The following is a 55,439-nucleotide window of genomic DNA, read 5'->3' as shown; positions in this document are numbered from 1 at the left end:
GGCGTCGGCCGCGGCCATCACCTCGATCGCCGAGTCGAGCGGGTCGTCAGGCCCGATCTCGTGCCCCACGCCCGCGCCCCAGCCCGCCTGCGCGGCCCGGCCGGTCTCGGTGGCCAGCGCCACGCGCAGCTCGGCGTAACCGGAGAAGCCGAAGGCCCGGCAGAACCTGGTCACGGTCGCGGGCGAGCTGCCCGCGCGCTCGGCCAGCGCGATGATGGTCGACCGGGCCGCCTCGGCCGGATCACCGAGGATCACCTCGCCGACTCTGCGCAACGCCTCCGGCAAACCGGGTAGTTCTGTTTCCACACGCCCGAGGGCCCCTGAAGTCACGAATATTCCTTCCGGATACCCGGTCTTCCGCCGAAAATTATTCTTGCTTCTCCGCGGAGTCAAGTCCCACAATCGGACCGTGACCAATTCGCTCACCATCGGACTCGCCATCGGCGTGGATGCCGGCGCCACCTCCACCCGTATCGCCGTGCACTCGCTCGACGGCACCCGTGTCGGGTACGCCAGGGCGGGCGCGGGCAATCCGAGCGCCCACGGCCTGGCGAACGCGGTGGCGGCGATCGAGACCGCGCTCAGCGGGGCTCTGGCCGGGCTGGACGCCTCGTCGGTCGTCGCCTCGCTGGCCGGGATCTCGGGGTTCGTCGACGAGATGGAGCCGGCGCTGGCCAAGGTGTGGGCGGGGCACGGCATCGCCTCGGGGCCGCGGCTCATGGGCGACACGGTGATCGCGTACGTCGCGGGGTCGCCCGAGCCGGACGGCTCGCTGCTGCTCTCGGGGACGGGGGCGGTGGCGGCCCGGATCACCGGCTACGAGCTGGACGTGATCGCCGACGGGCTGGGCTGGCTGCTGGGCGACGCGGGGTCGGGCTTCTGGATCGGGCGCGCGGGCGCCAAGGCCGTCGTCGCCGAGCTGGATCGCGGCTCCTCGGCGGGCCCGCTGGTCGAGCTGGTCGTCGAGCACTTCCTCGGGGCCGAGCGCGGCCCCACGCCGCGCAAGGTGGCCGATCGGATCGTCCGGCTGGCGCAGGCCGACCACATGCGCCTGGCCGCCCTGTCGGCGCTGGTCAGCCAGGCCGCCGAAGCGGGCGACCCGCTCGCGCTCGGCATCGCCCGCCAGGCCGCCGCGCACCTGGCCGCCACGGTGCGGCGGGTGCACCGGTCGGGGCCGGTGGTCCTGGCCGGGAGCGTGCTGACGAGCGACGGTCCGGTACGGCAGGCCGTACGCGAGCTGCTGGCCGGTGAGACCGTGACCACGGCGCGGGACGCGGCGGGGGCGGCGGCCTGGCTGGCGGCGCGCGACCTGCTGCCGGAGGCCGACCGGCGGGCCTCGCACGCGGCGTTCACGGCCGGTTCTTGACCTGCTACCCCACCAGCAGCGCCGCGCTTCCGTAACTGCCGCCGAAGCCCGTCGCCAGCGCCACCTCACGACCGCCACGCACTTCCCGGACCGCCTGGGCCACGTTGTTCAGGCCGTGCACATAGCCCTCCGACAGCAGGCCGCCGTGCGGGTTGATCCAGGCGTGGCGTCGCTCCAGCAGGTACGGGCCCAGGTCCTCGCGACGGACCAGGCCGAAGTCCGCCAGTTGCCGCGGAACCAGCCAGGAGTAGGCGTCGTACGGGAGTGCCGCGTCCACGTCCGACGGCCGCATGCCCGACGCCTCCCACAGCATGGGGGCCACGTACTCGGAGAAGACGGCGCTCACGTCCGGCGCGCGGTCCATCGATGAGCAGCCGGGGCCGCCGCCGCGCACGACGGCCTGGATGCGCGGGCCGCCGAGCACGCCGCTGACCAGCAGCGCGCACGCGCCGTCGGTCTCCTGGCAGCAGTCGACGGTACGGAGTGGCGTGCAGACGTACGGTCTGGCCAGGTACTCCTCGAACGACAGCGGCTCCCGGCGCAGGGCACGGGGGTTGGTCTTGGCGTTGTCCCTGGACTGGGCGACGACGGCGTGCAGGTGCTCGGGGCCGAGGCCGGTGTCGTGCAGGTAGCGGGTCGCGGCCAGGGCGAAGAGCGGGATCGGGCCGGCCATGCCGTAGGTGAACCGCTCCTGGGGACCGGTGGAGACGGTGTTCATGCGCTTACCGGAGCGCCCGTTAAGCGCCCGATAGATCAGGATATTTCGCGCTAAACCGGCGTGTATGAGCATGGCCGCGTCGCCCAGGATCGAGGCGGCCTGGGTGCCGCCTCCGGCTATGTCGTTGTGCCAGCCCAGCCGGTCGATGCGCAGGGCGCGGGCGACCTGGGTGACGGGGGCCGAGTCGTTCATGTGATAGCTCAGGACCGCGTCCACCTCCGTGGGCGCGATGCCCGCGTCGGCGCACGCCGTACGGCAGGCCTCGACCGCCAGGTCCAGCTCGGTGCGGCCGGACTCGCGCGTCAGCGCGGTCATGCCGACACCGGCCACGGCCGCCCGGCCGGCGAAGGGCTGCATGCCCACCTCCTGCCCCGCTGAAGGCTGCCTCGCTGAAGGCTGCCCGGCTGACGGGCGTCGGGTCACTCGCCGGGGCGGGGCGCGATCCACCCCGGCGGGTGACGCATGTGGTGCTCGCCCGTCACGCTAACGCGGCTGCGGTTTCCGCACAAGCGCTTGCTCGGCATGTCTCTCCCCCGAGTCGGCCGCGAGAGGCACTCACCGGCCGGCGGCGGAAACAGTCACCCCACGGCAACCTTCACAGCGGGTAGTCCGTTCTGTAATACGGAGGTGCGACGATAGCCCATCCCCATCACCTCGAGGTGAGCGATGGATCTACGCCACGTACGCTACGCGATCACCATCGCCCGTGCGGGCAGCCTGCGCCGTGCCTCCACCGTGCTCCACATCGCCCAGCCCACCCTTTCCGAGCAGCTCAGGGCGCTGGAGAAAGAGATCGGCGTCGAGCTGTTCACGCGCTCGTCCAGCGGGGTGCGGCTCACCGAGGCGGGTGAGGTGTTCCTGGCCCAGGCCACGGTGGCGGTCGACGCCTTCGAACGGGCCGTGGCGGCCGCTCGGGGCAAGGGGCAGACGGTCCGCCTGGGGGTCGCCGACGGGCTGGGGGATGTGGTGGCCCGGCTCCTGTCGCAGGTTCAGGAGTCGCGGTTGCGGGTCGCGCCCATGTGCACGGCCGAGCAGATCATCTCCCTCATGGACGGAACCCTTCAGGCCGGGCTCGGCTACGCCCCCGGCTCGCTGCCCCGAGGCGTGGCCCGGATGCTCGTCCAGCGGGCTCAGGTGCTCGCCCTGCTCCCCCGCGATCACCGGCTGGCCTCGGTCGAGCGGCTGCGGCTGGCCGATCTGGCGACGGAGCCGCTCGTCATGCCGGAGTCCGACGCGGTGGCGGGTGCGCGCCGGTTCCTCGAAGGGTTCGTCCGGCTCGGCCTGCATCCCCGGCTCGGCCCCGGGGCGCCCACCCATGACGCCGCCGTCGCCATGGTCGAGTCCGGCGCCGGCTACACGCTCTGCGTACGCGGCGGCCTGCCGGTGCCGGAACGCCTCACCTTCATCCCCGTCGCCGAGGAGATTCCGCCGCTCGAGGTGGTGTTCCTCTGGAACCGGCAAGCCGACGTGGACGATCTCGTGCACGCGGCCCGGCATCTCGCGCGCTCTGGATAGCGCTATTATCTAGCGATGCGCGTTTCGGAGCTGAGTGTCGAGTCCGGTGTGGCGATCGCGACGATCAAGTACTACCTCCGCGAGGGCCTGCTGCACCAGGGCCGGCAACTCGCGGCCACCAGAGCCGACTATGACGACTCCCACCTGCGCAGACTCCGCCTGATCAGGGCGCTGCTCGAAGTGGGCCGGCTGCCCGTCGCCGCCATCAAACAGGTCATCGAGGCGGTGGACGACGAGTCGCTCTCGGTGCACCACATGCTCGGCACCGCCCAGTACGCCCTGGGCCCCACCATCGAGCCGGAGCCCGGCGAGGAGTGGGACGCGGCGCGCGGCCAGGTCGACCTGCTCATCAGGGAGCTGGGCTGGGACGTCGCCCCCACCGCCCCGACGCGGGACGAACTCACCCAGACCGTCGTCAGGCTGGGCCAGCTGGGCCTGTCGACCGACCTGACGGTTTATGCCCAGACGGCTCAGCGACTCGTGGCCGAGGTCGAGATGGACACGGTGCCGTTCGACGGGCCGCGCGAGGCCGCCGTCGAGGCGCTGGTGCTGGGCACGGTCCTGTACGGGAGGGCCTTCGACGCCCTGCGCCGCCTGGCCCACGAGTCGGAGTCGGCGCGCCGGGTCGGCGGCATTCAGGAAAGCCCGAGCGGGCGCGACGATCTTCCGGAAGACCTGAGCGTTCCGGAAGACCTGAGCGTTCCGGAAGACCTGAGCGGGCGCGTGGATGGAAGCGGTCAGCCGGGGTAGGCGCGGGCGAATGTTCGACGACTTCGTGACCGACCGGATCGACGTGGGCCAGGCCGAGCTGTTCGTCCGGCACGGCGGCTCCGGCCCGCCCGTCCTGCTGCTGCACGGCCATCCACGTACCCACGCCACCTGGCACCGGGTGGCCCCGCTGCTCGCCCCCGACCACACCGTGGTCTGCCCCGATCTCAGGGGGTACGGGCGCTCGTCCAAGCCGCCGACGACCGCCGATCACGAGCCGTACTCCAAGCGCGCGATGGCCGGGGACATGGTCGCGCTGATGCGCTCGCTCGGCCACGAGCGGTTCGCCGTCGCCGGTCACGACCGCGGGGCGTACGTGGCCCAGCGGCTGGCGTTCGACCATGCCGACGCGGTCACGCATCTCGTCGTGCTCGACAGCGTGCCCATCGGTGCGGCCCTCGCCCGTTGCGACGCCGGCTTCGCCGCCAGGTGGTGGCACTGGTTCTTCCTCGGCCAGACCGCCAAACCGGCGGAACGCGTGATCAACGCCGACCCGGACGCCTGGTACGGCACGGGGCCCGAGCAGATGGGCGCCGAGGCGTACGAGGACTTCCGCCGGGCGATCCACGACCCCGAGACCGTACACGCGATGTGCGAGGACTACCGGGCGGGCCTGGGCGTCGACCGGGCGGCCGACGACGCGGACCAGGCCGCCGGGCGGCGCGTCGCGTGCCCGACGCTCTTCCTCTGGGCGACAAGGGATGACATGGAGGATCTGTACGGCGACCCGCTGGCGGTCTGGCGCGAGTGGGCGTCCGACGTGCGCGGGCACGCCCTGGACAGCGGCCACCACCTGGCCGAGGACGTCCCGGACGAACTGGCCAAGGCCATCCGCTGCTTCGTGGCCGGCGCGTAAGCGCTCCTCAGTCGGTCACGGCCACCGGGCGTTTCAGCAGCCACAGGGCGGCCCGTTGCAGCAGCGTGCGGTGGATCTCGTTCTCGTAGGACCTGACGTCGTGCCCCAGCGCGTCGTACACGACCCGTCCCCGCCGCACCGGCCGCGCCCACACCAGGGGCTGCCCGCCGGCCGACGACGCGAGCGGCTCTACGTCCGGCAGCACGTCGAGGTCGCTGTAGACCTCGTCCACCAGGTCGAAGTCGCGCAGCCCCTCGACGATCGGGTGGCCGCCGTGCACGCGTACCCCGGTCCAGCCCAGCGGCGGGTGGTGGGACTTGGGCCAGGTCCAGCAGCCGCCCAGCACGCGCGGCCACCCCTGCCAGTCGTCGAAGCAGATGGACGCCGAGTGCATGCACAGCAGGCCGCCACCCCGGTCGAGGTGGTCGAGCAGGGTGGTGCGGGCCTCGGCGGGCAGTTCGAAGCGCCACTCGTCACGCAGGTCGGCGAAGCGGTCGAGGCCCATCTGCCAGCGCAGCGCGTTGACGGTGATGAGCTGGACCTCCGACGGCTCGCTCAGCGCGCCCGCGATGTCCTCGGTGATGTCGGATTCGATTCCCACCCCGGCGAGTACTTCGGCGAGTGCCACCGACGTGGCCTCGAAGTCATGGAACAGGCCTCCCGAAAGAATCAGATTTCTCGCCACGTCCCAACCTCATCATGCTTGCCCCGGCATTTCTACCCGCGGCCCGGCTGGCAGGCCACGGAGCACGCCGAGATCAGGAAGCCCCGCGCGATCCTGCCTGTGCGGTCTGCTCAACCCGGACAAGCTCTCACGGATACGGAGTGCCTGACGACCTATAGTCACCTTCATGGATCTGGGCATCAAGGGCAAGGTCGCGTTGGTCACCGGAGGCAGCGCGGGCATCGGTCTCGCCGCGGCCAAGAGCCTGGCGCGAGAGGGCTGTGCCGTCTGCGTCAGCGCGCGCAATCCGGAACGGCTGGCCGACGCGGTGGTCGAGCTGCAGGAGTTCGGCGGCGTGGTGCACGCCGTGCTCGCGGACGTGGAGGACCACGACGCCGCAGTGCGGGTGGTCGCCGAGACGCGTGACGTGCTCGGCCCCGTGGACATCCTGGTGGCCAACGCGGGCGGACCGCCCCCGGGCCGGTTCGTCGACGCCGGCCTGGGCGACTGGGACGTCGCGGTGCAGCGCAACCTGCTCGGCACGGTACGCCTGATGTACGCCGTGCTGCCGGAGATGCGCGCCCGCGGCTGGGGCCGCATCATCACGATCACCAGCGGGTCGGTGCGCCAGGCGATCGACGGCCTGGCCCTGTCGAACGCGACCCGCTCCGCCGTGGCCGGGATCGTGCGCACGCTGGCCCGCGAGGTCGGCGGCGACGGGGTCCTGGTCAACAACGTGCTGCCCGGCCCGATCGACACCGAGCGGCTGCGGGAGCTGGCGGGCGGCGACGAGGGCCTGGCCGCGCGGGGCGGCGGGGTGCCGGTGGGGCGCGTCGGGCGCCCCGAGGAGGTGGGGGACGTGGTGGCGTTCCTGGCCAGCGAGCGGGCCTCGTTCGTGAACGGGATCTCGATGCTGGTCGACGGCGGGGAGAGCCGCGTCATCGCCTGACGAGCGTCGCGACGATCGCGGCGGCCCACGCGTCGGCCGGCTGCCGCGGGTCGGCGAAGAAGGCCAGGTGGGCGCGGTGGAAGCAGGCGCCCATCAGCAGCGAGGCGGCGGCCCCGGCGTCGATCGCGCCGTCCAGCCTGCCGAGCTCCTGCTCGGCCCGCAGAATCTCGGCGAGCACCTCGATCGGCATGTGCGGGCCGGTGCCCGTCGTGGCGAGCATGCGCCTGAACCCATCCAGCAGCGACGGATCGGACATCATCCCTGAGCCGATGGCCGCCGCCCGGCCGTAGAAGTCGAGGGCCGCCAGCGCGAACTCGGTGAGGTGGGCCGCCAGGTCGCCCTGCCCGACGCGCTCGCGCAGCGTGGCCAGCGCGGGGGCGAGCGCGGGCAGCCGTTCGAGCAGCACCGCCAGGATCAGCGCCTCCTTGCCCGGAAAGTGCTTGTAGAGCAGCGCCTCGGAGCAGCCCGCCTGCGACGCGATGCGTTTCGTGGTCGCCCCGGCCATGCCGAATTCGTGAATGGCCTGCTCGGCGGCATCGATGATGCGATCGCGCGTGTTCATGGGCGCATCTTAGTAGTGAGCGCTCACTGACTTGGCAGAACATGACATCCTTCCTTAAGGGACATACGTGGGGAAGGTAGGGCCATGGACAAGCCGGTCATCGTGACGGTGGACGACGACCCGGGCGTATCACGGGCGGTCGCGCGCGACCTGAGGCGCCGCTACGGCCAGCAGTACAGAATCGTCCGGGCGGAGGCCGCCGACCAGGGCATGGAGGCGGTGAAGGAGATGCGGCTGCGCGGCGACGACGTGGCCGCGATCTTGGCGGACTACCGGATGCCGCAGATGAACGGGGTGCAGTTCCTTGAGGCGGCGATGGACATGTATCCGTACGCGCGCCGGGTGCTGCTGACCGCCTACGCCGACACCGACGCCGCGATCCAGGCGATCAACGTGGTCGACCTCGACCACTATCTGCTCAAGCCGTGGGATCCGCCGGAGGAGAAGTTCTATCCGGTGATCGACGGCCAGCTGGACGCCTGGCACCGTACCGAGCGCATTGAGGTGGCCGAGCTGCGCGTGGTGGGCGACCGGTGGTCGGCGCCGTCGTACAAGGTGCGGGAGTTCCTGGCCCGCAGCCACGTGCCGTACCAGTGGCTGCTGGCCGAGGACCCGGAGGGCGCGGAGCTCGTCGCGGCGGTCGGCGCGGACTGCCGGCTGCCGCTGGTGGTCACCGCCGACGGCGTGTCGATGCAGTCGCCCGACCAGGCGTCGCTCGCCTCGGCGGTGGGCCTGTCGACCACGCCGGCAACCGACTTCTACGACCTGATCGTGATCGGCGGCGGCCCGGCCGGGCTGGGCGCGGCGGTCTACGGCGCCTCCGAGGGGCTCAACACCGTGCTCATCGAGGCGCACGCCTCCGGCGGGCAGGCGGGTCAGAGCTCCAGGATCGAGAACTACCTGGGCTTCCCCGACGGTGTCTCCGGCCAGCAGCTGACCGACCGGGCGCGCAGGCAGGCGCTGAAGTTCGGGGCCGAGCTGCTGAGCGCGCAGAAGGTCAGCCATCTGGAGCCGCGCGGCCAGGCCAGGGTGGTCGGGTTCAAGGGGGGCGGTGAGATCGCCGCGCACGCGGTGATCCTGGCGACCGGCGTCACCTATCGCCGTCTGGAGGCGCCCGGCCTGGACGACTTCGTCGGCCGGGGCGTCTTCTACGGCGCGGCACTGACCGAGGCGCCCTCCTGCAAGGACAGCGAGGTCTACATCGTCGGCGCGGCCAACTCGGCCGGTCAGGCGGCGGTCTACCTGGCGGGATTTGCGAGCAAGGTTCATTTGTTGGTGAGAGGTGACGGTTTGGAGAAGTCCATGTCGCACTACCTCATCGAGCAGATCAACGCGCTCCCGAACATCGAGGTGCACTTCCAGACGCAGATCACCAGCGCCGCCGGTGACGGGCACCTGGAGCGCCTCACGCTCTCGACGAAGGGCGAGGAGTGGGTGGCCGAGACGCAGTGGCTGTTCGCGTTCATCGGCGCCGAGCCCTTCACCTCCTGGCTCGGCGAGACGATCGAACGCGACGACAAGGGGTTCGTGCTGACCGGGCCGGACCTGGTGCAGGGCGGCAAGCGGCCACGCAACTGGACGCTCAGACGCGAGCCGTACTTCCTGGAGACGAACGTGCCGGGAGTGCTCGCGGCGGGTGACGTGCGGGCCGAGTCGATCAAGCGGGTGGCCTCCGCCGTCGGTGAAGGCGCGATGGCAGTCGCGCTCGTGCATCGTTACCTGGAGAAGCAATGACGATCGACATCGACGAACTCCGCAAGCTCTTCCTGTTCGAGCGCCTGACGGACCACCAGCTCACCAAGCTGGCTCTCAGCGGCCAGATGCGCAACTACGCCCAGGACGAGATCATCATCCAGCAGGGCGACCCGGCGGAGTGCTTCGCCGTGCTGGTCGAGGGCGAGATCCAGATGATCCAGGAGACCGTCACGGCCGGGACGGTCGCCATGCCGCGCAGCTCCCAGCCGGGTGTCTACGGCGGGGCCACCAGCGCCTACCTCGGCGCCCGGGCCCCGGAGCGCTACCAGCACAGCCTGCGGGCCACGGCGCCCTCCCGGATGTTCCTGCTGCCGGCCAGGAAGTTCGCGCACATCGTGGCCGAGTGGTTCCCGATGGCGATGCACCTGCTCGACGGCATGATGTCGGGCGGTCGCATGCAGCGGGAGGTCATCGACCGGCGCCAGCGGCTGACCGCGCTCGGCACGATCACCGCCGGGCTCACCCACGAGCTGAACAACCCGGCGGCGGCGGCCGTACGGGCGGTGAGCGAGCTGCGCACGCTCATCAGGACCTCCCGCGTGCAGCTGGCCCAGCTCGCCGAGGACGGCATCCCGCCGGAGCGGCTGCGGGCCCTGATCGACATGCAGGAGCAGTGCACCGCCGCCGTCGGCAACCTGCCGCCGCGCTCGCCGATGGAGATCTCCGACGCGGAGGACGACCTGGGCGAGGCGCTGGAGGAGCTCGGCGTGGAGGACGCGTGGGAGCTGGCCCCGGCGCTGGTCAACGCCGGATTCAGCCGCGCGCACCTGGAGAAGGTGCACAAGAAGGTGGGCCAGGAGCACGCGGGCGCCGCGGTGCACTGGCTGGCCGAGGCGGTCGAGATCTCGCAGATGCTCGGTGAGGTGACCGAGGCGACCGAGCGGATCACCTCGCTGATCGCCTCGGCCAAGCAGTACTCCCAGATGGACCGCGCGCCGTTCCAGGTCTGCGACGTGCACGACCTGCTCGACAGTACGATCGCCATCTTCCGCGGCAAGATCCCGCCCGGCATCACCGTGGTCACCGATTACGATCGGACGCTGCCGCCCATACCCGCCTACGCCGGCGAGCTCAACCAGGTGTGGACGAACCTCATTCACAACGCGCTCGACGCGATGGACGGGGAGGGCACGCTGACCATCCGTACCGCGCACGACGAGGACGAGGCGATCATCGAGATCGGCGACACCGGCCCCGGTGTACCGGACGCGATCAAGGACCGGATCTTCGAGCCGTTCTTCACCACGAAGACCGTCGGCCAGGGCACCGGTCTCGGGCTGGACATCTCGTACCGGATCGTGGCCGGCCGGCACGGCGGCGAGCTCAAGGCGCGGTCGACGCCCGGCGACACGTGGTTCGAGGTACGGCTGCCGCTGCGCGAGGCCTCGGCCGCCGCGTCTCCGGCCGCGTAAGGAAACCGCACAAGGTGCCACAGGCTTGGCACCAAAGGCGTGGGAACTGTCACATTCGCGTCTCGTGTCAGGGTCATGTCTCCTGGAAAAGGGATTCATGTGCCCATCACACGCTGGACCAGCCAAGTCCTGCCCGCGATGCTCGACGACCTCAGGACGGTCGTCGAGCTGGAGACCCACAGCTACGACAAGGCCATGCTCACCCGAGGGCTGAGCGCCGTCCGCGCCCTGGTGGAGGAGCGGCTCGGCGTGCCGGACCAGGCGGTCGTCCACGACGGCGGCCAGTACGGCGACGTCCTGGAGCTGACCTATCGGGGCACCACCCCCGGCACCGTGCTCATGCTCGCCCACTACGACACCGTCTGGCCCACGGGGACGCTCGCGGATTGGCCGTTCACCATGGCGGACGGAAGGATCACCGGGCCGGGCGTGTTCGACATGAAGACCGGGCTCGTGCAGTCGGTCTGGGCGCTCAGGGGCCTGCGCGAGCTCGGTCTTCCGCATCCGAGCCTGACTTACCTGTTCAACGGCGACGAGGAGATCGGCAGCCTGTTCTCCCGGCGGCACATCGAGGCCGCCAGTGCGGACGCGCTGGCCAGCCTGGTCTTCGAGGCGTCGCTGGACGGCCTGCTCAAGACGGCCCGCAAGGGCGTCGGGAAGTTCGAGGTGGCGGTCAAGGGCGTCGAGGCGCATGCCGGGCTCGACCCCGACTCGGGCGCGAGCGCCATCCACGCGCTGGCCGAGCTCGTCACCCGCCTCGCCGGATCCGGCGCGCGGGAGCTCGGGACCACCCTGAACGTCGGGCTGATCAGCGGCGGCACCGGGTGCAACGTCGCGGCGGGCCGCGCCACCTGCGGCATCGACGTCCGGGTCGCGCGGGCGTCGGAGATGGAGCGCATGAACGAGGTGTTCGCCGGCCTGCGCGCCTCCGACCCGCGCGTGACGGTCACGGTCACCGGTGACTGGAACCGGCCGCCCATGACGCCCAACCCGCCGTCGCGACGGCTGTTCAAGGAGGCGCGGGCGGTCGCGGCCGGGTTCGGCTGGGAGCTGGAGGAGGCGGCGGTCGGCGGGGCCAGTGACGGCAACTTCGTCTCCGCGCTGGGCCGCCCGGTGCTCGACGGCATGGGCGCGGTCGGCGCCGGCGCGCACGCGCGGCACGAGCACGTGCTGATCGAGCACATTCCCGAGCGCACCGCCCTGACGATGGGGCTGCTCACCGCCCTCGCCTAGGAAACGGGGCCCGTGGTACTCTCCCAAGCGAGCGCTTGGTTTACCACTGAGGGGCCGCCGCATGAAGTTCTCGACCTTCCACCTCTTCCACCGGTTCGACGGGCAGAGCTTCAAGGATGTCTACGACTACCACCTGGAGCTCATCGAGCTGGCCGAGGAACTGGGGTTCGACGGGGTACGGCTGGCCGAGCACCACTTCCGCGACTACGGGGTCGCGCCGAATCTGTTCACCATGCTCGCCCACGCGGCCGCCCGCACCTCGCGCATCCGCCTGGGCACGGGCATCGTGGTGCTGCCCCTGCACAACCCGATCCACGTGGCCGAGGAGGCCGCGCTGGTGGACGTGCTGTCGGGCGGCCGGCTGGATCTCGGGATCGGGCGCGGCTACCAGAGCTTCGAGTTCGAGGGCTTCGGGATCGACCTCGCCGAGGCCCGTGACCGGTTCAACGAGGCGCTGGAGGTGATCCTGGGACTGTGGACCCAGGAGACGTTCCAGCACGAGGGCAAGTTCTACAAGACCGGCGCCGAGGTGTCCCTGACGCCGCGTCCCCTCCAGGCGCCGCACCCGCCGATCCACGTGGCCGCCGTCTCCCCCGAGACCGTCACCATGTACGGCGAGCGCGGGCTGCCCATCCTGGCCGACCCGGCGGCGACGTTCCGCAAGGTCGTCAAGGCGGCCGAGACCTGGCAGGAGACGGCCGCCCAGGCGGGGCACGCGAACGGGAGCGAGCTTGTGGTGGCGCGCAGCGTCTACGTGGCGCCGACGGTCGAACAGGCCCGCGAGGACCAGGCCAGGTTCGAGGCGTCGTTCGACCGGTCGCGGATCTTCAACGAGCGCAGCGCGCCGATCGACCCGAAGACGGGCAAGGCCGCGCAGGGCTTCGAGTACTACCAGGACCGCTACCTCAAGGGCGGCTCCGTGTCGGCCGACTTCCGCTGGGAGCAGCTGGAGGTGATCGGCGATCCGGCGCGGGTCATCGACCAGATCTCGCTGCTGCGCGACGCCGGGTTCGCCAACCTCTTGTGCGACTTCGGCAGCACCCGGCCGATGCCGCTGGAGGAGATGAAGAAGGTCATGCGGTTCTTCGCCGCCGAGGTCATGCCCGCGTTCCACTGACGTTCCCAGGAGCTGCGATGATCCACAGCCTGTCGCTGTCCGACGTACTCGCCGAGCACGCGCGCAGCCGCCCCCAGGTGACGGCGGTGGTGGACGGGGAGGTGCGGCTCACCTACCCCGAGCTGGACGACCGGGTCGGACGCCTCGCGGACGCCCTCGCCGGCGCGGGCGTGACGGCCGGCGAACGCGTGCTCTGGCTCGGCCAGAACTCGCACGCGGTGCTGGAACTGCTGCTGGCGTGCTCACGGCTGGGGGCGATCTTCTGCCCGGCCAACTGGCGGCAGTCGGCGGACGAGCTGCGCTTCGTGGTCGAGGACCTGACGCCGCGGGTGGTCGTACGGGAGCCGTCCGACGCCACCATGGCCCTGAGTGAGGGCACGGCGCTCTGGGTGGAGGCCGGGGCCGGCTACGAGCGGCTGGTCGAGAGCGGCACCGCCAGGGACTTCCCGCCCGTCGAGGACAGCGAGCCGGTGCTGGCGCTCTATACCGCCGCCTTCGACGGCCGTCCCAACGCGGCGCTCCTCAGCAGCGCGGCCCTGCTGGCCCACGGCGCGTCCCTGCTCGTGGTGCGCCAGATGGAGCCCGGCTTCACCTTCCTCAACAACGGGCCGCTCTTCCACGTCGGCACGATGATGTTCTGCCTGGCCACCCTCCAGATCGGCGGCACGAACGTCTTCACCCCCGCCTTCGACGCCGAGGAGGTGTGCCGCCTGATCGACGCCGAACGGGTCACGCAGGCGTTCCTGTTCGGCCCGATGATCGACGCCGTGACGAAGGCGAACACCGGCGGCAAGTACGACCTGTCGTCCCTGAGGTTCGTCTCGCACTCCGCGGAGTGGGACGCGATGATCACCGTGGACGACTCCCCCTGGTGCCGGTCCAAGATGGGCGGGTACGGGCAGACGGAGGTCGGCGGCATGCTCACCTTCCTGGGCCTGGCGCCGGGCGCCGCCGGGTTCGCCGGTCGGCCGTCGCCGCTGGTCCAGGTCCGTATCTTGGCCCCCGACGGTGCCGAACTGCCGGCGGGCGAGGTGGGCGAGATCTGCGCCCGCGGCAAGACCCTCTTTTCCGGATATTTCGCCCGTCCAGACTTAAATGCAGCAAAGTCGGCGTACGGCTGGCATCACACCGGCGACCTCGGCCGTCGCGAGCCCGACGGCACGATCACCTTCATCGGCCCCCGGCTGCGCATGATCAAGTCCGGCGCCGAGAACGTCTACCCGGCCGAGGTCGAACGCGCGCTCAAAGCCCACCCGGCCGTCGCCGACGCCGCCGTGATCGGCGTGCCCGATGCCACCTGGCACCAGGCGGTCAAGGCGGTGGTGGCGCTCAAGGAGGGTGCGGCGGCCACGGCCGACGACCTCATCGAGCACGTCAAGAACGCTCTCGCCTCCTACAAGAAGCCGCGCGAGGTGGCGTTCGTCGACGCGATCCCCAAGCGCGGCTTCACCCCGGACTACGACGCCCTGGACGCCGCTCACGGCGGCGGCAACTATCCGGGCGCCTGACGGTTCACCGGTCTAGGAAGGCTCGCACCAGACGGTTCACAGGCGCAGGCCCTCCTCCAGATGGGCGAGGGCCTTGTCGATCTCGGCGGGCCCGTCCACCTCGGGGTCCTTCACCCAGTCGAACCAGACCGCGAACATCACACCCGTGATGGCCCCCGTGATGTTGCGGATCTCCGGATCGGACACGTCCCGCCCCGCCCGCCTGGCCAGGATCTCCTGCATGGACCTGAGCGTCCCGGAGACGTTGGTCAGACTCGCCGCCCACAGCTCGGGCACCGAGAACATGAGCTTCTCCCGCTCCACCCCTTCGGCGAGCTCCTCGGGCGTCTGGGCCGCCGTCACCTCCCGCAGGGCGACGCGGACCGCGCGTATCGGGTGCAGATCGGCCGGAGCGGCGTTCAGGGCCTCGGCGAAGGCCGGGAAGTGGTCGACGAATACCAGCTCCTCCTTCGAGGCGAAATAGCGGAACACCGTGCTGGGCGCGACCTCCGCCGCCTCGGCGATCTGCTCGACCGTGGTCTCGGTGTAACCCTGCTCGCGGAACAGCCGCAGCGCCTCCTTCTGGATCAGCGCCCGCGTCTTGGCCTTCTTCCGCTCGCGCAGTCCCTGGGCCGGTCGATCGCTCATGTCTCCGATTGTCGGGGTTGCGGCACAGGCCCGTCCACTCACAAGATCCCAAAATCTGCTATACAACTCTCAAATCGGAGTCTACTCTCAAAATATGCGAATCCCCATGGAGAGAACGCCCGGCTGCCCCTTCGACCCACCTCCCGCGCTGGAAAAGCTGCCGCCGATGTCGCGTCTGGACTATCCGGATGGGCACGCGGGCTGGCTCGCGACGGGCTACGAGGCCGGGCGGACCGTGCTGAGCGACCCTCGATTCAGCGCCCGCCAGGAGCTCAAGCACAGCCCCGTACGCGCGACGCCACAGTTCGGCCAGGGCCGCCCCGCCGCGCCCGGCATGTTCGCGGCGACCGACCCGCCTGAGCACACCCACTACCGCCGCCTGCTCACCGGCCAGTTCACGGTCCGCAGGATGCGGCTGCTCGAACCGCGGATCGAGCAGGTCGCCGCCGAGCACCTCGACGCGATGGCCGCCGCGGGGCCGCCCGTGGACCTGGTGCGGGCGTACGCGCTGCCGATCCCGTCGCTGGTCATCTGCGAGCTGCTCGGCGTGCCGTACGAGGATCACGACTTCTTCCAGGAGCACACCGCGCGGTTCGTCGCCCTTGACGAGGAGGGCGCGGTGGATCTGGCGGAGCTCGCCGGCTATCTGGGCGAGCTGGTACGACGCAAGCGCGCCGAGCCCGGCGACGACCTGATCAGCGGCCTGATCGGCGACCTCGGCGACGAGGAGCTGGCGAACCTCGCGCTCCTCCTGCTCGTCGCCGGCCACGAGACCACCGCGAACATGCTGGCCTTGGGCGTCTTCGCGCTGCTGGAGCACCCGGAGCAGCGGGCCCTGTTTAGCGGCGAGAGCACGGACACGGTCGGAGGCGGGGGCGCGGTCGAGGGTGCGGTCGAGGAGCTGATGCGCTGGCTGTCGATCCTGCACGTGGGCGCGCCGAGCCGGGTCGCGCTGGAGGACGTGGAGGTGGCGGGCGAGCTGGTCAGGAAGGGCGAGACGGTCGCGCTGTCGCTGCCGGCGATAAACCGGGACCCGAGCCTGTTCACCGATCCGGCCGAGCTGCGGCTCGACCGGGCCGAGGCGCGGCGGCACCTGGCCTTCGGGCACGGCGTGCACCAGTGCCTGGGGCAGCAGCTGGCCAGGATCGAGATGCGGATCGGCTACCGCAGGCTCTTCGAACGCTTCCCCGGCCTGCGGCTGGCCGTGCCCGCCTCCGAGGTGCCGCTGAAGGAGCGCGCGGCGGTCTACGGCGTGGAGTCCCTGCCTGTCACGTGGTGACCGGGCTCAGAGGATGGCTTGCGGACTGAGCGGGCTCAGAGGATCGCCAGTGGGTTGAGCGGGCTCCCGGTCCCGCCCTCGATTCTGAGCGGGGCCGCGACGAACACGAACTCCGTACGGCCGGCCGCGCTCAGCTCCTCCAGCCAGAGCAGCTCGATCAGGTGGATGCCGTGGCGGTGGAGCAGGATGAGGTGGAGATCGTCGTCGAGCGGCTCGTCGGCGAGCTGGTGGGCGTTCAGGCCGCCGATCGCGGCGTTGTCGGCGGCCACCACCGAGACGTCCCGCTCGGCCAGCCAGCGCCCCGCCTCGGCCGACAGTCCCGGCTGTCCCGACCAGTACTCCTCGCGCGAGCGCTCCCATACGGCGGGCCAGCCGGTACGGATCACCGCGACGTCACCCGCGCGCGGCACGGCGATCTCCGCCAGCAGTTCCGGCGGGATACGGAAGTCGGCGGGCAGGTGGTCGAGCCCGAGGTGGCGGGGTACGTCGAACAGGACTCCCCTCGCGACGACCCCGCCCACCTGCTCGATGCCGCACCGGGTGGCGCCGTAGGAGCGTACGCGCGCGGCGGGGTGGCCGTTGTAGAGCTCGTCGCCCGACCACATGTGGCAGAGCGCGTCCATGTGCGTGGTCGTGCCGTGGTGGGTGACGATCAGCGCGTCATCGGCCATCCGCAGCCCCGCGCCCACCGGCCGGGCGCCGGCCGCGTAGTCACCGCCGTCGACCGACATGAAGTGCTGCGGCAGCGGGCGCCCCTTCAGATGGGGCACGGTACCGGGCGCGGGCGAGGAGGTGGCGCCCCTGATCGGCATGGACAGGCTGAGAACTTGGCCGGTCCGCGCGGTGGCCAATCCGGCCAGTACCAAGTTGCCAGTGAGCAGATTGAGCGTGCCCCGTTGATCCTCTGGGCCGAAACGTCCCCAATTGTTAGGCTCGGCAGCCAAGTACGTGCTCCCTTCCTGTCGGAGGTCTTGATGCACTGCGATCCCCGGTTCTCCAGCGTGCGCGAGGTCTTCGAACGCCATTTCGCCGACGGCCTCGAACTGGGGGCCGCGTTCGCCGTCTACCTCGACGGCGAACTGGTCGTGGACCTGTGGGACGGCGTGGCCGACCGCCGCACGGAACGGCCGTGGGAGGCGGACACCCCCGTCTTCGCCTACTCGTGCACCAAGGCGATCGCCGCGACCGTGCTGCTCCAGCTGGCCGAGCGGGGGCTGGTGGACGTGACCGCGCCGGTGGCGGAGGTCTGGCCGGAGTTCGGGGTGCGGGCCAAGCAGCGCGTCACCGTCGAGCACCTGCTCAGTCACCAGGCGGGGCTGCCCGCGCTGGACGAGCGGGTGCCGGTGGCGGAGTTCGAGGACCAGCCCGCCATCGCGGCGCGCCTGGCCGGGCAGCGGCCGATCTGGCGGCCCGGGTCGGCGCACGGGTATCACGCTCTGACGTACGGGTTCCTCGTGGGCGAGGTCGTACGCCGGGTGACGGGCAAGTCGGTGGGCGAGCTGGTGGCGGCGGAGATCTCCGGACCGCTCGGCCTCGACCTGTGGGTCGGCGCGCCCGACGACGTGATCGCCAGGGCCGCCCGTCTGACGGCTGAGCCTCCGCCCGGCAGCGAGAGCGGCCGGAGCCTGCCCACGGCCGGGGGTGAGAGCGGGAGCGGGAGCATGCCCTCGGCCGGGGCCGGAAGCGGGCCGGCCCGCCGCGCCCCCGGTGTCCTGCCCCGCACGCCCATCGGGCCGCCGAAGGATCCGATCGCCGCGATCGCCCTGGCCGCCGGGGACCCGAACAGCCTGATGAACCGCACCATGGGCAACCCGCGCATCCAGGACCTTCAGGGCGGGGCCAACAACCCGGTGATGCTGCGTGCCGGGTGGCCCGCCGTGGGCCTCGTCACGACGGCCAGGTCCCTGGCGGCGTTCTACCGCTCGCTGCTCGGCGGCGACCTGCTGCGGCCGGAGACACTGACGGACGCCATCCGCCCCCGGGCGTCGGGGCCCGACCAGGTCCTGCTGCTGGAGAGCGCGTTCGGGCTCGGCTTCATGCGGCCCGCCATGTCGTTCTTCGTGCCGTCCGTGACCGCGTTCGGGCATACCGGCGTGGGCGGGTCCATCGGCATGGCCGACCCCAAGTACGGAGTGGCCGCCGGATATGTCATGAACAAGATGGCCGACGTCTTCGCCGGCAACCAGCGGGCGATCCGCCTCATGGAGGCCGTCTACCGATCCCTGTGATCGCGTCGGCCTCATCGGGGTCGTGCTTCGCGTCATGCGTCGCGTCGTCACTGCATCGTCACGCCGCCGCTGACCGACAGCGTCTGGCCGGTGATGTAGGCGGCGCGTTCCGTACACAGGTAGGCGACCAAACCCGCCACGTCGGCGGGCGTGCCGAGGCGGCGCAGCGGGACGGTCCTGACGATCTTGTCGACCAGTCCGGGCTCTGCCGCCGAGACGCGCCGGAGCATCGGGGTGTCGGTGGGTCCCGGGCAGACCACGTTGGCGGTGACGTGCGCCCTGGCCGCCTCGCGGGCGAGCGTCTTGGCCAGGCCGAACAGCCCCGCCTTGGTGGCCGCGTAGGCGCCCTCGCCGCCGGAGCCCGCCCTCGCGCCGTCCGACGAGATGAACACCAGCCGCCCCCACCCCCGCTCGATCATGCCGGGCAGCATCAGCTTGGTCAGCAGCATCGGGCCGCGCAGGTTGACCTGCCACATGAGATCCCAGTTCGCCGGGTCACTGGCGGTGAACGACTCGACGATCGACACCCCGGCGTTGTGCACGAGGATGTCGACCGGCCCGGCCGCGTCGCAGAACCGCTCGATGGAGGAGGGCGAGGCGAGGTCGACGGCCAGGGCGACGGCCCCCGGCAGCCCCGCGGCCACCTCCTCGGCGCCCCGCAGTCCCGCGGCCACCTTCTCGGCGCCCGGCAGGTCTACGTCCGCGACCACCACCCGGGCGCCCAGCGCGGCGAGGTCCGTGGCGATCGCCGCGCCGATCGCGCCCGCTCCCCCGGTCACGACGGCCGCGCGCCCGTCGAGCCGCATTCCCTCCATCACCGCTCGCCGCCCGCCTTCCACTCGTCGACCAGCTCGGCCGCGGTGGTGCGGGCGGCCAGGAGGGGGATCGTGTGTTTCAGTACGGCCAGCGCGTACCCGTCCGGTACGCCCGCGACGGCGTCGGTCACCACGGTGACCCGGTAGCCGAGGTTCACCGCCTCCAGGGCCAGGCCGGGGATGCCCAGGTTGAGCGAGAGCCCGACGGCCACCACGTGCGCGACGTCCAGCGAGCGCAGCGTCATGTCGAGCGAGGTCCCGGTGAACGGGGAGAACCCGTGGTGGCGCCGGCTCTCCAGGTCCGTGTCGGCCAGCAGTTCGGGCAGCACCTCCACGGCGGGCGTGCCCTCCAGCATGTGGCCGGGGTCCTTGAGCAGGGCGGTGATGAACGGGCTGTTGTGGGTGTGGGAGCCGGCCCGGTCGGCGCGGAAGGCCGCGGTGCAGTGGATCACCGGGAGGCCGGCCGCCCTGGCCGCCTGGAGCACGGAGACGGCGTTGCGTACGACGCCACGCTGCTGGCACGCGACCACCAGGTCCGGAAATTTCGTTAGATCGCCGACGACGCCCCGCTGCATCTCCATGACCAGCACGGCCGTACGATCCATGCGAAGCCTCCACTTAGCCGAGCGCTTGCTTGGCTTCGAACATATCACCCGGGCCTCGGGGCCATAATCCCCTGACATCTGGCGAAATATCTGGAGTCGTGACAACCGGAACCCCGGATGAGACCGTCGAACGAGAGACGGCTGCGCTATGGGGGTTCGCCTTGGTCCCTGGTTACCGAGAAGTACGCCAGCTCGGCGCGGGGCACACGGGCCGCGTGTTCCTCGCCACCTACCAGGCCACCGGAGCCTACGTCGCGATCAAATACCTGAACGCGACCCTGCGCCGGGACACCGAGTTCATGGACCGCTTCCGGGTGGACACCCCCTCACTCGTCGAGCTCGACGACCCGAACGTGGTCCAGCTCTACGAGTTCGTGGAGACCCCGACCAGGGCCGCGGTGGTCATGGAGCTGGTCGACGGGGTGTCGCTGCGGACGATCCTGGCCGAGCACGGCAGGACCAGCCCGGAGGCGGCGCTGGCGGTGCTGAAGAGCACGCTCCTGGCCCTGGCCGCCGCCCACGACAAGGGCGTGGCCCACCGGGACGTCAAACCGGAGAACGTACTGGTCCAGGCCGACGGCACGAGCAAGCTGAGCGACTTCGGGGTGGTGGTGCACGCCGAGGAGCCAGGCGTGCCGGCGGGCAGCCCCCCGTACATGTCGCCCGAGCTGTGGACGCAGGGGGACGCGGGGCCGCCCGCTGACCTCTACGCGGCGGCGTGCCTGCTGTTCGAGGCCGTCAGGGGACGCCCGCCGTACAAGGCTGAGGACGTCGCGTCGCTGCGGGACAAGCACCTGGTCGAGCCGGTGCCGCTGGAGGTCGCCCCCGACTCGCTGCGCGACCTGCTCCGGCGCGGGCTGGCCAAGGACCCGGCGGTCAGGTACGCCTCGGCCCGGCAGTTCGCGGCGGAGCTGGAGGAGGACGCGGTCGCCGGCTACGGCCCCGACTGGGAGAAACGCGGGCGCCGCCACCTCGGCGAGCTGGCCACGCTGCTCGCGCTCCGCTTCCCCCTGGCCAAGACCGACACGCCGACCGCCACCCTGGGGGCGGTCCGCGGGCGGCGGATCACCGTGCCCAAGCTGCCGCCGCACCTGTGGATCGCGGGCGCGACGGCCGTCGCCGTGCTGATCGCGGTGGTGCTCTCGGACGGGCGGCTGGCCCCCGGCCCGGCGGGGACCGTACTCATGCCGCAGCCGAAGACGTCCGAGCAGCTGGATCCCACCCCCGTCGACGACAAGACCCCGGTCCGCCGGACCTCGGAGACCAGCCGTCCCACGGCCAGGACGTCGACGGCCGTTCCCGTACCGTCGGCCACCGCCCCCACGCCGCCGCCTCCCACCGTGTCCCGCCGGCCTTCCCGGGCGCTGCCCGGTCCGGCCGTGCGGTCGGCCGACATCGTCCAGTGGACCGGCTCGGCGGGCGCGGTGCGCGTGGCCGCCGACGGGCGGGGACCGGTGCGGCTGCGCATCACGTACACGCGGCGCGACGGCGACGGCCAGGCCCGCACGGTACATCAGGAGACCCGCACGCTCACCGGCCGGACCACCTACACCGACCCCGTGGCCCGTGACCTGGGCGCCGTCGGGTGCGGCAAGCAGGCGCACTTCGGCCTCCTGTTATCGACCGAGCCGGCGGCGGCCAACGGCCCGCAGGTCAGTGAGGTGACCGTGGACGGGCCGCCCTGCCCGGCGCCCAGCCCCTCGCCCTCGACGTCGGCCACTCCGACCCAGGAGCACGCCACTCCGACGCCGTCCCAGCCGCCCTTCGCGCTGCCCTCCGACCCGCCGCACAGCTCCGGCCGGCCACGCACCTCTGACGTACCGGCCTTCGCCGGGCCGAGCGCTGATTCGGTGGCCCCCGACTCGGCTTCGCTGACCTCGGAGGAGCCCATGGCCTCGCTCGCCGAGGAACCCGCCGACTAGGGTTGTCGAGCAACCAAGCGTGCGCTAGCTTGGCTAGCGATGACCTGTGACACCTCCGCCTACTGGGCCGCCTGCAGGCGCGGCGAGCTGGTCGTTCAGCGCTGTACGGCCTGCGATCGGCGGGTCCACCTCCCCGAGGCCGACTGTCCCCGGTGCGGTGGCGACCTCGTCTTCGAGCCGGTCTCCGGCGCGGGCGTGGTGCACACGTACACCGTGGTGCACCGCTCGTTCGCGCCCGGCTACCGGGGCCGCGAGCCGTACGTGCTGGCCTGGGTCGACCTGCCCGAAGGCGCGCGCGTGTTCGGTCAGGTCGTGGAGTGCGCACCGGAGGAGGTCCGCATCGGGATGCCGGTGCGGGTGACGTTCGTGGACGACCTACCGCATTGGAGGCCGGCGTGATCGTTGGCAACGTGCTCATACCCGTGGCCGACCTGGACGAGGCGATCGCCTTCTACGGGCTGCCGGTGAAGTTCCGTGACGGTGACAGGTTCGCCGCGCTGAACGGCGGTGGCGTCACCGTGGCGCTGGCCGGACCCGCCGAGCATGTCACCGCCTCGGCCGCGCCGTCGTTCAAGGTGGACAGCGTACGGCAGGCCGTACCCGATCTGGTGGCGCGCGGCGCCGAAGTGGTGCGTGAGCCCGAGGACGGGCCGCACGAGACGCGGGCCGTGCTGCGCGATCCCTCAGGAAACGTCTTCGTCCTCTACTCACCCCTCTGAAACCTCTCTGACGACGGAGGCACCCCCGATGGCGCGATCACCGTACGGCAACTATGGCCACGCGATCCTGACCGCCGCGGCGATGAGCACCCCCGACCGGGTGGCGCTCACCTACTGCGGCGAGCGGAGCTTCACCTATGACGAGCTGAACAGGACCGTCAACCGGCGCGCGCACGCGCTGCTCGCGGCGGGCATCAGCCCGGGACGGCGGGTGGCCGCGCTGCTGAACGAGACGCTGCACGTGGCTGAGGTGTACCTGGCGCAGGCCAAGATCGGCGCGGTGACGGCGGCGTTGAATCCGTACTGGCCGGTCGACACGCTGCGCGCGGTGGTGGAGCAGTCGGGGTGCACGGCGTTCGTGTACGACTCGACCGTGGAGGGGGTGGTCGCGGAGATCAGGTCGTCGCTGCCCGCCATCACCACCTGGATCAACGCGTCCGATCTCTCGGACGGCTCGGAGGAGGAGCCGCCGCTCGGCGGCTTCCACGACGATCCGCTCGCGCTCTACTACACCTCGGGGACGACCGGGCTGCCCAAGCCCGTCGTCCACACGCACGCCTCGTCGCTGGCGACCGCGCAGATCTGGCTCGACGTGCCGCGCGGGCCCGACGCGGTGTTCGGCACGGGCGCGATCATCTGGGGCATCGGCTTCCCGGCCATCGTCGGGCCCGCCCTGTACGCCGGGATGCGGCTGGTGCTGGAGCAGGACTGGGGCCCGGCGAACTTCCTGCGCGTCGTGCCGCGCGAGCGGGTCACGCACGTGTCGCAGATCCCGTCGTTCTACGCGGCGCTGCTGGGCTCGTCGGAGCACGAGGCGGTGGACCTGTCGTCCATCCGGGTGATCATGCTGGGCGGCGAGCCGCTGACGGCCACCATGCTCGGCCGGATCAAGGACCGGCTGCCCGACGCGGGCGTCTACTCCTACTACGGCCAGACCGAGGCCCCCTACACCTGCATGGGCCGGGTGGACGACGGCTCCACGCCGCTCGGCTCGTCCGGCCGGGCGCGCACCGGCAACGCCGTCCGGGTGACCGATCCGTCGGGGCGCCGCGTGGTGGACGAGGTCGGCGAGATCAACCTGTCCGGGCCGCACCGGATGTCCGGCTACGACGGTCTGCCGGACAAGACGGCGGAGGTGCTGCGCGGCGAGTGGTACGTCGGCGGCGACCTCGGCTCCGTCTCCCCCGACGGGGTGCTGCGCGTGCTCGGGCGGCGCGAGGACGCGATTCTCAAGGGCGGCGTCTGGACCCAGCCGGTCGCGGTCGAGGAGGCCGCCGCCGCGCTCGACGGCGTGGCGGAGGCCGGGGCGGTCGGGGTGCCCGCGCACGTCGACGGGCAGGACGCGGCCGAGCAGCGGATCCTGCTGGCCGTGGTGGCGCGTTCCGGGCACTCGCTCGACGCGGCCAAGCTCGCGCGGGCCCTGGACGACATCCTGGCGCCGCACCAGCGGCCGGACCACATCCTGGTGGCCGACGCGCTGCCGCACTTCGAGGACGCCTCCGGCGGGCCCGGCAAGCTCTTACGCAGAGAGATCAGAGAGCGGCACGGCCACCTGCTGGAGACCTGAGCCGTGGTCGCGGAACACGAGGCCAAGGAACTGCTGCGCGCGGCCGGGGTACCGGTGCCGCGAGGCGTGGTGGTGCGCGACATGGACTTCGCCCCGGTCGCGGAGTTGCGCGAGCCGCTGGTGCTGAAGGCGTACGGGCCCGAGATCGTGCACAAGTCCGACGCCGGGGCCGTGGTGCTCGGGCTGAGCCGGGCCGACGTCCCGATCGAAGCCGCCAGGATGCTGGCCTCGGGTGTGGCGGCCGAGGGGTTTCTGGTCGAAGAGCAGGCGGCCGGCGGGGTTGAGCTGATCGTCGGGCTGGTCCACGATCCGGGCTTCGGGCCCGTCCTGCTCGCCGGGCTGGGCGGGGTGTGGACCGAGACGCTGCGGGACACGGCGCTGGGCCTCTGCCCGATCTCGGAGGGGGACGCGCGGCGGATGCTGGGCTCGCTGCGCGGGTCTCCGGTGCTGTACGGGTTGCGCGGGCGTCCAGGGGTGGACGTGGACGCGGTGGTGAAGCTGCTCATGACGGTCGGCGGGTCTGGCGGGCTGTGGGAGCGGCTGGAACTGGGCGAGTTCGAGATCAATCCGGTGATCGCTACCGAATCGGGCGTCGTGGCGGTGGACGCGCGGTATCTCCCGGCGGGTCACGCCTCGAACGGCGATCAGGACGACGTGCTCGGCGAGCCCGCGGGCCTTGGGGCGCACTCCGAACCCACGGACGTCGGACCGCGCTCCGAGCCCGCGGACTTCGGGCCGCTCTTCGAGCCCAGGGCGGTGGCCGTGGTCGGGGCCTCCACCACGCGGCCGAACTTCGGGAACATGTTCCTCGAGTTCTACAAGGCCGCCGGCATCCCCCTGGTCGCGGTGCACCCCGAGGCGCGGGAGGTGGGCGGCGTGCCCGCCGTGCCGTCCCTGGCCGCGGCGGACGTGGACTACGCGCTGGTGGCGGTGCCCGCGGAGCGGTGTGCCCAGGTCGTACGTGAGGCGTCCGGCGTGCCGTACGTGCAGGTCATGAGCGGCGGCTTCGGCGAGGCGGGACGGCCGGAACTGGAGCGGGAGCTCGTCGCCGCGGCGCGGGCGGCGGGCACGCGGCTGCTCGGCCCCAACTGCATGGGCGTGTACTGCCCGCGCGGGCGGCAGACGTTCGTCGGCGGGGGGATGGGCCCGGCGGGGACGGTCGCGCTGATCTCGCAGAGCGGCGGGCTGGCCGGAGAGGTGATCAAGGTCGGCGAGCGTCGTGGGCTGGCCTTCAGCCGGGTGGTCACCGTGGGGAACGCGGCCGACGTCACCCCGGCCGAGCTGCTCCGCTGGCTGTCGGCCGACGCCGAGACGCGGGCCGTCGGGCTCTATCTGGAGGACCCGCGTGACGGGCGGGCGCTGTACGAGGCGCTGGCGGCCGCTCCGGTGCCCGTGGTGCTGCTGGTCGGTGGGCGCAGCGTGCAAGGGCAACGGGCCGCGGCCTCGCACACCGGCGGGCTGGTGAGCGATGGGCGGATCTGGCAGGCGCTCGCCGACCAGACCGGGGCGACGCTGGTGACCTCCCAGGACGACCTGATCGGCGTCCTCGCCTTCTTCCAGGCACACGGCGCCCGGATGGCAGATCCGGACTCTCGGAGCGGGGAGTCGCGTGGTGGAGCGCTGGTGATCGGGCCGAGTGGTGGGGCGAGTGTGCTGGCCGCCGACGCCTTCGACCGGGCCGGGGTGCCGCTCGGGCCGCTGCCGGACTCGGCGCTCGGGGAGTTGCGCGGGCTGGGGCTGGGGGCCGGGTCCTCGCTGGCCAACCCGCTGGAGGTGCCCGTCGGCCCTCGGAGCGGGCCGGACCTGGTCCAGCGGGCCGTCGAGGCGATCGTGCGGCACCGGTCGTACCCGGATGTGGTGGCGCACGTGAACGTACAGAGCTTCTTCACCTATGGGACGCGGGCCGAGCCGCTGTTCGAGTACGCGCGGGCGCTGGCGGCCGCGCAGGACGCCCTCCCGGGGACCAGGGTCACCCTGGTCACCAGGAACGGCGAGTGCGCGCCTGCCGGTGTCGAGGACGAGGTCAGGGCGATCGTGGCGGCGGCCGGGATCCCCGTCTACCGAACTATGGAGGCGGCCGCGGTGGCCGTCGCGGCGGGAGGTCGCAATGGGACTGCTTGACGGCAAGGTGGCACTGATCACCGGCGGGGCGCGCGGCATGGGCGAGGCGCATGTGCGGCTGTTCCTGGCGGAGGGGGCGCGCGTGGTGTTCGGTGACGTACTGGATGAAGAGGGCAAGGCGCTGGCTGAGGAGACGGGCGCGACCTTCGTCCATCACGACGTCACCGCCCCAGAGGACTGGGACCGCGCGATCGCGACCGTGACGGATCTGCACGACAGGTTAGACATCCTGGTCAACAACGCCGGGATCCTGAAATTTCGGCGTATCAGCGATATGACGATCGAAGATTTCGATCGCGTGATCAACGTGAACCTCAGGGGCACCTGGCTCGGCGTCAAGTCCGCCATCACGCCGATGCGGGCCGCCGGGCGCGGCTCGATCGTGAACATCTCCTCGATCGAGGGCTTCGTCGGCGCCGAGGGGTTGTCGGCGTACGCGGCCTCGAAGTTCGCCATCCGGGGCGTCACCAAGTCGGCCGCCCGCGAGCTGGCCCGCTACAAGATCCGCGTCAACTCGGTACACCCCGGGGCGATCAACACCTCGATGGCCATGGATCCCGAGATCATGAGCGAGGTGGACGCGGACGCGTTCCTCCGCAGCATGGTCATCAAGCGCTTCGCCAAGCCGGTGGAGGTGTCGCACGTGGTGGCGTTCCTGGCCTCGGACCGGTCCAGCTACTGCACCGGCAGCGAGTTCACGGTGGACGGCGGCCTGCTGACCGGCGCGGGCTACTGACCAGCGCTGTCGGGGGCCGTCGGTATCGGGGGGCCGTTCAGCCAGGCGGTCGGGGTGATGAAGATGCCTGTCGCCTCGGCCAGCAGCGTGCCGTCCGGCAGCGCCACGCGGGCGTCCGCCCACGCCTTGCGCCCCTCCGTACGCGTGTGCTCCGCCGTCACGACCACCGGCCGGTCGTACGGCACGGGCGCCCGGTAGCGGATGGTCAGCGTGCCCGTCATGCCCGCCAGCCCGGCGACGGCCACCGCCTGCCCCAGCAGGTGGTCGAGGGCCATCGCGGTGATCCCGCCGTGCACGGCGCCGGGCGGCCCCTCGTGCAGCGGCCGGAACGACACCTCCGCCCGTACCCCGCCACTCGCCAGCCGCTCCACGACCAGCGGCACGGCGAACGGGTTCGCGGCGCCGATGGCGGCGTTGCCCAGGTGGCGTACGGTGCCGTCCGGCGCGATGTCGTAGGGCCGCGGAGACTCGCGGACGGTCGCTTCGAGCCGTTCGGTCAGGGCGGTGAGCTCGGCGGCCACGGCCACCAGCTCGTCCTCCTCAACGCCAGTGCCTATCACCGCGTCCATCAGTTCTCTGGTCTGCTGCGCCAGGGCGCACAGGGCGGCGGTGCGGGACTCGCCGGCGGCGACGTCGATCGTCATGGCCGCATCTTAGAACAGGTTCTACCAAAACATGTTCTAGACACCCAAAGGTAGATCTTTTACTATCAACCAGTCTTCTTTGGGACATTTCTGGCAAGCTTTTGACCTGCGGTTTAGGGTCGCATGACCTCTTGGAGCTCCGTTGACCCGTACCTGACCTGCCCTTACGTCACGGTAGCCTCCTTCAGCACGGAAGACGACAGGCCGCCGGTTTTGCCACATCTGTCCCTCTACCCAGGGCTGTGTGGGTAAACCCGGTCTTGCCCGGAAGGTTCCCTCGCACGTCAATGACGCCTGAGATGAAGAAGTACATCGACCTGCTCGAGAGCCAGCTCGGCTACTCCGAGAAGGCCGACGAGTACACCAAGTTCGGCCACTGGTACGGCAAGAACGTCGAGTTCGACGCCGACTACACCTCCGCCCCTTGGTGTGACATGTACCTGTCGTGGGCCGCTCACAAGCTCGGCTACCAGGACTGGATCGGCCAGTTCGCGTGGACCGTGCAGCACGCTGAGTGGTTCAAGGAGCAGGGTGCCTGGGGCCACCAGCCCAAGCCCGGCGCCTTGGTCTTCTACGACTGGAGCGGCTCGAACGACATCGACGCCATCGACCACGTCGGCCTGGTGACCAAGGTCGAGGGCGACAAGATCTTCACGATCGAGGGCAACATCGACGGCGGCGTCGCCAAGCGCAAGGAACGTGACACCAGCAAGGTCGTCGGCTACGGCTACCCGGAGAAGATCAAGACCCGCCTGGAGAACGAGGCCGCCAAGAACCAGGTCGAGGGCGAGTGGGACGCGCAGCACCGGGCGACCGAGCAGACGTCCACCTCCGCGACCGACGTGGGCAAGCTCCAGCTCCCCGACGGCACCCCGCTCGTCGACATGATCCCCCGCATCGGCCAGGGAGGTGCCCCGCTGGTCGCCCGCCCCAAGCAGGCCACGGGCGCGGACACTCCCCAGCAGGCCGCCTCCCCGGCGCCCACGGCCACCCGCAAGTCATCGCCCGCGGCCACCACGAAGGCCGCCGAGCAGGCGCCCAAGAAGGGCAAGCACGCCAAGCCGGCCACCGCCGACACCAACGCGGTCACCAGCAACCCCGCGCCCCTTCCCACCATCGTCGACGCGTCGTCCAGCGCACCGGTGCCCACTCTCTCGTCTCCCGCGCTGATCGGCTCCGCGCTGGTGGCCGCCCTCGCGGTCCTCGCCGTCGCCAAGACCCGGCAGCTGCGCGTACGCCCGGTCCGCGCGGCCGCTGTCGCCGCCCCGGCCGCACGCTCCACGGGCCCGGCCACCCGCCACCGCCACCGCCGCAAGCCCCGCACCGACGCGGCCCCTGTGCTGGTAGGCGCCGGTACGTCCACGGACGCGCTGGTGGGCGCCAGCACGTCCATTGACCTCACCACGCCGTCCACCGACGTCACCATCCCAGCGACGACCCGCCTGGAGCTGGTGGGATCGACCGTCCCGGCCGAGCTTTCGGTGCCGGCAGCGGTCCACCTGGAGCCGACCGAGCCGATCGCCGCGTTGTTGTCCCTCGCCTCGGTCCCCATCCCAGAGGCGACGACGGCATTCGACGCCTTCTCCCCTGTTCGGGAGACGACGCCGGCGTTCGACGCTTTCACCCCTTCCACCCGCCGTGCCGCCACCCCACACCATCTCGGGACCCGCTCCGGGGCTCGTTCCAGCGCCACCGCACGACGCGTCAGTGCCGCGTCGCAGCACCCCGGCGGGCGCACGCCGTACACTAGGGCGACCGAGCCCTGGCCCGCCCCGGGCGAGACGCACGGCTCTCAGACGGGCGGCTACTACGGCCGTCGCCGCCGCAGCGGGCACCCGATCGAGGAACCGGCTCCCTTCACGTCCGAGGGCCCGCTGCGCGGCCGACGCCACCGCTCCCCCGCCCCTCATCCCACCGAGGGGTTCACCCAGGACTCCTCACCCCACGGCCGTCGCCACCGCTCTCCGCTGGCCGCCCCATCTCATCTCGAGCTGTTCGGCACCGAGCCTTTCGACCCCACCCTCCATGGCCGCCGCCACCGAAGCCACGAGAGCTTGGCACCCACCTCCCTGGCTGTGGGAGGCGACGACGAGCGCGCGGCGAACGACCTCCTTTGGGCGGCCAGGCGTACCGGGGACGACCGGCTGCAGACGGCCGCACACACGCAAGGCGGCACCGTCGTCGAGGCGCCGGCACCCCGCAAGCCGGGCTCCCGCAGGGGCCGCCACCGCGCCTGACGGCCCCCGGAAATGCCCGTCAGGTCCACACTTCCGGGGGATGGGCCGTGAGAAGCTGAGCGACGAACTCGCGCCGGCTACGGACACCCGCCTTGGTGAAGATCGATTTGAGATGGTCCTGCACGGTCAGGGCCGTGGTGCACAGGGCCTGCGCGATGTCCTCGGTAGCTCGGCCCTGGACGACGCGCACGGCGACCTCGCGCTCGCGGGGGGTGAGTCCGTACGAGGCGAACACCACCGGCATGATGTCGGCGGCCGAGGCCGGGGCGATCACCACCGCCGAGGCACCATCCGCCTTGCCGCCCATCAGTGAGGCGTGCAGCACGAACCAGGTGCCGTCGCGGCCACGTACCCGAAGCGGAGGAGGAGTACGGCCGCCGGCCACCGCTCCCCTGGCCTGCTCGGCCACCATGACGAACGACGTCGGCACGGTGAAGATCGAGGCCGAGTCATCGGTGAACTCGCCCAGCAACCGCTCGGCCCGCTCATCGGCGCTGACCAGGTGATTGTCCGGCCCCAACAGCACCACGGCGGGCGGCATCGGCGCCGGCGGAGCAGGCGACCGCAGCAGTTGGCCGCGCTGCAGGGCGACACCCAGGTACCGGGCCGCGCGCTGGGCCAGCGCCAGCTCACCGGGCCGGTACGGACCCCGGTCAGGAGCGCGCATGAACGCCGCGCAGCCCCACATCCCGCCTCCGGCGTCGAACACGGCGCGGAGCTCGTCGCCGAAGCCCGCCGGCCCGATCTGCTCCCGGAAGCGCAGGCTGCGCCGCAGGACCCCGCCGGTGGCGCGGCTGAGGGTGTCGGCGCCACGGCCGCTGAGCCGGATCTCGGGAAACCGCGCGGTGTCATCGCCCCAGATCTCCAGCTGTACCGCCTGGTGGAAATCGTCCAGCCTCAGGTCCTCGGTGAGCACCGAGTTGACCAGGCCCGTCGCGGGATCGGTCGTATGCCAGCACACGGCGTCGAATCCGAGCGCGTCCCGCAGCACCGGATCGGCCTGCCGGAACACCTGCGCCGCGGTCAATTCCGCCCCGGCCAGGTCCCGTAGATCGGAGATCACCTGGCGCTCCACTGCCCTGCGCGAGATCACGGCGGCAGCCTAACCGGACGCCCGGAATATCCCAGACTTCTGGGATATTCACGAACTCCACCGCGCTGTGATCATGAGCTGGTCACCCCCCGCCCGGACCAGGAGGTCTCATGACCCCTCGCAGAGTTCCGCGCCGAAAACTCCTCGCGACCGTACTCGCCACCACCTCCCTCCTCCTCTCCACCCTCACCACGATCACGGTCGCCGCGGCCCCCGCCTTCGCCGATGGTCCCTGCTCCACCAGCACCGGTGGCGGCCCCGGCGGCAGCGGCCCCGGCGGTATACCGGACGATCCCGACCAGGATCCGAGCCAGGAGCCGCAGCTGACGCCCGAGCAGATGGAGGCGTACGTAGCGGAGAACGAGAGCCGAAACGGACTGTACGGAGACACGCATGTCTACATGGACAGCGCCGTCCCCCCGCACCCCACGGTGGGTGTGGGCTTCAACCTCGACCGCTCCGACGCGCAAGCCCTGCTGACGGCCGTCGGCGCCAACTACGCCGCGGTGCGTGCCGGAACCCAGGACCTGACCCCGCTGCAGATCATCACCCTGTTCAAGGGCGACTACCGGGCCGCCGTCGCGAACGTCGGCCGGGTGATCGACAACTTCAACGCACTGTCGTCGGCCAGGCAGGTCGTACTGATCGACATGATGTACAACCTCGGCCCCACACGCTTCGGGCAGTTCACGGGAGTGATCAATGCCGTGAAGTCCGGCAACTTCCTCGCCGCCTCGATACAAATGCAGAACTCGAAATGGGCGAAGCAGGTCGGCAACCGCGCCAAGAAGGGCATGAGGCTGATGTCTCAGGGCGCGGTGTGCGACCCAAGGGACATGCCGCGCTATGTCCCTGTCCCCAACGGGGGTGGCGGCGGCTGGACCTCATATCCCGGAGGCGTCGAAGCCATTCCGTGGGGCGGGAACAGTGATTCCGACTTCTGGATGAAGCTCAAGAGCCTCGCCAGCGAGGTTGTCTGCTACACCACGACCGTCACGGTGACCGGTGCGAACGGAACATATTCCGTGTCGACGGTCCGCTGCGACTGACCGAGCGAGCGGCGGCGGAACTCCTGCCGCCGCCGCCCGCAATTGGCCCCGCAAGCCAGACTCCCGAAGAGGCCGCCACCGCGCGGACGCTCCTGATGTCGATGAACCCGGTGTGCCCGGATGGGAACCAGGGGGTTATACCCACCTACCTCACGCGCACCTTGACGCGCTTCTCCGCATCATTGGCATCAAGTGCATTCGGATTCGATTCTCCCGAGAGGCGCGATCGTGAGGCTCAGACTCCTCGGCACGTCCAGCGGTAAGACCGGCTGCCCGGCTCTCTACGAGACCGACCGTGGCACCTACGTCGTCCAGGGCAAGCTCCTGAATGATCCAGAAGCGATAGCTGACCTCGTCGACGTACGCGACGACGAATTCTATGTCGAGGTCCCGCCGGAGGTCCTGAAGCTCGCGCGAGGACCGCGGGAGTGAGCGGAAGGTTCCTGACGCGATCCGAGTGGGTCGAGACCCTGCACGCCTTCCAGCACACCGCGTTCCGGCTCGAAACCCGCGAGAACTACAGCGAGCCCGAAGAGGAACCCATCATCCATCGCTTCCTCGACAGCGGAGAGATCGATGAGTCCTACATGGACGACTGGATCGCCGAACTGGCACCCCGGCTCTCGGCCGGCGAGCGCATGGAGCGGGTTCGCGTCGTATCGGAGCCGCACTCGGACTACACCCGCTTCGGCCTGGCCCTCGCCCGCTTCAACATCCAAGCGGGCGAGGACATCCGATATCTGTCTCGTCCGCGGGCGGCTCGGCTCGACTTGCCGGACCACGACTTCTGGTTGATCGACTCCACTACGCTGCTCATCCTGAGATTCGGGAACGATGACGTTCTCCTGGGCGCCGACCTTGTCACCGATCCCGCTGTAGTCGTGAAGCACTGCTACTACCGGGACGTGGCCCAGCAGTACGCCATCCCGTGGCAGGAGTACACCAAGCAGAATGTCCACCTACGAGAGGGCCCGTGAAGCTCTCGGCATCCGCCTACGTGAGCTGCGGCGAGACGCTCGCCTGACCGGCCGGCAGCTCGCCGAGGCTCACGGCTGGCACCGCACGAAGATCTACAAGATCGAGGGGGGAAAGCAGACGCCCTCGGACGCCGACCTGGAGGCGTGGGCGGCGACCTGCCACGTCCCCGAGCAGACTCCCGAGCTGATCGCCGCGCTGCGCTCCCTTGAAGGCCAGTACGTCGAGTTCCGCCGCATGTTCCGGCGTGGCATGGCAGCCCAACAGCAGACATTCGCCGAAGCCGAGGCAGAAGCCGCCATCGTCCGCAATTTCGAGTCCTGCTTCGTACCTGGCCTGCTCCAGACACCCGAGTACGCCCGTTACCGCCTCCAGGAGGCGATCACCTCCGACGGTGCCCACGATGACCTTGATGAGTCGGTCGCCGCCAGGATGGCGCGCCAGCAGATCCTCTACGCGCCAGGCCGCCGCTTCCACTTCGTCATCACCGAATCCGTGCTTCGGCTGCAGCTGTGCCCACCCGAGGTCTTGGCCGGCCAACTCGACAAACTGGCCGTTGCGTCCACGCTGCGCACTGTGCGATTCGGCGTTATTCCCTTCACAGCGGCCTTCCCGGTCGCCCCCGTGCACGGGTTTTGGATCTTCGATGATCGGTGGGTGTCGGTCGAGACCATCACCGCGGCGCTCACTATCACCCAGGCCCCCGAAGTCGGCACGTATCTGCGCACCTTCGCCCGCCTGGCCGACGTGGCGATCTACGGCCGGGAAGCCCGCGCCCTGATCGAGAACGTTGCCGACGGGCTGGAGCCTCACCAGTGAAGGCTGATGCACCAAGCTGCGCGCCGCGCCCCACCTTCTGAATAGCGAAGCATCTTGGAGCACAATGCTTCAGAGTGCGTACTCCGAAGTCGTAGCGTCCTGGGCATGGACAGTCACGGGTCCGCATCCCCACGCGACCGCCCGGCAGATCCGGCGTTGACAACACGAGCAGGTCTGCCGACGGGCAACGCCGGCCGACGCGTGGGAGGCGGTATGACCACGGTTGCCGCCCGGGTGCCGTACGTCGTCGCCTACGAGGTCGAGACCGTCGCGCTCGACCTGGCCGTCATCCACGACGTGTGGGCGCTGAGCGGGCGGCGGCTGTCCTACAGCGACCCCAGGGCAGACGATTGGAACCTGTCCGTACTGTGGGCCCGGCAGAAGTGCGATCGGCGTGGAAAGGTCAACTACCAGGAGATGCACACACTCCGGCAGCGGGCATGCATGCTGCACCGGCTATGCCAGGTGTGCGAAGGTCCCGCGCTGGACCCCGGCACAGGGCGCCTGTCCTGGGTTTTCCACGAGAAGACGCACGCCACGACCGGCCGCCTCAGCAAGCCACCGACATGCATGCGGTGCATCCCCGAGGCGCTGGACGCGTGCCCGCATGTCGTGATCATCGTGAGCGGCATGCTCGGCTGGGACTGGCTGAGCTAACTGTGGGGACGCAGCACGAGCCGAAGCCCCAGGACCCCCATCCGGAAGTGGCGAGCCAACTGACGGCAGCGTTGGCCAGGAAGTGAAAGCGGAGTAGTTACGAAACGTGTCTACGTTGAACACGCAACCAGCGCGCCTCCCGCTGTGTAGGCGTCAGCCCGAGCCCAGACAGCACCGTTCGCAACCTTTCATCCCACCATGGCTCAACCGCCAGCAGACCAGCAACGTCCTTGAGGCCGTCTTGGTGGGCTGGGATTACCTGGGTCGCGAGGACGTACATCGGTTCATCGTTAGATCCGTGGGGCACGATTTCCACACTGAGACGCTTTGGCGCCTCATGCGCGCGATCCCAATATGCTTCTGTATCCCACGTCTCGGTGAACCCGACCATGGTCAGCATTTGCTCCATGGCGGCTTCGGCAAAGTGGCCATTCTCCTCGTCTTCGGGACCGAACCAATCGAGGATCAGCCAGCCGTCTTCGTCCTCGAAAGCCTCACGAACCTTCCATTCACCAGTGCCGCCTAGGTCGTAGCCGTAGGCGAGCATCGCCTCATTTGAGACTGTCAGGCCTCCTTCGCCCTGAGGAGTGGCGTTGCCGTATGCCTGGGTTTCATCACCTGCGTTGTGGATCTCGCCGGTCATGGTTGTCTCATCCAATCGGGTGCGTTGGCGTGCTTGGCTACAACAGCAGAAATGCTTCTGATAGGCCCGTTACGCACCTGCGGGTGAGTAACGGCTGCCCAGCTCCGTCGCCACGATCAGGCGCGGCAACCTTCGACCGACCTTGTCATAGTGCGTCGCCTGGTACGGCGCGTTCACGCTGCGGTGCCATACGGCGTGATCCTAAATCCGCTCGTTGCCTGGCGTCAGTGAAGGCTCTTTCCGGTGATCCGTGATCTGACGATGAGCCGTAGGACGTCGAGCTGGGCCATCGCGGCCACCACCGCGACCGTGATCACCCCTGGGGTACGCCACCAGGGCCGGTAGTCAGTGAAGCCGGTTGTTTCGTCCATCGGTTCCGACAGGTCGTACTGCCAGGCCAGCAGGAGGATCAGGCAGTAGAGCAAAGTCAGCGCGACGGATAGCGAAAGCAGCGTTTTGTATGCCTTGGCCCGGCCGCGCAGGAGCGAGAGGTCGATGGCGGCCAGGACCGTGCCGAGGACACCGAACACGAGCGCTATCCCCGAGGTCCATATCCACGCGGCCGCGATCGTCGAGTCGGTGCCATCACCTGGCCCTACTGACAGGTCGGCCAGCCAAATGCCGGCGAAGTTGATCGCCGCATACGCCGCCGCGCACGCGGGCCCGATGAGCGCCAGAACCTTGCCGCGCCACAGACCGCCCTCCGCCGGAATCCGTCTCAGCGCCCGCGACCAGATCAGCAGCGCCAGAGCCGACAGCTGGGCGGCGGCCGCCGCCAGGAGTGTCACGGTCAGGGTGGGCTGGTACCAGCCGGGGAGCAACGTGTCGCTGGTGAGGGGAAGGGCGGGGGCGAGTTCCTGGATCTTCCACAGGACGTCGTCGGCAACGGGGTTGCTCATGTGGATGTTCCACACCCAGAACACATAGGTCAGGCTCAACGGCCCCACGAGCAGAGCAACGAGGTTGAATCGCCGCTGTCGCCGAATCAGCCAGGCGATAGCCCCGATGGCGAGCGCGGCCAGGACAAAGAAGACCGCGATCCCTTGCGTTCTGCCCCACGCGACGGTGTCGAAGTGGGTCATGCCGTAGTCGAGGTAGTCCCGGCTCTGGGCCAGGGCCTTTCTGGCGACCGCTTCCACGCTGGCGCAGACGGCGATGTTCAGGGCCGTGACGATGGCTCCGAACGGGAGTATCGACCACATCAGCGCCGTGGCCGCCCGCACTCGTGGATTCATGGCGATCATGTTCGGTTAGACGCCACGCGACATGATCGGTTCCTTACGCCCTGAGACGAGCACGGCTAACGCGACGTGACGCCGTACTCGCTCGCGAACGTGGCCAGGCTGGAGACGGCGTCGCGGCTGCGTTTCCACGGACGGACGATCAGCCGGTCCACCCCCAGCTCCGCCCAGTCCGCCACCTCCTCCGGCGACGCCAGCGAATACGCGTGCGCCGTCACCGAGCAACGCCGCTCCCCCCGCAGCGCCGCCAGCCGGGACAGCTGCGGCCTGATCGACTCCAGCGTGTGCGGCATGCTGATCCAGCCGTCACACAGTGTCGCCGCCCGGCGCAGGGCGGCCGGCGACTCGCCGCCGCACAGGATCGGCAGCCGGTGCTGTACGGGCTTGGGCTCGAACGCCACCTCGGGAAAGGAGTAGAACCGCCCCGAATGCGTGACCACTGGCTCACTCCACAGCCGCCTGGCCACCTCGATCGCCTCGTCCAGCCGGGCCCCGCGCGAGGCGAACGGAATCCCGGCCGCATCCCACTCCCCCTGGTACCAGCCTGCCCCCACCCCGCAGATCGCCCGCCCCGACGACACCACGTCGAGCGTGGCGAAGGCGCGGGCCGCCACGAACGGGTGGCGCAGCGCGAAGAGGTGTACGGCCGTGCCGAGCCTGATCCGGGAGGTCAGCGCGGCCAGCCAGCACAGGTACGCGGGCGCGTCGAACAGCGGCGTGCCCGGCTTGATGCCCGGCTCCGAGGTGCCCGGGTAGAGGGCCAGTGACAGGTCGGTGCTGAAGACGAGGTGCTCGGGCAGCCACACGGACTCGAAGCCCAGCTCGTCGGCGGCCACCGCCACGTCCTTCCAGGCGGCCGGGTGGATGAGGCCGAGGGGGACGCCGTACCTCACGGGTACCGCCTCAGATCGCCGCCGATCACCAACTCTCGCACACGGGCCCGGTGTACGGCGGAGCCCCCGTACGCGGCCGACAGCGACCACGCCCGCGCCAGCCAGAACCGCAGGTCCAGCTCGTCGGTGTAGCCGATCGCGCCGTGCACCTGCAGCGCCACCCGGGCCGCCAGCGCGGCCGCCTCACCCGCCGCGGCCTTGGCGGCACTGACGTCCCGGTCCACGCTCGGCACCACCGGCTCGTCCACCGACAGCGCCGCGCGGTGCACGAGGGGGGCGGCGAAGTCCAGTGCGATGGCCACGTCGGACAACTGGTGCTTGACCGCCTGGAACGACCCGATGGCCGCCCCGAACTGGGTCCTGACCTGGGCATGCGCCACGGCGGCCGTCAGCAGTTGCCTGCCCACCCCGATGAGCTGCGCCGCCGTCGCCACGGTGGCCCGGCGCAGGGCGGGGACGTACGAGCGGTCCAGCAGTACGGAGTCGTCGAAGGCGACGTGGAACAGCCTCCGGCACGGGTCGGCACCGGGCCGGGGCGCCAGCCGTGCGGACTCCTTGGTGACCAGGTGCAGGCCGTCGGCGCGCGCGACCACGAGCAGGTCGGCCAGGTCGGCGTCAGGGGCGTACGCCTGGCCGGGCAGCAGCACACTCACGCAGACCGATCCGGAAGCGAGCTTGGGAATGTCCTCCAGCAGGTACGGCGCCGCCACGGCGGTCTCCACGACCGGTCCCGGCAGGCAGGCCCGACCGGTCTCCTCCAGCGCGGGCAGCGCGTCCACCAGCCTGAGCCCGAGCCCGTCGGCGTCCGGCGCCAGGAGCAGCCCGAAGAACCCGATTTCGGCCAGCTGCTCCCAGGCCGGGCGGCGTTCGGAGCGCAGCGCGGCGGGTGGGCAGTGGGCGCGCAGCACATCCCGTACGGTCGCTCCCAGGGCCAGTTGCTCGTCGGTGAAGGCGAAGTTCATGGAGCCGCCGTTCGTCGATCAGAGTTCGTGGAGCCAGAGTGCGTCGGGCTGGAGTTCATCGGGGCAGCCCCAGGACTCGTTCGGCGATGATGTTGCGCTGGATCTCGTTCGTGCCCGCGTAGATGGGCCCCGCCAGCGCGAACAGGAACCCGTCGAGCCACGGCGTCTCCCCCGCCCGCTCGCCGAGCAGCTCCATGGCCAGGGTGTGCATCCGCAGGTCCAGCTCGGACCAGAAGACCTTGCCCATGCTGGACGCGGACCCGATCTCGGCACCCGACATGAGCCTGCGGGCGGTGGCGAAGGTGTGCAGGCGGTACGCCTCGGCATCGGTCCAGCACCGGACTGCCCGGTCGGCGAGTTCGGGACCCGCGTCACGGGCCAGGTGGACGAGCCGGTCGGCGGTGGCCAGGAAGCGGCCGGGGCTGCGCAGGGCCAGACCGCGTTCGGACGACGTGGTGGCCATCGCGATCCGCCAGCCCTCGCCTGGCGCGCCGAGCACCATCGAGTCAGGCACGAAGACCCCGTCGAAGAACAGCTCGGCGAACCCCGGCAGCCCGTCGAGCTGCGCGATCGGCCGGACCGTCACCTCTTCGGCATCGAGCGGGAACAGGAAGTACGTCAGCCCCCGATGCCGACCCTCCTCCGAGGTACGAAAGAGGCCGAACCCATGCGAGGCGTAGGCGGCGCGGGAGCTCCACGTCTTCTGCCCGTACAGCCGCCAACCACCCTCCACCCGAGTCGCCCGGGATTTCAGCGCGGCCAGGTCGCTGCCCGCCTCCGGCTCGGACCACGCCTGCGCCCAGACCTCGTCGGCCCTGGCCATCCCAGGGAGCCAGCGCCGTCGCTGTTCCTCCGTGCCGTACGCCATCAGGGTCGGGGCCAGCAGGAAGATCCCGTTCTGGGTGACCCGGCCGGGGGCGCCCGCGGCCCAGTACTCCTCCTCGAAGATCAGCCACTCGATGAGAGAGGCGTTCCGCCCGCCGTACTCCTCCGGCCAGGAGACGGCGGACAGCCGGGCGGAGGCGAGCAGCGCCTCCCACGCGCGATGCGCCTCGAAACCCTCGGGAGTGTCCATCGACGGCAGCCCATCGGGTACGTGCCGGGCCAGCCAGTCGCGAACCTCGGCACGGAATTCCTGCTCGGCCGCGGAGAAGTCGAGATCCACGAAGACCAACCTAGCGCACGCTTGGTCGCGTCGCCAGATAGCGGTGTTCGGACATACGCTGAAGCGGTGCAAGGACTGCTGCTCCGCCTGTCGACTCTGGACACCGACGCGGAGAGCGCCGTGCGCGTCATCGCCTATTTCGACTCGCTGGTACGCGACCACGTGAGCGTCCCGGTGCTGCTCTCGGCGACCGCCCACCTGACCCAGTGCCCCGTGGGCCTGCTCGACGCCGCCACCGGCAGGGCCACCCGCAGGCACCCCGGCGGTCAGGTCGACCACATCGACCACATTGACCAGCCCGGCACGGTCAGGGAACTGGCCGCCGGTCTCGGCACGGTCTGGATGGAGCGCGAGGGCACCCCGCACGGGCTGGACGAGATCGTCCTCGAACGGTTCGCGGCCGCGGCGGAGGTCACGCTGGAACGCGCCGTCGCGCTGGCCCGGGAGGGCAGGGACCCGGCGCTGGTGGAGCTGGCGCTGTCGGCGGAGACCGGCGAGGCCGAGCGGGCGCGGGCGCTGCGGCTGCTGGGGTTCGATCCCGCGACGCCGCTGCAGGCGCTGGCCATCGCGGTCCCCGCGGACGAGGGCTTCGCCCTGGTGCCCGGCCTGCGCACGATGGGGCACCACGTACGCGCGGCCCGGATCGGCGACACGGAGGCGGTGCTGGTGGCCTCCGCGCTGCCACGCCTGCCCGACTCGGCCCGGGTCGGCATCGGTCCCGAGCTGCCCGGTTCGCGGGTGGCCGAGTCATGGGCGGGCGCGCGTACAGCGCTGCGCTTCACCGGTCCGCAGGACCGCGTGGTGCGCTGGACCGAGCTGGGCGCGCTGGCCCTCTACGCCGACGTGCCGGACGCGGCGATCGCCGAGCTGGCCGACGTGCGGTCGATGGAGCGGCTCGGCGACGAGGGCCGCACGGCCGTGCGGGCGCTCTGCGCCGAGGGCTCGGTACGCCGGGCCGCCACCGTCCTGCACCTGCACCACAGCTCGATGGCCGTACGGATCGCACGGGCGGAGTCGGCCCTGGGCTTCTCCCTCGCCGACTCCGCCGGGCGCCTCCGCGCCCACCTGGCCCTGGCTCTTGTACGGCTGCGCGCCAACGGCGAAACAGGATGATCTTCAGGAGTGGGACCGGGTGACCGAGAACCAGAACGGCCGGCCAGGACACTGGATCCCGCCCGGCAAGCCCACCGACGTCCCACCGGGCGTGCAACCGGAGTCCGAAGGCAAGCTCCTCTGCCTGGAATGCGGCCTGTGGTTCAAGCAGCTCGGCCAGCATGTCGTGGCGAAACACGACATGTCAGCCGATGACTACCGGCGCGTCCATGAGCTGCCGCGCGGCTTCGGCCTGCACTCCACCCCGGTCAAGGCGGTCCGCAGGCAGGCGCAGCGCGCCAAGTGGGACACCGACCCGGAGTTCCGGGCCCAGCTGCGCCCCAAACGCTCCCGGGAAGAGCTGGCCGAGCTGTCGAAGGCGGCCGGGCGGGACTCTTTGAGCCGCGCGGGCGTACGGGCCGCGCGGCGCACCGGCGGAACCGTGGTCAAGTACGGCCATCTGGGGACCGCGGCGCGCAAGGCCAAGCTCGCGGCCGAGATCGCCGAGCGGTGCCGGGCAGCGGGGTACGTCAGCATCGAGCGGCTCTTCACCCGCCACCCGGAGCTGACCAACCAGGAGATCGCCTCCATGCTGGGCATCTCGAAGGGCCGGGTCTACAAGCTGCGACGGCGGCTGGGATTCGAGGCGCCCGGCCGCTGGGCCAAGGACTATGTCGTGAAAAATCCGGCGCTGCTCCCGGCGATCCCGGCCGACGAGCTCGCGGCCGTGCCGCACGGCACGCAGCCCACCCGCAACGGTCACCTGCTGTGCCTGGAGTGCGGGCGCTGGTTCAAGACCCTGGTCCAGCACGTGTCGGTGATGCACGGCGTCAAGATGGCCGACTACCTGGCACGGCACGGAATCGACCCGCATGAGACACGGGCCCGTGAGCTCGGGTACGCCTCGCTCACCGACCTGCTCACCGCCACCGCCGACTGGAACGGCACCGACCTGGCCGAACTGCTGGGCGTCACCCAGCGCAAGACCCGTGAGCTGCGCCACCGGCACGGCTTCACCCCACCGAGGGGGGCGCGGCCGGTCGGCTTCGTGCCCCGGACGCCGCGCCCCCATCCACCGCTGTCGGCGGCCGAGCTGGCCGCGGTGCCGTACGGCCGGCAACCCGAACGAGACGGCCAGCTCGTGTGCCTGGAGTGCGGTACGTGGACCCGCGGCCTGGCCGCGCACGCCGTGGCCAAGCACCAGATCGGCGCGGCGGACTACCGTGCCCGCCACGGCCTGCCCCCCGACCTGAAACTCCACCGACGCCCGACCTCGACTCCGTAACCGCCCAGCGCTCAGCCGCGCCGCGAGCCGTCCTAACGGAACGCCACGCCGCGATCAGCCACCCTGCGAGCCGTCCTGCCGGTACGCCCGCTGGAGCGCCGCCAGCCGAGCCGCCCGCGCCCGCCTGCTCAACTCCGTGTCCGGGATCAGCCCGTCAGACCCATGGAAGGCACCCGGGTAGAGGTGGAACTCCGTCGAAACCCCGGCCTGGACCAACCGCTGCACATAGTCGATGCACTCGTCCCTGAACACCTCCAGCTCGCCCACGTCCACGAACGTCGGCGGCAGCCCCGACAGGTCCGTGGCCCGTGCCGGCGCGGCATAGGGAGAGACATCCTCGGTCCCCGCCTTGTCACCGAGCAGGGCCTTCCATCCGAACAGGTTCGCGGCCCGGTTCCAGACCACCGCCTCCGCGAACTCGTGGCTGGACGGCGTGATGTTGCGGTCGTCGAGCATCGGGCAGACCAGCAGCTGGAACGAGATGTCAGGGCCGCCCCGGTCGCGGGCCAGCAACACGGTGGCCCCGGCGAGCCCGCCACCCGCGCTCGCCCCGCCCACAGCCAGCCGGGCCGGGTCGATGCCGAGGTCGCCGGTGTTCTTGGCGGTCCACACCAGTCCGGCGTAGCAGTCCTCGACCGGCGCCGGGTGCGGGTGGTCGGGCGCGAGCCGGTAGTCCACGGAGACGATCACGACGCCGAGCTGCTCGGCGAACCCGATCATCATGAGGTCGTCCATGTCCGGCGTGCCGACGATCATGCCGCCGCCGTGGATCCAGTACAGGCCGGGCCGGCCGGTGTCCGTCCCCGGCTTCCGGTAGATCCGCAGCCGTATGTCGGGCGCGCCTTCGGGCCCCGGCACGTACCGGTCCTCGATGACGACCTCGGTGTCCGGTCTGGGGGCGGCCGCGAGCATGGCGTTGATCTGCGCCCGGTGCCCGCTGAGATCGAGCGCCGGGTCGCTGAGATCCGTCGACGGCATGACCAACTGGTCGAGCGCCGCCCTCAGCTCCGGGTCGAGATTGGGATGAAGTGCCATGTAGCTTCCCTCCACGAGATCTCACCGTACGTCTCGATGATGGAAGGGCGGCGACAGGGGGACAACCGCCAAGCGGCGGCGTTTCCCCCTCCTCTGCCCGCCAACCGGTCGGCTCAGCAGCTCCACGACCCGTTCGGCCGGCGGAGCCGCGCTGGCCGGGTTCTGCCCGGCGGCCAGGCGGCCGTCCACGACCACCCGCTCCTCGAAGCGCCATCAGCCGCAGATAGCCTTACCCTCTCCCATCCATCAGAATGCTGATATGTCCCTCTCGCTCGACCTGCTCAGAACCTTCCTCACGGTCCACAGGACCGGCTCCATCACGGCCGCCGCGCAGACCCTCGGGCTGTCGCAGCCTGCGGTGACCGCGCAGATCAAGGCGCTGGAGACGGCGCTGGACCGGCCGCTGTTCGACCGGCTGCCGCGCGGCGTCGCGCCCACGGCCGCCGCCGACGAGCTGGCCCGCCGGGTGGCCGCCTCGCTGGACGCGCTGGACGCGGTCGTGGACAGCGAGCTGCCGTCCAGCGGGGCGGTCCATCTGGGAGGCCCTGCCGAGTTCCTCTCGGAGGTGGTGATCCCGCTACTCGCGCCGCTGGTGCGCGACGGGTTGCGGCTGCGCACCACGTTCGGGCTGTCCGACGGCCTGCTCGCCGATCTGGCGGCCGGGCGGCTCGATCTGGTGGTGTCCACGATCCGGCCGCGCGTCCGGGGCGTCCAGGCGGAGCCCGCGTACGACGAGGAGTTCCTGCTGGTGGCCAGTCCCGAACTGGCCGCGCAGGAGGATTGCGGGACCAGGCCGCTGATCGCCTACGCCGAGGACCTGCCCATCGTGCGCCGCTACTGGCGGACGGTCTTCGGCAAGCGGCCGTCGATGGCCGCGCAGGTGGTGATCCCAGACCTGCGGGGCGTACTGAACGCGGTGCGGGCCGGGATGGGCGTCTCCGTCCTGCCCGCGTACCTGTGCCGGGCCGACCTGGCGGCGGGCCGGCTGGTCACGCTCGCGGAGCCGGAGTTGGCGCCGATCAACACCGGCTACCTCGCGGTCCGCTCGGGCGGGCTGGCCAGAGCCGCCGTCGCCAGGGTGCACGCGCATCTGCTGGCGGCACTCAAATCAGCCCCGGCTTACTGACACGAGGCCTCATAGCCAGCGGTAGTTGAAAGGCGTACGGTCAACGTATGGCTGAAAACCCCGAAACGGTGCATTGGCGTGGTGTGCACCACCTCGCCCTGGTCACTGCGGACATGGACGCCACTGTGCGCTTCTGGCACGGCGTGCTCGACGCCCGCCTCGTCACCACGCTGGCGATCCCCGCCTTCAAGCACTACTTCTTCGAGGTGGCGCCGGGTAACACCGTCGCCTTCTTCGAATACACCGGGCAGGAGCTCGACAGCTTCGCCAAGCCCGCCGGCGTCCCCTACGCCAAGGCCGCCCAGTTCGACCACCTGTCGCTGCACCTGCCCGATGAGGACGCCCTGGTCAGGCTGCGTGACCGGCTCAAGGCGCACGCCTGCGAGGTCACCGACGTGATCGACCACGGCTTCCTGCGGTCGATCTACTTCAGCGACCCCAACGGCATCGCGCTGGAAGCCTCCTGGTGGACGATCGACCCCACCGGCCGGCCGGTCGACTACGCGGACGAGCGCCTGTTCGCCGACCCTGACCCGGTGCCGGCCGTACGGGAGCTGCGCGAGAACGGGCGGCTGGACCACACGGTCAGCACCCGACTGGTGGACGGGATCATCGAAGACCTCCGCCGGGAGGGAATCACGCTGGAGCCTTGACCTTGGCGGAGAGACCCGGCCGACCGCGATTGCCTTGGGGGTCTCGCCCTGGGCGAAAAGCACGCGCGTGATCAGCGTCTGGTGGCCCGCCCCCACACCCAGCTCAGCCAGTCCCAGCCGAGCAGGCCGCACACGATGATCACGGCGCCGACGCCGACGAATAGGCCGAAGGCGGACAGCTCTGCAGGTCCATTCGAAGCTCCAAAGAGGGGTTGTGAGAAAGGGGTCTCCGCCACCGTCCCTCCAGATCCGGACGGAGACCCCGCAACCCCGGCGAGACCGTCGCAGTGACGTAGGGCGGGCTCGCAGGGGGCATGAAGACCCGGCTCTTGCCGTCGAGCAAGGGCCGGGCGGTCTATGGGACCCGCTCGGGCAGCAGGTTCGATACGTGCACGATCAGAGCCCTGGCAAGCGTGAATTCCAGCGTGCAGAGATCGGTCAGTGGAACGTCCTGGAGAGTCGGCCAGCCGGAGGCGGAGAAGACGGTTCCCTTCACGCCCCACGGTTCATAGTCGGGCGAGGTGTAGACGTGGGCTTCGCACTGGAGATACGGGCACGTGATCCGCGCCTTCGGGATGCACCGCAGGCACGTCGGCGGCTTGCTGAGCCGACCGGACGCGGCGGGTACCTCCTCGTGGAACACCCAGGACAGACGCCCGGTGCCCGGATTTATCGCAGGACCCTCGCACACCTGGCAGAGCCGGTACAGCATGCACTCCCGCTGCCGGAGCGTGTGCATCTCCTCGTAGTTGACCTTCCCGCGCCGATCGCACTTCTGCCGAGCCCACAGCACGCCCATAACCCAGTCACTCGCCGCCGGGTCGGCGTATGACAGCCGACGCCCGCTCAGCGCCCAGACGTCGTGGATGACGGCAAGGTTGAGCGCGACGGTTTCGACCTCGTAGGCGACGACGTACGGTGGGGCGGGTATGGCCGTAGGCTGTGCCATAAGTCGGACCTCCAGCGTCCGTCTAGGGCCCGTCCCGGCGTTCGCGCGCCGATGGTCGGGCCCGACTCATGTCAAGCCGATGACGGCATGACCTTGCCCTCACTATAGGACCTCTTAAGACCTCTTGGGAGGTAGTCATTCGTTCGGGCAGGTCACAGCTCCAATAACGTCTGATCATGGCGTTGGAAGACCGAAGCGACCGAATCCGTCACCACGGGCCGAAACTCGTCTGGCAGCAGGTCGCCGATGACATCGAGGCCGACATCACGTCTGGCCATCTCGCTCCAGGCGCCAAACTGCCGAATGAGCGGGAGATGGCGGAGGCTCAGTACCGCGTCGCGCGGGTTACGGTCCGTCGCGCTGTGAAGGAACTGGCGGAGCGCGGCCTGCTGGTGGTCGTCCATGGTCGGGGCACGTTCGTCGCCGAGGAGCTCAACCGGCAGGCCGAGCAGGACGACGAGTAGAGGGCGGCCGGTGCGGGTGACGCCGCACCGGCGTTATGCCTTCAGCCCAGGTAGGCGGCCCGCACCACGGGGTCGTCGCGTACTTGCTCCGGGGTGCCGGTGGCGATGACCCGGCCGAGGTCCAGGACGACGAGCCGGTCACAGGTGTCCATGACGAAGCCCATGTCGTGCTCGACCAGCAGCACCGTGGTGTCCAGGGCGGCGACGACCGCGCGCAGCCGTACCGTCTGGTCCGCGTCCAGTCCCGAGGTGGGCTCGTCGAGCAGCAGCAGGCGCGGCCGGTCGGCGATGGCGCGGGCCAGCTCGACCAGCCTGCGCTGGCCGACGGGCAGCGCGGCGGCGTAGGCGTCGCGCAGCGCGGCCAGCCCGCACAGCTCCAGCACCTCGGCCACGCGCGCCCGCCGCTCGCGTTCGAGCCGCCGCCGCGCGGGCAGGCCGGTCAGGTCGGCCATCAGGCCGCCCCCGCCGCCGTGCCAGTCGAGCGCCGCCAGCACGTTGTCGGCCACGGTGAGCCGCCCGAAGACCTGCGTCCGCTGGAAGGTACGGCGAACGCCCGCGCGAGCCCTCCTGACCGGCGGCACCGCGGTGACGTCATCGCCCGCCACGCGCACCCGGCCGCCGCTCGGCCGGCGCAGCCCCGACACCACGTCGAACAGCGTCGTCTTGCCCGCCCCGTTCGGCCCGATCACCCCGCAGACCTGCCCCTCGGGCACCTCGAACGTCACCGCGTCCAGCGCCGTGACCCCGCCGAACGCCACCGACACGTCCCGCACGGCCAGCATCACGTCGGTGCGCTCGGCTTCCCGCGCGACGGACATCACGTCACCCCCAAGTAAGCGGACATCACGCCACTCCCAGGTAAACGGACATCACGTCACCCCCAGGTAGGCGGCGGTCAGGCGGTCGCCGTCCACCTCGGCGCGCGGCCCGGCCCACAAGACGTGGCCGAGCCGCATGAAAGCGACCCGGTCGGCGATCGCCAGCGCCTCGGTGGCCTTCTCCTCGACCAGCAGCAGCGCCACCCCGCGCTCACGCAGCTCGGCGAACACCTCGAACACCTGCCGTACGACCAGCGGCGCCAGGCCCAGTGACGGCTCGTCGGCGATCAGCACCCTGGGCGGCCGAGCCAGCGCGGGGGCGAGGGTGAGCAACTGCTGCTCGCCGCCGGACAGCGCGCCGGCGAGCACCGTACGACGGGCCGCGAGCTGGGGCATCCGCTCGTAGACGGCGTCGGGCTCGGCCAGCCAGGTACGCAGGTTCTCCTCCACGGTGAGTCCGGGGAACACCCCTCGTCCCTCGGGAGCCAGCAGCACGCCCGCCCGGGCCCGGCGGTGGGCCGGCCAGGCGGTGACGTCGACGCCGTCGAGCAGCACCCGTCCGGCGGACACCGGCCGATCGCCGGCCGCCACGGCGCAGGTGGTCGACTTGCCCGCGCCGTTGGCGCCCAGCAGCGCCACCACCTCACCGGGCCGCACGTCGAGATCCACGCCCCGCAGGACCGTGCAGTCGGCGTACCCCGCCACCACCCCGTCGAGCCGGAACAGCGCCTCCGGGACGGGCGCGGCGGACGCGTTCGGGGCGCCGGACGCGGCGGACACGGCGGACGCGCTCGGGGCGACGGTCGCGGCGGACGCACGTGGAGAGACCGGCGCGGCAGACACGCGCGGAGAGACGGACACGGGTAGTGCGGTGGCGGATGTGGCCCGCGCCTGACGCCGCCGGTGACGGGACTCGGCGAGCTGGGCCAGCACCCCGTCCGGATGCTTGGCCAGGATCATCCCCCCGGCCCCGAACAGAATGGCCCCCACCTGCGCCGACACCCCCCACGTGGCCAGCAGCTCGGGCACCGCCACGGCCACCAGCCCGCCCAGCACGGCCCCGCCGATCCGCCGTACCCCCTGCAGCACCACCACGGCCAGCCAGACGAACCCGGAGAAGGCCGGCAGGTCGGTGGCGGTGATAGACCCCTTGGACACGGCGAACAGCACGCCGCCCAGCCCCGCGATGGCCGAGGCCAGCGCGAACAGCACGATCTTGGCCCGCGGCCCCGACAGCCCCGAGGTGGTCGCCGCGGCCGGAGCCGAGCGGACCGCCAGGATCGCCCGCCCGGACGCCGATCGTTCGAGGTTGCGCACCAGCAGCCCGACCAGCCCGATCAGCGCGAGCAGCAGCACCACCCGCACGCGTGGATCCGAGGTGTCGGCGAACCCGAAGCCGAGCGCCGGCAGTGCCCAGCCGATCGTCCCGTTGCTGAAGGCGTCCACCTGGAACAGCACCTGGTCGGCCAGCAGGGCCAGCGCCAGCGTGGCCAGCGTGAGGACCCGCCCGCCGAGCCGGAGCGCGGGCAGCGCCACCAGCATGCCCACCGCGCCGGCCGCCAGTACCCCGACCACGATCGCCGCGAACAGCGGCCACCCGGCCGAGAACGCCCACCCGCAGGTCAGTGCCGCCATGGAGGCGAAGGCGGCCTGGGCCAGGTTCACCATGCCGCCGATCCCGGTCACCACCACGAACGAGCAGAAGATCAGCGCCAGCACGAGGCCCTGGGCGGCCAGGCCCACGTAGTACTCGGAACCGGCGAAGGTGAAGCCGAGCAGCGCCACCAGGCCGGCCACCCACGGCAGCCGCCGTCGCCACAGCGGCACGCCCGCCAGGTGGTCGGGCGGCGGCGCGTCCTCGGCCGCGCTCCCGGCCACCCGTTCGCGCGACCTGTTCAGCAGCACCAGCCCGGCGAACAGCAGGATGACCGGCACCGCCGTCCGCAGCCCGGTGATCTCCTGGAGGAAGTCGGTGTATCCGGCGACCAGGTTCTGCACCACGCCGAGCGCCAGCCCGGCGGCGAACGTCCACGGGATGGACCGCAGCCGCCCGAACACCGCGGCCGTCGCCGAGGCGAACAGCAGCACGGTGTAGGCGGTGGCGTCCAGCCCGAGCACCGGTACGGCCAGCACCCCGGCGAGTCCCGCCAGCCCCGACCCGAGCATCCAGGCCAGGGCCGAGGTGCCGTCCACGTCGATGCCGCGCAGCGTGGCCAGCCGCCGCCGGTCGACGGAGGCGCGCATGCGCAGCCCGTACGGCGTGTGCCGCATGAACGCCCACAGCCCGAGAGCCGCCACCGCCGAGAAGCAGAACGTGATGAGCTGGTCGGTGTCGAGTCGCGCGCCGAGCACCTCGAAGCCGAGCGCCGGATGCGGCCCGAGTCCGCGCGGCAGCGTCGTGCCGTCGACGCTCGGCAGCCCGAGCAGGTCCACGACGAGCAGGCCGAGCGCGGGCAACGCGATCGTCAGGCCGATCGTGCCGACGATCTGCGCGGTCTCCCCCGCCTGGGCCAGCCCCCTGAACATGGCCAGGTGCAGCAGGTAGCCCAGCGCAGGCGCGAACACCCCGGCGGCCAGCAGTCCGGCGAGCCAGGCGGGCAGCCCCGCGGCCAGGTTGAGCTGGTAGAACACCAGCGCGGTCAGGAATCCGACGGCGCCGTGGGCGAAGTTGAACACCCCGGTCGCCGCGTACGACAGCGTCAGGCCGGACCCCATGACGGCGAAGATCGCCCCGGTGACCAGGCCGCTGAGCAGGTAGCCAAGGATCATTTGAGCGGCACGTTGTCGAAGCACTTCATGCTCTTGGCCACCTGGAAGGCGCCGCCCTCCAGCTTGACCAGGGCGCCACAGCCGTTGGGCTCGTTGTGGTCCTTCGGGTACTGGACCCGGCCGAAGCCGGCGTTCTCGTAGGTGTACGAGCCGTTGCCGATGGCCAAGAACTTCTCCCTGGTCAGGTCCTTGCCGGTCTTCTTCAGCATGTCGAGGAAGATGTCGGCCGCCCAGTAGCCGATGGCCATGTGCTGGGTCAGCGTGGCGCCGGGCGACACCTTCTCGACGTCGGCCTTGAACGCGGCGATCTCCGGCGCGGTCGACTCGAACGGCTCGAACATCGGCGCGGCCACCACGCCCTCCAGCGCCTGCGCGCTGGCCGGGTCCTTCAGGATGGCCGGGTCGTAGCTGGTGGCGTCGGTCAGCACGCCCTTGTAGCCGGCCCGTTTCAGCGCCGAGTAGAGGCCCACGTTGAACTTGGTGCCCGCGATGATCGACACCAGGACGTCGGGCGCCTTGCCGCCGTTGGACGTCATGATCTTGTCGACGTACGGCAGCCAGTCGGGCGGCGGCGCCGCGGCGGGCAGCCCGGAGTTGAGCCCGACCAGCTTGAACCCCGCCGCCTGGAACGACTGCGAGATCGTGGTGCCGCCGTACTTGCTGCCGCTGGAGTCGGTGGTCTGCACGTACACGGTCTTGCCGCTCGCACCGCCGAGCAGGTCGGCCATCTGGCTGCCCCACCAGGTCTGCGAGCCCGCGCCCTTCTTGGGCGCCAGGCAGCCGCTGTAGCCGAACCCGGTCTTCGTGCCGCACCACTGCGGCCCGGTCGCCCAGCCGAACCACGGCACGCCCTGCTGCTCCAGGAAGGCGGCCCCGCCGAAGTTGGGCGCGTGCACCGGCACCAGCGCGAACACCTGGTCCTTCTGCACGAGCTTCTTGGCCGCGGCGTCGCCCTTGGCCGCGTCCTGCCCGTCGTCCTCCGCGCCGACGAACTCGATCTTCCGCCCGTTGACGCCGCCTTCGGCGTTGGCCCGTTCGAACCTGGCCTTCGCCCCGATCTCGGCGTCCTTGGTGGAGTAACCGCTGGCGCTGGTCTTGGTGAGCACCCCGCCGACCTTCACGCTCGTGTCGGTCACGCCCGCCGTGCCACCGCCGGCGCTCTTCTGCTGGGCCGCGCACCCTGCCAGCAGCGTTACCGCCAGCATCACCGCCGCGGCCCGCCGTTGATGTCGTCGCACCATCGTTCTCACCTTTGTACGGCAAGGCGCGCAGCCGCTTTGGCCTAGCGCTCGCTTGGTTTTTGGTCAGCGTAAATTTGCCCGCGAGGGGTGTCAACGGTGCCGAGCAATCGCTTGCTCACAATCAACCGCCCGGCTAGCGTGAGGCACATGCTGATGCGCGCGGCCGTACTGACCGATTTCCACCAGCCCATGGAGATCCACGAGGTGGAGATCGCCGACCCCGGCCCCGGAGAGGTACGCGTACAGATCAAGGCGTCCGGCGTCTGCGGCTCCGACCTCAAGGCCATCGACGGCAAGAGCCCGGTCGTCCACAAGCTGCCGTTCGTCCTCGGTCACGAGAGCGCCGGCGTCGTCGAGAGCGTCGGCACCGGCGTAACGGCCGTCAAGCCGGGCGACCACGTGATCATCTCCATGAGCGGGCCCTGCGGCAAGTGCCGCAACTGCGGCGCCGGCCGCTTCCCCCTGTGCTCCGGCCCGGCCAGGATGACCGCGATCATGGGTGGCGAGCCGCGGATCACCCTCGACGGCCAGGAGACCCGGCGGTTCATCGGCATCGGCTCGTTCGCCGAGTACGCCGTGGTCCGCGAAGCCACCTGCGTGAAGATCCCCAAGGACGCGCCCTTCGACGCCATGTGCCTGCTGGCCTGCGGCGTGGTCACGGGCGTCGGCGCCGTCATGAACGTCGCCCAGGTCGCGCCCGGCTCCAGCGTCCTCGTGGTGGGCTGCGGCGGCGTCGGGCTCAACGTCATCCAGGGCGCGGTGCTGGCCGGCGCGACCACGATCGTCGCCGCCGACGTGGCCGACCAGAAGCTCAAGCTGGCCGAGCGGTTCGGCGCCACCCACACCCTGGTGCCCGGCGACCTCCCGGCCCAGGTCGGCGAGCTGGTCAGAGGTGGCGTCGACTACGCCTTCGACGTCACCGGAGTCCCCGGCGTGCTGGCGAGCGCGTTCGCGGCGACCGCGCCGGGCGGCACCACGGTCATGGTCGGCAGCCCGCCCGCCGGTCAGCCCGTCGAGATCGACCCGGCTCTGCTGTTCTCCTCGCGCCGCCTGATGGGCACCCAGGGCGGCGACGCCGCCCCGCACCGGGACCTGCCGATGCTGGCCGGTCAGTTCCTGCGCGGCCGGCTCGACCTCAACGGGCTGATCACCGAGCGGGTGGCGTTGGAGCAGATCAACGAGGCCGTCGAGCAGGTACGGCGGGGCGCGGTGGCCAGAACGGTGGTCGTCTTCTAACCTCGCATTCCATAAGGAACAGCGAGGAGTCACGACATGTCATACCCTGACGCGCGATACCTGGCCGACACCGGTGAGGCGAGCGGAGTCCTGCGCTCGGCCGACACGCCACCGGACCTCCGCATGTACGCCCCCGGTGCCGACCCCCGGGGCACCGACGTCCACTACCTGGGCACCGGCGCGACGACCAACGGCGCCTTCGGCCTGTACCGCTGGGAGATGGGCCCGCGCCCCGGTGGCGCCAGTCCGCACTTCCACCGGACGATCACCGAGTCGTTCTACGTCCTGTCCGGCACCGTCAAGCTCTACAACGGCAAGGAATGGGCGGAGGGCAACACCGGCGACTTCCTGCATGTGCCGGAGGGCGGCGTGCACGGCTTCCGCAACGAGTCCGGCGCGCCCGTCTCGATGCTGATCCTGTTCACGCCGGGGGCGCCGCGCGAGGCGTACTTCGAGGAGCTGGCCGACATCGTCAGCACCGGCAAGCAGCTCACCGACGAGGAGTGGACGGACCTGTACCTGCGCCACGACCAGTACATGGTCCCGTGACGCCGCACTTCACGCTCTCGGCCACCGTCCTGGAGTCCAGGGACGCCAAGGCCCTGGCGCTCTTCTACCAGCGCCTCCTCGGCTGGCGCATCGGAGAGGAGGAACCCGGCTGGGTGACCCTTCGCCCCCCGCATGGCGGCGGCGCCGGGCTGTCGTTCAGCACCGACGAGGCGCACGTGCCACCCGTCTGGCCGGCCGGCCCCGGCGACCAGCAGATGATGATGCACCTCGACCTCGAGGTGGACGACCTCGACGAGGCCGGCGCCCACGCGTTGGCGGCAGGCGCGACCTTGGCCGACTACCAGCCACAGGAGGACGTCCGCGTCTACCTCGACCCAGCCGGCCACCCCTTCTGCCTGTGGATCCGTTAACCAGCGGTGACGAGATCCTTGGTCGGCGCCTCGGCGGCAGCCTCTTCCTCATGCCCCTCGACCGACAGGTTCGGCAGAAGACGGTCCAGCCACCGCGGACACCACCAGTTCAGCCGCCCGAGCAGCACCATGGTGGCCGGGACGAGGAAACCCCGGATGATCGTGGCGTCCACCGCGACGGCCACCGCCAGCCCCACGCCGAACGTCTTGACCATCGGATCCGGATAGGCGATGAACGCGACGAACACCGCCACCATGATGAGCGCCGCCGACGTGATCACCCGTCCCGTCGCACCCAGCCCCTCGGCGACCGCGCGACTGTTGTCACCATGCTTGAGGTACGCCTGCCGTACAGACGTCAACAGAAAGACCTCATAGTCCATCGAGAGCCCGAACAGCACCGCGAACAGCATCAACGGCACATAGCTCTCGATCGGCACACTGAAGAAGATCGTCTGGAGGTACGAAGCGTTGGACGGCGCGTCCATGCCGACCAGCCCGCTCCCCAGGCCGAAGGAGAAGACCAGCGCCAGCGCGCCGAAGGCGGCCCCCAGGGAGACCAGGTTCATCAGCGCCGCCTTGATCGCGACCACCGGCGCGCGGAAGGCCAGCAGCAGCAACAGCGCGCTGAACAGCACGACCACACCGATGACCAGCGGCGTCCGCTCGGCCATGAGGTCGCCCGCGTCCACCATGGCGGCCACCTTCCCACCCACGTGCAGCCCGACGCCGGGCACGGAGATGGCCCGGACGTCCCGCACCACCTGGGCGGAGCGGGTGTCGCTCGGCGAGTAGTCAGGGATGGCCTGGATCATCACCGAGCGGCCGGAGGTGTTCACCTTGGCCGGGGCCACGTGCGCGATGCCGTCCACCGCGTCGATCTCCCGTGAGATCCGGTCCACGACGGGATCAGTGGCCTGCGCGACCTTACCGGGCAGCGTGGCGATGACGATCAGCGGGCCGTTGCCGCCGGGGCCGAACCCGGTGGCCATGAGCTCGTACGCGCGCCGCGAGTCCGACCCCTGCGCGCCGTACCCCGCGTCGAGAGGTCCGAGCTTGAGCGCCAGGGCGGGCGCGGCGAGGGCGCCCAGCACGAGCACGCTCGACAGCAGCGCCCGCCACGGCCGCCGCGCCACCCACGACCCCAGACCGGCCCACCCGGACCCTTCGGCCCGCTTCCTGCCGAGGAACGGGATCCGCAGCGAATTGACGCGATGCCCGAGCAGTCCCAGCAGGGCGGGCACCAGCGTGACGGAGGTGAGCACGGCGCTCACCACGGAGACACCGGTGATCCACCCGAGCGTGCTGAGCAGCGGGAAGCCGCCGAACATCAGCGCGCTCAGCGCGATGATCACCGTGCCGCCCGCGAACACGACCGCGCCGCCCGAGCTCGCCACGGTACGCCGGACCGACTCCGCCACGCCCACGCCGGTCTCCAGCAGCCGGCGATGCCGCGACAGCAGGAACAGCGCGTAGTCGATGCCCACGCCCAGCCCGATCATCGTGGCCATGATGCCCGCCTGCTTCGGCACGTCCACGACGTACCCGAGCAGGCCGATCACGCCCAGTCCCGCGGTGACGCTGACCAGCGCGGTGAAGATCGGCACCAGCGCCGCCGTCAGCGTCCCGAACGCGAACACCAGCACCAGCAGCGCGCACACCACGCCGATGATCTCGCTGGGCCCGGTCTTGATCTCCTTGTCGGCCGGGGTCGAGGCGTCGGCGGGTACGACCTCCAGCCCGGCGGCCCGAGCCGGGTCCGCGGCCTTCGACAGCGCCTGTGTGGTCTCGGCGAGCTTGGTGTTGTCGTGCCCCTCCATGCGTACGGTGATGAGGCCGATGCGCAGGTTCGGGGCGAGGCCGCCGCTCCGGCCCGGCGTGTCGACCGCCACCACGTGCGGCATCGTGCGGATGCGGTCCGCGGCCTGCTCCACGGCCCGCTTCCTAGGCTGGTCGATGAGCGTGCCCTTGTCCGAGTAGAGGACGAGCTGCACGGTCCCGCCCGGCGCGAAGCCGGGGCCGAAGCCCGTGAGCATCAGGTCATGTGCCCGCTGCGCGTCGGTGCCGGGGATCGTCACGTCGCTGCTCACCGGGCGGCCCAGCGCCAGGCTGCCGCCCATCAGTCCGACCGCCGCGATCACCCATAACGCCAGCACGATCCGCCCGTGCCGTGCGCACCAGCCACCCAGTCGTCCAAGAAAGCGCGTCATCGCCAGATCCCCCAACTCGACGGCCGTCCTGTACGGTCGTACAGAGCTACGTTAAACACGAAATATCCGGAAGGCTGTAGATCACGGGGAAATGAGATGATGAACACACCCGACGACACGCGTTCCCGGATTCTGGCCGCCGCCAGGGAGCTGTTCGCGACCCATGGCTATGCGGCCACCTCGCTGGCCGACATCGCCGCCGCCGTGGGCCTGACCAAGAC

The 55,439-nt window shown here is 70.8% G+C and carries 54 protein-coding genes (2 of these 54 only partly in view); 33 read left to right on the top strand and 21 right to left on the bottom strand.

Annotated features, from left to right (window positions below; genetic code table 11):
* Positions 1-330, bottom strand: partial view of a MurR/RpiR family transcriptional regulator gene (locus AB0C30_RS21760; RefSeq protein WP_357946641.1) — the start only. 540 nt of this gene lie to the left of the window's left edge; 330 of the gene's 870 nt are visible here — the first part of the coding sequence; it begins with the start codon at positions 328-330; the stop codon falls past the left edge of the window.
* A gap of 79 nt (positions 331-409) precedes the next feature.
* Here AB0C30_RS21760 and AB0C30_RS21755 point away from each other — a divergent pair, with 79 nt between their 5' ends.
* A complete protein-coding gene (locus AB0C30_RS21755) occupies positions 410-1,366 on the top strand; it encodes a BadF/BadG/BcrA/BcrD ATPase family protein (RefSeq protein ID WP_357946638.1) in 957 nt (318 codons plus the stop codon).
* Between the two features lie 4 nt (positions 1,367-1,370).
* Here AB0C30_RS21755 and AB0C30_RS21750 read toward each other — a convergent pair whose 3' ends face one another.
* A complete protein-coding gene (locus AB0C30_RS21750; RefSeq protein WP_357946635.1) occupies positions 1,371-2,441 on the bottom strand; it encodes an acetyl-CoA acetyltransferase in 1,071 nt (356 codons plus the stop codon).
* 309 nt (positions 2,442-2,750) lie between these two features.
* Here AB0C30_RS21750 and AB0C30_RS21745 point away from each other — a divergent pair, with 309 nt between their 5' ends.
* Genes AB0C30_RS21745 through AB0C30_RS21735 form a run of 3 tightly spaced genes read left to right on the top strand, consistent with a single transcriptional unit; the run spans position 2,751 to position 5,223 of the window.
* Positions 2,751-3,599: a LysR family transcriptional regulator gene (locus AB0C30_RS21745; protein WP_357946632.1), complete on the top strand. Its 849-nt coding sequence runs from the start codon at positions 2,751-2,753 to the stop codon at positions 3,597-3,599.
* 15 nt (positions 3,600-3,614) lie between these two features.
* Positions 3,615-4,349 (top strand): MerR family transcriptional regulator, encoded by a 735-nt coding sequence (locus AB0C30_RS21740; protein ID WP_357946629.1) that lies wholly within the window; start codon positions 3,615-3,617, stop codon positions 4,347-4,349.
* A gap of 10 nt (positions 4,350-4,359) precedes the next feature.
* A complete protein-coding gene (locus tag AB0C30_RS21735) occupies positions 4,360-5,223 on the top strand; it encodes an alpha/beta hydrolase (protein WP_357946627.1) in 864 nt (287 codons plus the stop codon).
* A 7-nt stretch (positions 5,224-5,230) separates the two neighbouring features.
* Here AB0C30_RS21735 and AB0C30_RS21730 read toward each other — a convergent pair whose 3' ends face one another.
* Complete coding sequence (locus AB0C30_RS21730) at positions 5,231-5,908, bottom strand: ThuA domain-containing protein (RefSeq protein ID WP_357946624.1); 678 nt, start codon at positions 5,906-5,908, stop codon at positions 5,231-5,233.
* 166 nt (positions 5,909-6,074) lie between these two features.
* Between AB0C30_RS21730 and AB0C30_RS21725 the strand changes: the two genes are divergently transcribed.
* Positions 6,075-6,836 (top strand): SDR family oxidoreductase, encoded by a 762-nt coding sequence (locus AB0C30_RS21725; RefSeq protein ID WP_357946621.1) that lies wholly within the window; start codon positions 6,075-6,077, stop codon positions 6,834-6,836.
* Here the strand turns inward: AB0C30_RS21725 and AB0C30_RS21720 are convergent.
* Positions 6,826-7,398 carry a helix-turn-helix domain-containing protein gene (locus tag AB0C30_RS21720; protein WP_357946618.1) on the bottom strand — a complete coding sequence of 191 codons (573 nt, stop codon included), beginning with the start codon at positions 7,396-7,398 and terminating at the stop codon, positions 6,826-6,828. The two genes, AB0C30_RS21725 and AB0C30_RS21720, sit on opposite strands and share 11 nt — an antisense overlap.
* Positions 7,399-7,482: 84 nt before the next feature.
* Here AB0C30_RS21720 and AB0C30_RS21715 point away from each other — a divergent pair, with 84 nt between their 5' ends.
* From AB0C30_RS21715 to AB0C30_RS21695, 5 genes are all read left to right on the top strand, one after another.
* The gene (locus AB0C30_RS21715) at positions 7,483-9,132 is read left to right on the top strand and encodes an FAD-dependent oxidoreductase (protein WP_357946615.1); all 1,650 of its coding nucleotides are present in this window, start codon (positions 7,483-7,485) and stop codon (positions 9,130-9,132) included.
* The gene (locus AB0C30_RS21710; protein ID WP_357946612.1) at positions 9,129-10,565 is read left to right on the top strand and encodes an ATP-binding protein; all 1,437 of its coding nucleotides are present in this window, start codon (positions 9,129-9,131) and stop codon (positions 10,563-10,565) included. Before AB0C30_RS21715 ends, AB0C30_RS21710 begins: the two co-directional genes overlap by 4 nt.
* 99 nt (positions 10,566-10,664) lie before the next feature.
* Positions 10,665-11,798 carry a M20 family metallopeptidase gene (locus AB0C30_RS21705; protein WP_357946609.1) on the top strand — a complete coding sequence of 378 codons (1,134 nt, stop codon included), beginning with the start codon at positions 10,665-10,667 and terminating at the stop codon, positions 11,796-11,798.
* Between the two features lie 61 nt (positions 11,799-11,859).
* Entirely contained in the window at positions 11,860-12,915 is a 1,056-nt protein-coding gene (locus AB0C30_RS21700; RefSeq protein WP_357946606.1) for an LLM class flavin-dependent oxidoreductase, read from the top strand.
* Between the two features lie 17 nt (positions 12,916-12,932).
* Positions 12,933-14,423 (top strand): AMP-binding protein, encoded by a 1,491-nt coding sequence (locus tag AB0C30_RS21695; RefSeq protein WP_357946604.1) that lies wholly within the window; start codon positions 12,933-12,935, stop codon positions 14,421-14,423.
* Between the two features lie 36 nt (positions 14,424-14,459).
* On the opposite strand, the gene AB0C30_RS21690 is transcribed toward AB0C30_RS21695, so the two are convergent.
* Positions 14,460-15,050, bottom strand: a complete 591-nt coding sequence (locus tag AB0C30_RS21690; protein ID WP_357946601.1) for a TetR family transcriptional regulator — start codon at positions 15,048-15,050, stop codon at positions 14,460-14,462.
* A 106-nt stretch (positions 15,051-15,156) separates the two neighbouring features.
* Here AB0C30_RS21690 and AB0C30_RS21685 point away from each other — a divergent pair, with 106 nt between their 5' ends.
* Positions 15,157-16,329, top strand: a complete 1,173-nt coding sequence (locus AB0C30_RS21685; RefSeq protein WP_357946599.1) for a cytochrome P450 — start codon at positions 15,157-15,159, stop codon at positions 16,327-16,329.
* A gap of 35 nt (positions 16,330-16,364) precedes the next feature.
* On the opposite strand, the gene AB0C30_RS21680 is transcribed toward AB0C30_RS21685, so the two are convergent.
* Positions 16,365-17,273 carry a cyclase family protein gene (locus AB0C30_RS21680; RefSeq protein WP_357946596.1) on the bottom strand — a complete coding sequence of 303 codons (909 nt, stop codon included), beginning with the start codon at positions 17,271-17,273 and terminating at the stop codon, positions 16,365-16,367.
* A 30-nt stretch (positions 17,274-17,303) separates the two neighbouring features.
* On the opposite strand from AB0C30_RS21680, the gene AB0C30_RS21675 reads away from it, so the two are divergent.
* Positions 17,304-18,557 (top strand): serine hydrolase domain-containing protein, encoded by a 1,254-nt coding sequence (locus AB0C30_RS21675; protein WP_357946594.1) that lies wholly within the window; start codon positions 17,304-17,306, stop codon positions 18,555-18,557.
* 47 nt (positions 18,558-18,604) lie between these two features.
* On the opposite strand, the gene AB0C30_RS21670 is transcribed toward AB0C30_RS21675, so the two are convergent.
* Together AB0C30_RS21670 and AB0C30_RS21665 are read right to left on the bottom strand one after the other, a co-directional pair.
* The gene (locus AB0C30_RS21670; protein ID WP_357946591.1) at positions 18,605-19,372 is read right to left on the bottom strand and encodes an SDR family NAD(P)-dependent oxidoreductase; all 768 of its coding nucleotides are present in this window, start codon (positions 19,370-19,372) and stop codon (positions 18,605-18,607) included.
* On the bottom strand, positions 19,372-19,977 hold the full coding sequence (locus AB0C30_RS21665; protein ID WP_357946588.1) for an isochorismatase family cysteine hydrolase: 606 nt from the start codon (positions 19,975-19,977) through the stop codon (positions 19,372-19,374). The genes AB0C30_RS21670 and AB0C30_RS21665 overlap by 1 nt, the downstream gene beginning before the upstream one ends.
* A gap of 98 nt (positions 19,978-20,075) precedes the next feature.
* On the opposite strand from AB0C30_RS21665, the gene AB0C30_RS21660 reads away from it, so the two are divergent.
* From AB0C30_RS21660 to AB0C30_RS21635, 6 genes are read left to right on the top strand one after another with little or no spacing between them, the layout of a single operon-like run.
* On the top strand, positions 20,076-21,899 hold the full coding sequence (locus AB0C30_RS21660) for a serine/threonine-protein kinase (protein ID WP_357946585.1): 1,824 nt from the start codon (positions 20,076-20,078) through the stop codon (positions 21,897-21,899).
* 39 nt (positions 21,900-21,938) lie between these two features.
* Positions 21,939-22,298 (top strand): Zn-ribbon domain-containing OB-fold protein, encoded by a 360-nt coding sequence (locus AB0C30_RS21655; protein WP_225299262.1) that lies wholly within the window; start codon positions 21,939-21,941, stop codon positions 22,296-22,298.
* On the top strand, positions 22,295-22,618 hold the full coding sequence (locus tag AB0C30_RS21650) for a VOC family protein (RefSeq protein ID WP_225299260.1): 324 nt from the start codon (positions 22,295-22,297) through the stop codon (positions 22,616-22,618). The genes AB0C30_RS21655 and AB0C30_RS21650 overlap by 4 nt, the downstream gene beginning before the upstream one ends.
* 28 nt (positions 22,619-22,646) lie before the next feature.
* Positions 22,647-24,185 carry a class I adenylate-forming enzyme family protein gene (locus AB0C30_RS21645; protein WP_357946582.1) on the top strand — a complete coding sequence of 513 codons (1,539 nt, stop codon included), beginning with the start codon at positions 22,647-22,649 and terminating at the stop codon, positions 24,183-24,185.
* Between the two features lie 3 nt (positions 24,186-24,188).
* Positions 24,189-26,306, top strand: coding sequence for an acetate--CoA ligase family protein (locus AB0C30_RS21640; protein WP_357946579.1), 2,118 nt, complete (start codon positions 24,189-24,191; stop codon positions 26,304-26,306).
* Positions 26,293-27,042, top strand: coding sequence for a glucose 1-dehydrogenase (locus AB0C30_RS21635; protein WP_357946577.1), 750 nt, complete (start codon positions 26,293-26,295; stop codon positions 27,040-27,042). Before AB0C30_RS21640 ends, AB0C30_RS21635 begins: the two co-directional genes overlap by 14 nt.
* Here AB0C30_RS21635 and AB0C30_RS21630 read toward each other — a convergent pair.
* The gene (locus tag AB0C30_RS21630; RefSeq protein ID WP_357946574.1) at positions 27,036-27,686 is read right to left on the bottom strand and encodes a PaaI family thioesterase; all 651 of its coding nucleotides are present in this window, start codon (positions 27,684-27,686) and stop codon (positions 27,036-27,038) included. The genes AB0C30_RS21635 and AB0C30_RS21630 overlap by 7 nt on opposite strands.
* Before the next feature lie 287 nt (positions 27,687-27,973).
* Here AB0C30_RS21630 and AB0C30_RS21625 point away from each other — a divergent pair, with 287 nt between their 5' ends.
* Positions 27,974-29,923 (top strand): CHAP domain-containing protein, encoded by a 1,950-nt coding sequence (locus AB0C30_RS21625; RefSeq protein WP_357946571.1) that lies wholly within the window; start codon positions 27,974-27,976, stop codon positions 29,921-29,923.
* Between the two features lie 19 nt (positions 29,924-29,942).
* Here AB0C30_RS21625 and AB0C30_RS21620 read toward each other — a convergent pair whose 3' ends face one another.
* Positions 29,943-31,016 carry a helix-turn-helix transcriptional regulator gene (locus tag AB0C30_RS21620; protein ID WP_357946568.1) on the bottom strand — a complete coding sequence of 358 codons (1,074 nt, stop codon included), beginning with the start codon at positions 31,014-31,016 and terminating at the stop codon, positions 29,943-29,945.
* Positions 31,017-31,126: 110 nt separating this feature from the next.
* On the opposite strand from AB0C30_RS21620, the gene AB0C30_RS21615 reads away from it, so the two are divergent.
* The 5 genes from AB0C30_RS21615 to AB0C30_RS21595 all read left to right on the top strand — a co-directional run bounded on the left by AB0C30_RS21615 (position 31,127) and on the right by AB0C30_RS21595 (position 34,516).
* Positions 31,127-32,065 carry a hypothetical protein gene (locus AB0C30_RS21615; protein ID WP_357946565.1) on the top strand — a complete coding sequence of 313 codons (939 nt, stop codon included), beginning with the start codon at positions 31,127-31,129 and terminating at the stop codon, positions 32,063-32,065.
* Positions 32,066-32,293: 228 nt separating this feature from the next.
* Positions 32,294-32,497: a hypothetical protein gene (locus AB0C30_RS21610; RefSeq protein WP_357946562.1), complete on the top strand. Its 204-nt coding sequence runs from the start codon at positions 32,294-32,296 to the stop codon at positions 32,495-32,497.
* Entirely contained in the window at positions 32,494-33,042 is a 549-nt protein-coding gene (locus AB0C30_RS21605; protein ID WP_357946559.1) for a DUF6879 family protein, read from the top strand. Before AB0C30_RS21610 ends, AB0C30_RS21605 begins: the two co-directional genes overlap by 4 nt.
* On the top strand, positions 33,017-33,859 hold the full coding sequence (locus AB0C30_RS21600) for a helix-turn-helix transcriptional regulator (protein WP_357946556.1): 843 nt from the start codon (positions 33,017-33,019) through the stop codon (positions 33,857-33,859). The genes AB0C30_RS21605 and AB0C30_RS21600 overlap by 26 nt, the downstream gene beginning before the upstream one ends.
* A gap of 213 nt (positions 33,860-34,072) precedes the next feature.
* The gene (locus tag AB0C30_RS21595) at positions 34,073-34,516 is read left to right on the top strand and encodes a hypothetical protein (protein ID WP_357946554.1); all 444 of its coding nucleotides are present in this window, start codon (positions 34,073-34,075) and stop codon (positions 34,514-34,516) included.
* A 97-nt stretch (positions 34,517-34,613) separates the two neighbouring features.
* Here the strand turns inward: AB0C30_RS21595 and AB0C30_RS21590 are convergent, their stop codons facing one another.
* The 5 genes from AB0C30_RS21590 to AB0C30_RS21570 all read right to left on the bottom strand — a co-directional run bounded on the left by AB0C30_RS21590 (position 34,614) and on the right by AB0C30_RS21570 (position 39,420).
* Positions 34,614-35,159: a hypothetical protein gene (locus AB0C30_RS21590; protein ID WP_357946551.1), complete on the bottom strand. Its 546-nt coding sequence runs from the start codon at positions 35,157-35,159 to the stop codon at positions 34,614-34,616.
* A gap of 224 nt (positions 35,160-35,383) precedes the next feature.
* The gene (locus AB0C30_RS21585) at positions 35,384-36,394 is read right to left on the bottom strand and encodes a hypothetical protein (RefSeq protein WP_357946549.1); all 1,011 of its coding nucleotides are present in this window, start codon (positions 36,392-36,394) and stop codon (positions 35,384-35,386) included.
* Positions 36,395-36,459: 65 nt separating this feature from the next.
* The gene (locus tag AB0C30_RS21580) at positions 36,460-37,293 is read right to left on the bottom strand and encodes a TIGR03619 family F420-dependent LLM class oxidoreductase (protein WP_357946546.1); all 834 of its coding nucleotides are present in this window, start codon (positions 37,291-37,293) and stop codon (positions 36,460-36,462) included.
* Entirely contained in the window at positions 37,290-38,255 is a 966-nt protein-coding gene (locus tag AB0C30_RS21575; protein WP_357946543.1) for an acyl-CoA dehydrogenase family protein, read from the bottom strand. The genes AB0C30_RS21580 and AB0C30_RS21575 overlap by 4 nt, the downstream gene beginning before the upstream one ends.
* Positions 38,256-38,310: 55 nt before the next feature.
* Positions 38,311-39,420 carry an acyl-CoA dehydrogenase family protein gene (locus AB0C30_RS21570; protein ID WP_357946541.1) on the bottom strand — a complete coding sequence of 370 codons (1,110 nt, stop codon included), beginning with the start codon at positions 39,418-39,420 and terminating at the stop codon, positions 38,311-38,313.
* A gap of 66 nt (positions 39,421-39,486) precedes the next feature.
* Here AB0C30_RS21570 and AB0C30_RS21565 point away from each other — a divergent pair, with 66 nt between their 5' ends.
* Together AB0C30_RS21565 and AB0C30_RS21560 are read left to right on the top strand one after the other, a co-directional pair.
* Positions 39,487-40,533 (top strand): helix-turn-helix domain-containing protein, encoded by a 1,047-nt coding sequence (locus AB0C30_RS21565; RefSeq protein ID WP_357946539.1) that lies wholly within the window; start codon positions 39,487-39,489, stop codon positions 40,531-40,533.
* 19 nt (positions 40,534-40,552) lie between these two features.
* Entirely contained in the window at positions 40,553-41,797 is a 1,245-nt protein-coding gene (locus AB0C30_RS21560) for a MucR family transcriptional regulator (protein WP_357946538.1), read from the top strand.
* 54 nt (positions 41,798-41,851) lie between these two features.
* On the opposite strand, the gene AB0C30_RS21555 is transcribed toward AB0C30_RS21560, so the two are convergent.
* Complete coding sequence (locus tag AB0C30_RS21555) at positions 41,852-42,832, bottom strand: alpha/beta hydrolase (protein WP_357946535.1); 981 nt, start codon at positions 42,830-42,832, stop codon at positions 41,852-41,854.
* Positions 42,833-43,091: 259 nt separating this feature from the next.
* On the opposite strand from AB0C30_RS21555, the gene AB0C30_RS21550 reads away from it, so the two are divergent.
* Positions 43,092-43,958 (top strand): LysR family transcriptional regulator, encoded by an 867-nt coding sequence (locus AB0C30_RS21550; protein WP_357946533.1) that lies wholly within the window; start codon positions 43,092-43,094, stop codon positions 43,956-43,958.
* 47 nt (positions 43,959-44,005) lie between these two features.
* Entirely contained in the window at positions 44,006-44,611 is a 606-nt protein-coding gene (locus AB0C30_RS21545) for a VOC family protein (protein ID WP_357946531.1), read from the top strand.
* A 355-nt stretch (positions 44,612-44,966) separates the two neighbouring features.
* Here AB0C30_RS21545 and AB0C30_RS21540 read toward each other — a convergent pair whose 3' ends face one another.
* Positions 44,967-45,560, bottom strand: coding sequence for a hypothetical protein (locus AB0C30_RS21540; protein ID WP_357946528.1), 594 nt, complete (start codon positions 45,558-45,560; stop codon positions 44,967-44,969).
* A 176-nt stretch (positions 45,561-45,736) separates the two neighbouring features.
* Between AB0C30_RS21540 and AB0C30_RS21535 the strand changes: the two genes are divergently transcribed.
* A complete protein-coding gene (locus AB0C30_RS21535; RefSeq protein WP_357946525.1) occupies positions 45,737-46,024 on the top strand; it encodes a GntR family transcriptional regulator in 288 nt (95 codons plus the stop codon).
* 41 nt (positions 46,025-46,065) lie between these two features.
* On the opposite strand, the gene AB0C30_RS21530 is transcribed toward AB0C30_RS21535, so the two are convergent.
* From AB0C30_RS21530 to AB0C30_RS21520, 3 genes are read right to left on the bottom strand one after another with little or no spacing between them, the layout of a single operon-like run.
* Positions 46,066-46,842 (bottom strand): ATP-binding cassette domain-containing protein, encoded by a 777-nt coding sequence (locus AB0C30_RS21530; RefSeq protein WP_357946522.1) that lies wholly within the window; start codon positions 46,840-46,842, stop codon positions 46,066-46,068.
* 51 nt (positions 46,843-46,893) lie between these two features.
* Positions 46,894-49,611 carry an ATP-binding cassette domain-containing protein gene (locus tag AB0C30_RS21525; protein ID WP_357946519.1) on the bottom strand — a complete coding sequence of 906 codons (2,718 nt, stop codon included), beginning with the start codon at positions 49,609-49,611 and terminating at the stop codon, positions 46,894-46,896.
* Positions 49,608-50,852 carry an ABC transporter substrate-binding protein gene (locus AB0C30_RS21520; protein ID WP_357946517.1) on the bottom strand — a complete coding sequence of 415 codons (1,245 nt, stop codon included), beginning with the start codon at positions 50,850-50,852 and terminating at the stop codon, positions 49,608-49,610. The genes AB0C30_RS21525 and AB0C30_RS21520 overlap by 4 nt, the downstream gene beginning before the upstream one ends.
* A gap of 147 nt (positions 50,853-50,999) precedes the next feature.
* On the opposite strand from AB0C30_RS21520, the gene AB0C30_RS21515 reads away from it, so the two are divergent.
* Genes AB0C30_RS21515 through AB0C30_RS21505 form a run of 3 tightly spaced genes read left to right on the top strand, consistent with a single transcriptional unit; the run spans position 51,000 to position 53,008 of the window.
* A complete protein-coding gene (locus tag AB0C30_RS21515) occupies positions 51,000-52,088 on the top strand; it encodes an alcohol dehydrogenase catalytic domain-containing protein (protein ID WP_357946513.1) in 1,089 nt (362 codons plus the stop codon).
* Positions 52,089-52,124: 36 nt separating this feature from the next.
* Complete coding sequence (locus AB0C30_RS21510) at positions 52,125-52,637, top strand: cupin domain-containing protein (RefSeq protein ID WP_357946511.1); 513 nt, start codon at positions 52,125-52,127, stop codon at positions 52,635-52,637.
* On the top strand, positions 52,634-53,008 hold the full coding sequence (locus AB0C30_RS21505) for a VOC family protein (RefSeq protein ID WP_357946508.1): 375 nt from the start codon (positions 52,634-52,636) through the stop codon (positions 53,006-53,008). Before AB0C30_RS21510 ends, AB0C30_RS21505 begins: the two co-directional genes overlap by 4 nt.
* Here AB0C30_RS21505 and AB0C30_RS21500 read toward each other — a convergent pair.
* Positions 53,005-55,218 carry an MMPL family transporter gene (locus tag AB0C30_RS21500; protein ID WP_357946505.1) on the bottom strand — a complete coding sequence of 738 codons (2,214 nt, stop codon included), beginning with the start codon at positions 55,216-55,218 and terminating at the stop codon, positions 53,005-53,007. The genes AB0C30_RS21505 and AB0C30_RS21500 overlap by 4 nt on opposite strands.
* 96 nt (positions 55,219-55,314) lie before the next feature.
* On the opposite strand from AB0C30_RS21500, the gene AB0C30_RS21495 reads away from it, so the two are divergent.
* On the top strand, positions 55,315-55,439 hold the 5' portion of the coding sequence (locus tag AB0C30_RS21495; protein ID WP_357946503.1) for a TetR family transcriptional regulator. The gene runs 403 nt beyond the window's last position; the window shows 125 of its 528 coding nt (coding positions 1-125); it begins with the start codon at positions 55,315-55,317; the stop codon falls past the right edge of the window.

The sequence above is a fragment of the Nonomuraea sp. NPDC048901 genome, from assembly GCF_040649695.1.
In the GTDB taxonomy this organism is placed as follows: domain Bacteria; phylum Actinomycetota; class Actinomycetes; order Streptosporangiales; family Streptosporangiaceae; genus Nonomuraea.
This window is presented reverse-complemented; position numbering and strand designations above follow the sequence as displayed.

What these genes read in the sequence shown, in the direction of transcription:
- AB0C30_RS21750 (WP_357946635.1), bottom strand. Translation starts at nt 2,441, where the DNA reads ATGCAGCCCTTCGCCGGCCGGGCGGCCGTGGCCGGTGTCGGCATGACC.
- AB0C30_RS21745 (WP_357946632.1), top strand. Translation starts at nt 2,751, where the DNA reads ATGGATCTACGCCACGTACGCTACGCGATCACCATCGCCCGTGCGGGC.
- AB0C30_RS21740 (WP_357946629.1), top strand. Translation starts at nt 3,615, where the DNA reads ATGCGCGTTTCGGAGCTGAGTGTCGAGTCCGGTGTGGCGATCGCGACG.
- AB0C30_RS21735 (WP_357946627.1), top strand. Translation starts at nt 4,360, where the DNA reads ATGTTCGACGACTTCGTGACCGACCGGATCGACGTGGGCCAGGCCGAG.
- AB0C30_RS21725 (WP_357946621.1), top strand. Translation starts at nt 6,075, where the DNA reads ATGGATCTGGGCATCAAGGGCAAGGTCGCGTTGGTCACCGGAGGCAGC.
- AB0C30_RS21720 (WP_357946618.1), bottom strand. Translation starts at nt 7,398, where the DNA reads ATGAACACGCGCGATCGCATCATCGATGCCGCCGAGCAGGCCATTCAC.
- AB0C30_RS21715 (WP_357946615.1), top strand. Translation starts at nt 7,483, where the DNA reads ATGGACAAGCCGGTCATCGTGACGGTGGACGACGACCCGGGCGTATCA.
- AB0C30_RS21710 (WP_357946612.1), top strand. Translation starts at nt 9,129, where the DNA reads ATGACGATCGACATCGACGAACTCCGCAAGCTCTTCCTGTTCGAGCGC.
- AB0C30_RS21700 (WP_357946606.1), top strand. Translation starts at nt 11,860, where the DNA reads ATGAAGTTCTCGACCTTCCACCTCTTCCACCGGTTCGACGGGCAGAGC.
- AB0C30_RS21695 (WP_357946604.1), top strand. Translation starts at nt 12,933, where the DNA reads ATGATCCACAGCCTGTCGCTGTCCGACGTACTCGCCGAGCACGCGCGC.
- AB0C30_RS21690 (WP_357946601.1), bottom strand. Translation starts at nt 15,050, where the DNA reads ATGAGCGATCGACCGGCCCAGGGACTGCGCGAGCGGAAGAAGGCCAAG.
- AB0C30_RS21685 (WP_357946599.1), top strand. Translation starts at nt 15,157, where the DNA reads ATGGAGAGAACGCCCGGCTGCCCCTTCGACCCACCTCCCGCGCTGGAA.
- AB0C30_RS21675 (WP_357946594.1), top strand. Translation starts at nt 17,304, where the DNA reads ATGCACTGCGATCCCCGGTTCTCCAGCGTGCGCGAGGTCTTCGAACGC.
- AB0C30_RS21670 (WP_357946591.1), bottom strand. Translation starts at nt 19,372, where the DNA reads ATGGAGGGAATGCGGCTCGACGGGCGCGCGGCCGTCGTGACCGGGGGA.
- AB0C30_RS21665 (WP_357946588.1), bottom strand. Translation starts at nt 19,977, where the DNA reads ATGGATCGTACGGCCGTGCTGGTCATGGAGATGCAGCGGGGCGTCGTC.
- AB0C30_RS21655 (WP_225299262.1), top strand. Translation starts at nt 21,939, where the DNA reads ATGACCTGTGACACCTCCGCCTACTGGGCCGCCTGCAGGCGCGGCGAG.
- AB0C30_RS21645 (WP_357946582.1), top strand. Translation starts at nt 22,647, where the DNA reads ATGGCGCGATCACCGTACGGCAACTATGGCCACGCGATCCTGACCGCC.
- AB0C30_RS21635 (WP_357946577.1), top strand. Translation starts at nt 26,293, where the DNA reads ATGGGACTGCTTGACGGCAAGGTGGCACTGATCACCGGCGGGGCGCGC.
- AB0C30_RS21630 (WP_357946574.1), bottom strand. Translation starts at nt 27,686, where the DNA reads ATGACGATCGACGTCGCCGCCGGCGAGTCCCGCACCGCCGCCCTGTGC.
- AB0C30_RS21625 (WP_357946571.1), top strand. Translation starts at nt 27,974, where the DNA reads ATGACGCCTGAGATGAAGAAGTACATCGACCTGCTCGAGAGCCAGCTC.
- AB0C30_RS21615 (WP_357946565.1), top strand. Translation starts at nt 31,127, where the DNA reads ATGACCCCTCGCAGAGTTCCGCGCCGAAAACTCCTCGCGACCGTACTC.
- AB0C30_RS21600 (WP_357946556.1), top strand. Translation starts at nt 33,017, where the DNA reads ATGTCCACCTACGAGAGGGCCCGTGAAGCTCTCGGCATCCGCCTACGT.
- AB0C30_RS21595 (WP_357946554.1), top strand. Translation starts at nt 34,073, where the DNA reads ATGACCACGGTTGCCGCCCGGGTGCCGTACGTCGTCGCCTACGAGGTC.
- AB0C30_RS21590 (WP_357946551.1), bottom strand. Translation starts at nt 35,159, where the DNA reads ATGACCGGCGAGATCCACAACGCAGGTGATGAAACCCAGGCATACGGC.
- AB0C30_RS21585 (WP_357946549.1), bottom strand. Translation starts at nt 36,394, where the DNA reads ATGAATCCACGAGTGCGGGCGGCCACGGCGCTGATGTGGTCGATACTC.
- AB0C30_RS21575 (WP_357946543.1), bottom strand. Translation starts at nt 38,255, where the DNA reads ATGAACTTCGCCTTCACCGACGAGCAACTGGCCCTGGGAGCGACCGTA.
- AB0C30_RS21555 (WP_357946535.1), bottom strand. Translation starts at nt 42,832, where the DNA reads ATGGCACTTCATCCCAATCTCGACCCGGAGCTGAGGGCGGCGCTCGAC.
- AB0C30_RS21550 (WP_357946533.1), top strand. Translation starts at nt 43,092, where the DNA reads ATGTCCCTCTCGCTCGACCTGCTCAGAACCTTCCTCACGGTCCACAGG.
- AB0C30_RS21545 (WP_357946531.1), top strand. Translation starts at nt 44,006, where the DNA reads ATGGCTGAAAACCCCGAAACGGTGCATTGGCGTGGTGTGCACCACCTC.
- AB0C30_RS21540 (WP_357946528.1), bottom strand. Translation starts at nt 45,560, where the DNA reads ATGGCACAGCCTACGGCCATACCCGCCCCACCGTACGTCGTCGCCTAC.
- AB0C30_RS21535 (WP_357946525.1), top strand. Translation starts at nt 45,737, where the DNA reads ATGGCGTTGGAAGACCGAAGCGACCGAATCCGTCACCACGGGCCGAAA.
- AB0C30_RS21530 (WP_357946522.1), bottom strand. Translation starts at nt 46,842, where the DNA reads ATGTCCGTCGCGCGGGAAGCCGAGCGCACCGACGTGATGCTGGCCGTG.
- AB0C30_RS21525 (WP_357946519.1), bottom strand. Translation starts at nt 49,611, where the DNA reads ATGATCCTTGGCTACCTGCTCAGCGGCCTGGTCACCGGGGCGATCTTC.
- AB0C30_RS21520 (WP_357946517.1), bottom strand. Translation starts at nt 50,852, where the DNA reads ATGGTGCGACGACATCAACGGCGGGCCGCGGCGGTGATGCTGGCGGTA.
- AB0C30_RS21515 (WP_357946513.1), top strand. Translation starts at nt 51,000, where the DNA reads ATGCTGATGCGCGCGGCCGTACTGACCGATTTCCACCAGCCCATGGAG.
- AB0C30_RS21510 (WP_357946511.1), top strand. Translation starts at nt 52,125, where the DNA reads ATGTCATACCCTGACGCGCGATACCTGGCCGACACCGGTGAGGCGAGC.
- AB0C30_RS21500 (WP_357946505.1), bottom strand. Translation starts at nt 55,218, where the DNA reads ATGACGCGCTTTCTTGGACGACTGGGTGGCTGGTGCGCACGGCACGGG.